The following is a 54816-nucleotide window of genomic DNA, read 5'->3' as shown; positions in this document are numbered from 1 at the left end:
CCAACCGACCCTGACCCTCAGCCGCGCCCGGTACACGCTCCGGCCATGGGCGCGGATCGCCGGGCTGACCGTGTGCGCACTGCTCACGCTCGGGCCGGTCGTCTGGACCGTGTCCACCTCGCTGCGCACGCCGGCGGACTCGTTCGACCTGCCGCCGCAGATCATTCCGGCGCACCCCAGCACCGCCGCCTACCACGGTGTCTTCGGGCAGATCGACGTGTGGCTGCTGGCGCTCAACTCGACCCTCGTGACGGCGTTGATCGCGATCGGGCAGATGATCACCGCCGGGCTGGCCGGCTACGCGTTCGCCCGGCTCGACTTCCGTTTCAAGAAGCCGCTGTTCGGTCTGGTGCTGGCGACCATGATGGTCCCCTTGCAGGTCACGATCGTCCCGGTGTTCCTGGTGCTCAAGACGACGGGCCTGACCGACACCCTGCTCGGTCTGATCGTCCCGGCGTTCCCGACCGCGTTCGGCACCTTCCTGATGCGCCAGTACTTCCTCGGCATGCCGAAGGATTTGGGCGAGGCGGCGATGCTGGACGGCGCCGGGCCCTGGCGGATCTTCCGGTCCGTGTACGCTCCGCTGGCCCGGCCGGGCCTGGCGATCGTCGGCGTCCTCGCCTTCAACTACCACTGGAACGAGTTCTTCCGCCCGCTGATCCTGGAGACCTCCGGCCAGAACTACACCCTGCCGCTGGGTCTGGTCTCCCTGCAGGGCAATCTGGGCACCGGGTCCATCTCGGTCGTCCTCGCCGGTGTCGTCCTCTCCATGATCCCCGCCGTGGCCGTGTTCGTCGTCGGCCAGCGCCCTCTGCGCGAGGGCATCACCTCCGCAGGAGTCAACCGTTGAGCCTCGCCGCTCCCGCCCCGGACCCGGCCGCCCCCCGCTTCCGGGTCCGCCCGCCCGCCCACTGGATCAACGACCCGAACGGCCCCTTCCGCTGGCGTGGCCGCCACCACCTCTTCTACCAGCACAACCCGGACGCGCCGGTGCATGCCAACGTCCACTGGGGCCATGTCTCGAGCCCCGACCTCGTCCACTGGGAGCACCACCCGATCGCCCTCACCCCGACGCCCGGCGGCCCCGACGAGGCGGGCTGCTGGTCGGGCTGTGTGGTGGACGACGACGGCGTGCCCACGGCGGTGTACACCGGTGTCGACCACGCCCACACCGGGCTCGGCACCATCTGCCTGGCCCGGGCGGCCGACCCGGCCGACGACCGGCTCCGCGCCTGGCGGCCCCTGCCCGCCCCCGTGGTCCCGGGGCCTCCCCCGGGGCTCGACGTGGTGATGTTCCGCGACCCCTTCGTCTTCCGGCACGCCGGCCGGCGCTGGGCCCTCGTCGGAGCCGGCCACGCCGACGGAACCCCCTCGGTGCTGCTGTACGACTGCGAGGAGCTGACCGACTGGCGGTTCGCGGGCGTCCTGCTGGACGGCCACGATCCGGCCGCCGCCGGCGCTCTCGGCGACAAGGCGGCCGGCTGGGAGTGCCCGCAGCTGTTCGGGACGTCCACCGGCGACCACGTCCTGGTGGTGTCCCTGTGGGACGGCACGCCCCTCGCCACCGGCTATGTCACGGGCCGACTGACAGCCGGCGCGGGCACGTTGCGCCTTCTTCCCCGCACCGGCGGCCGGCTCGACCACGGCCGGGACTTCTACGCTCCCGCCGTCCGCCAGGACCCGGGCCGCGCCCTGATGTGGGGCTGGTCGTGGGAGGCGAGGGACGAGAGGGAGGTGCTGGCGGCGGGCTGGGCGGGCACGCTCACCGCGCCCCGGGTCGTCGACGTCCGTCCCGACGGCGCGCTGCGGGTCGTACCGGCCCCGGAGCTGGAACTCCTGCGCGCCGCCGAGCCGTTCGCGACCGGAACCGGCCGGGCGGTGCCGCTGCCGCCGGCGTACGACCTGGCCGTGACGGCGCGCGGCGCCACCACGGTCACCCTGCTGCGGGCCGCGGCCCGGGCGCTGACGATCCGGCTGGACCCGGACGCGGGCACCGTCGTCCTGGACCGCTCCGGATGGCCCCGCGAGGGCGCCGGGGGCTCGGCCCCGGTGACCGTGCGGGTGCCGCCGGGCCCGCTCGCCGTCCGGGTGCTCGGGGACGGCTCGCTGCTCGAACTGTTCGTGGCGGACCGGGCGACGGTGACCGAGCGGGTCTATCACCGGACGGACGATGTGCCCGAGCTGGTGGTCGAGGGCAACGCCGAGGTCAGCGGGTGGGAGCAGGTCCCACCGAGGCGCGGCTGACCACGGGACAGGCCAGCCGCCGCACGGTGGCGGGCGGGGTGCGGCCGGTGTCGATGGCGTCGAGCAGCAGCCGGGCCGCGGCCTCGCCCATCGCCCGGTGCGGCAGCGCTACGGTGGTGAGGGCGGGCGTGAGGTAGGCGGCCATGTGTTCCTGGTCGTCGTAGCCGACCACCGACAGCTCGCCGGGTACGGCGATCCCGAGCCGGGTGGCGGCATGCAGTACGCCTGCCGCGACCCGGTCGTTGTAGCAGAAGATCCCGGTGGGCCGCTGGTGCGGGGCGGTGCCGTCGAGCAGCCGGGTGGCGCCCTCGTGGCCGCCGGTGATCTCGCCGCCGGTGCGCACGACCCACTCCTTGGGCACGGTGATCCCCTCGGCGCGCAGCGCGTCCCGGAAGCCGCGCAGCCGCTCCACCGAGGCGATGTCGTCCTGCCCGCCGACCAGGGCCACCCTGCGGTGCCCGGCCTCCAGCAGCAGGCGGGCGGCGGTACGGCCACCGGCCCGCTCGGCGGGGATGACGGCGGGCAGCGAGCCGTCCGCGGGCAGGCAGTTGGCGAGCACGGAGTGGGTGCGGTGCAGGCCCTCGGGGACCCGGACCCGGCGCAGGGACATCGCGGCGTAGATGATGCCGTCGACGCGCCGGTCGAGGAGTTCGGCGACGGCCGCGTCCTCCTTGGCGGGGTCGCCGCCGGAGTCCACGGTGAGCACGAGGTGGTCGCTGTCCCAGGCGGTCTCCATGGCCCCGCGCAGCAGCCGTCCGGCGAACGGGGAGGAGGCGATCTCGTCGGTGACCAGGCCGATCACGGCCGTACGGCGGCGGCGCAGGCCGCGGGCGACGGGGTCGGGCCGGTAGCCGAGCCGGGCGGCGGCCTGCCGGATGCGTTCCTGGGTGGCGGGTGAGAGGTTGCCCTCGGCGCGGCCGTTGAAGACGAAGGAGACGGCGGTGTGCGAGACGCCGGCGAGCCGGGCGACGTCCCGCGAGGTGGGCCGCCCACCGCCCACTCCGTTCCTGTCCACGCCGCCGCCCATGCCGTCCGTTGCTCTCTTCCCCGCCCGTCGCGTTGATCGCTGTTCACCCTATCCGGGACGTCGGCTTGCGCGCCGCTGCGGGCGCCGTCCCTGGGTACGAGTGCACGAGCACCTCGGTTCGGCCGGGCCGCCCGGGGGCCGTGTCCACGAAGGCGGCCGGACGCCGCCGTGCTCCAGGGCGGCCGTCTGACCGGGAAGGGGCGCTGCCGTTCGGTGAACGGTCAACGTGACTGTTCACCGAACGGTTCGATTGCGGTAGGGAGCCGCCGGAGGTTACTCGGTCTCCGGGGATGTGCCGAGCAGGTGGCCGAGGACGGTCCCGACGAACCCCGCGTCGATCGGCTCCTCGCCGGGGGCTTCAGCTTCGGCCGCTGCCCCTGGGGGCACAGGCTGGGCAGCGGTAGTGGCGCGCGGTGGTTCGACCGCGTGTTCTGCTGCGTAGGCGGGTGCCGCGATTGTCAGGGCGGCAGCGGTGACGGTGAGGGCGAGGATCGCCCGCTTGGCATAGTTCATGCCCGCTTTAACGATAGCGCCGGTTTTCGGACACTCTGGGCCGATTTTTCAATCCTCGCCCGCCTCCGCGCCGCCCGAGCGCCCTACGGCAACGTTGAGTCCTTGAGGGCGTCGAGCAGGGTGCGCAGTGCGGGCTGTTGCGTCGAGCTCGCCCGGATGACGGCGTGGATTGTCCTGATCGGTTCGGGGTGCCGGACCTGGCGGATGACAACGCCTGGATGGCGTGTGCTCAGTCCCAGTCGCGGAATGAGGCTGACGCCGAGGCCGGCGGCGACGAATCCTTGGGCGGTGGGGTAGTCCTCCGACTGGGCTACGAAGTCGGGGCTGAAGCCCGCTGCGGCGCAGGCCTCGATGATGGGGGTGAGGCAGGGCCCGGGAGGCTCACTGCCGACCCAGGGTTCACCGGCGAGATCGGCCAGATCGACCACGCGGTGGGCGGCGAGCGGGTGTCCGCTGGGCAGTACCGCCCGGTAGGCGTCGTCGAGCAGGTGCACGGTCCGGATGCCTTGCTGGTGTGTCTCTGCCGGTCGCCGGACGACGACGGCCAGGTCGGCGTCGCCTCGGCTCACCTCTGACAGCGCGTCATCGGGATCGGCCAGCTTCGGATCGATCGCCACCCCCGGGTGCTCGCGGCGGACTCGTGCCAGGGCCGGCGCCAGCAGGGTGGGGCCGACCGAGGCGAAGTAGCGGAGGGTCAGCCGGCCGGCCCGCCCCGCGCGCAGATCGGCCAGCGCGGTCTCGGCTTCGGCGAGATGCCGGCTGATGACGGCCGCGTACCGGGTGAGCAGCAGGCCGGCCGCCGTGGGCGCTACACCCCGCCCGGCCCGTTCCAGCAGGGCCATTCCGGTCTCCTTCTCCAACGCTGCCACCTGCTGGCTGATGGCGGAGGGGGTGTAGCCGAGGTGCGCCGCCGCCGCGGTCACCGACCCGCTGTTGATCACGGCGCGCAGCACCTGCATACGTCTCACATCGAGCATGTAGCACAACTTAACGGTGGTGCAGAACTTTTCGCTTGTCCTTGAAAGAGGGGTGGGGCACCGTTCATCAGGGCCAATCAAGGAAGTGACGGTGAGCGGTGTCATGGGCAAGAGCCGGGCGGCGGTGCGGATCGGTGTGCTCGCTCTTTTATGGGGATCGACCTTCCTCTGGATCGAGGTGGGCCTGGAGGCGCTGGCGCCGGTGCAAGTGACCTTCAGCCGGTGCGCGCTCGGGGCGGTCACGTTGCTGGCCGTATGCCTGGGCTCCGGCCGGCGGCTGCCTCGCGGCTGGTCGGTGTGGGGTCGTATTGTCGTGGCGGCCTTCTTCTGCAACGCCCTGCCGTTCGCCATGTTCAGCATCGGTCAGCGAAGCATCGACTCGGGTCTCGCCGGCGTGCTGAACGCGACCACCCCCCTGTGGTCGCTGCTGATCGGTGTGGTCGTCGGATCCGAGCGTGCTCTGCGGCCGTCCCGGCTGGGTGGACTCCTGCTGGGATTCGCCGGAGTCGTGTTGATCTTCGCGCCGTGGCAGGCAACGCAGTCGGGCGGCTGGGGGGCTCTCGCCATCGTCGTCGCGGCGGCCAGCTACGCGGTCGGTTTCACGTTCATGAGCCACTGCCTGGTGGGCAAGGAGATCCCGACCATTTCGCTGTCCGCGGCGCAGCTCATCGCCGCGACCGCCCTCACCGCGCCGACCCTGCCGGTTGGAGGCCTGACACCGATCGAGATGGCCCCGAGGCAGCTGATCGCGGTGGTGATCCTCGGTGTCGTCGCCACCGGTGTCACCTTCCACCTCACCTATCGGAACATCGCCGCCGAAGGCGCCACCGACACCGCCGCCGTCGGCTACCTGCTGCCGGTGGTCTCCGTGGCGTTGGGTGTCGTCGCGCTGCATGAGGACTTCAGCCTCCGGATCGCCCTCGGGATGACGGTCGTGCTGGCCGGGGTCGGCCTGACCCGCCTGCCGACACGAGCGCCGGCACGAGGACGGGTGAAGACCGCCGACGACCACCCGACCCACAGCCTCCCCCGCCAGGAACGGGACGTACGACAGTGGCAGCGCTGACAGTGACCACCGTGTCCGCCGCTTCCGGAACCGTAGGCGATCGTCGGTAGGCTGCGGCGGTGCGCACGGTCGAGGTTTTGCTGGATGAGGCGACGGACCTGGCAGTCCGGGAGGCTTGGCGGCGGCTCGCGGACGCGGGGCTGCCCAGTCAGGCGCGGCACCGCTCACCGACCAACAGCCCGCACCTCACCCTGGCCGCCTGCCCGGAGCTGACCGCCCCGATCCGCTGGGAGCTCGCCGAGGTGGCCGCCGCCCTGCCACTGCCGGCACGGTGCACCGGCGTGGTCCGCTTCGAGCGGCCCACCTCGGTGCTGGCCTGGGCGCTGGACCTCGACTCCGCGCTGGCCGGCTTGCACCGTCAGGTGTGGGAGGCGGTCGCCTCGGACAGCCCGCCCGAGACCCTCAACCCCTTCCACGAACCCGGGCGCTGGAGCCCGCACATCACCCTGGGCCGCACCCGGCGGGCCGGTGCCTTCGCCGGCCGGCGGGTCCCCGAGCTGCTGCCGGCGCCGCCGCTGTCGGTCCGGCTCACCACCCTGCGTAGCTACGACACCGAAACAGGCGCCCTCGAGGTGCTGGAGCCCCGTTCCTGAGACGCCCCCGCCGGGAGGAGCGGGCGGCGCCTCCTGGCGGCGTGTCCGCAGCGGCGGTTGACGCGTCCGCCGTTGCCGGGCAGGCCTGCCGACGAGCTGGCACTGCCCTCACTGTTACTGTCTGCTGATTTACATGACTCAGGGGGAATCCGTGCTCACCTCGGTTGCCACGCAGTGGCTGTGGCTGCTGGCCGTCACAGCCCTCGTGATCCACTGCTCCGTCATGGCGAAGTGGATACCGGTCCAGAGGTTCTGGACGGTGTACCCCTTCATCTGGGTCGTGTGCGGCACCGGAGCGGTGGCGTACGGCGCATGGCGAGGCTTCGCCGTGGAAGCCATGCTCGTCGTGTGCTCGTTCGCGCTCATCGGACTGACGATCGGCATGTACCCGACTCGCAAGCTGTTCGCGGAGTGGGCGCGGGAGATCAACAGCGGAGTGACACGCGAGCGGTACGACTACCCGCGCTCACATCTCGCGTTCTGTGGCGCATCGGTGCTCGTGATGTCGGCCGCCGCGGTTCTGCTGGTCCGCTGACAGGGGCTGTCGAGATCAGGCGAGGCCCGGGCGCCGCGGGAAATGCGACGCGAAGGTCGGGTCGGCGGTTACGGGATCAAGAACTCCAGCTCGGGCCGGTCCCACGCCACTGCGGGCGGGTTCGCGGAGGCGGTGCCGGTAAGCAGTGCGCCCACGCTGCGGTAAAAGCCCTCGGCCGGAGGATGCGACACCACTCGGACACGGTCCAGCCCCGCCGCGCGCGCCTCGGACTTCATGTGCTCGACGAGCAGCCGCCCGATACCGCGGCCCTGCGTCCCGTCCTCGACGAAGAGCAGGTCCAGCTCCGGCGGCACGAGGACCAGCGAGTAGAAACCGAGCACCCGGCCCGCCGGATCACCGGTGTCGACGGCCACGAAGACCCGATGGGTTTCTATGTAGTCGGGCCCGACGCGGTAGTCCGCGACCATCGCCGCGTACTGGCCCTCGTAGGCACGCGAGCCGCGCACGAGTCGCGTGAGCCGCTTGGCGTCCCGGGCGACGGCGCGTCGTATGACCGTCTCGCCATGCAGGGGCGTAACACTCGAATGCATTTGGAGCATATTACACATTCGAAAGAGTCCGGGCCTCCGCGCTCCGCACCGGGCGACCCGGCGGACAGGGGTCTCTGCAGGACGCGACGAACACCTGGCTCGGCTGCACGCGTCTCCAAAAGGTATCGACGCGCTCCCGCGGCCGCGGCACAACCGGGGCGGTCGAGTGCCGGGAAACTCGGGTGCGCAAGGGTCCCGGTCCCCGTTACCGTTCTTGCCGAGCAGGTGCGCAGGCTGCGGCTACTTCGCCTCTCAAGCGGGTAACGCGGGTTCGAATCCCGCCGCCGGTGCCACACCGGTGTCGTCCAGCGGCCCAGGACGCCTACAGTGCGCCGCCGCCGACCTTGAACTCTGCACACCGAAGGCAGGCCGCCCCCGCAGGAGTTGGTGGGCGGCTTCGTCATGAGATCGAGCAGCTGCGCCGGTTCAGCGCGCCGCTGGGCTGCCGCCCTGCGATGTGCCGGTTCGGTGTCAGTGGCTGAGTGTCGGATTATCGGGTTCCGGCCCCAACGCGCCCGCTGTGCCTCTATGTTCGCGGCGGTATCCGCTCGCGTCCCTGGAGGCTCCCGCATGCGCACCGCACTCCGAACCGCCGTCACCAGCGTGGTGACCGCCGCCGCCGTCCTGACCTGTGGCTCCGCCGGGGCGACCCCGGCGGGCCCGGGGGTGACGGCCCGGATCCTCGCGCAGACCACCGTCGGGGGCACCGACTACACCCTGCGGGAGATCACCGTCCCGCCCGGTCAGAGCACCGGCTGGCACTACCACGACGGCCCGCTGTACGGCGTCGTGAAGCAGGGGACCCTCAGCCACTTCGACGCCGGCTGCGCCTCGGACGGTGTGTACCGCACGGGCGCGTCGATCCAGGAGCCGCCCGGCGCGGACCACGTCCACATCGGCCGCAATCTGGGCGACACACCGCTCGTCCTCGATGTGCTGTACGTGCTGCCGCACGGCTCGCCGTTCTCGGAGGACGCGGCGAACCCGGGCTGCCCGTTCCAGTGATCAGCCCTCGGGCAGCGGCTGTTCGGCCCAGATGGTCTTGCCGGCGACGGTCTGCCGGCTGCCCCAGCGCTGGGTGAGCTGGGCGACGAGCAGCAGGCCCCGGCCGCCCTCGTCGTAGGCGTGCGCCCGCCGCAGGTGCGGGGAGGTGGAACTGGCGTCGGAGACCTCGCAGATGAGGGCGCGGTCGCGGATCAGGCGCAGCTGGATGGGCGGTTCGCCGTAGCGGATGGCGTTGGTGACGAGTTCGCTGACGACGAGTTCGGTGACGAAGGCGGCCTCCGCCAGCCCCAGGCGGTCAGTTGCCCGGTGGCCGCCTGCCGAACACCGCGACCTGGGCCGGGTCCGGCGGGACGTCCCAGGTGGCGACCCGGTCGGCGCCGAGGGCCCGGGTGCGGACCAGGAGGAGGGCGACGTCGTCGCCGGGCCGGTCGGGCAGGACGGCCTTCAGGACGTCGTCGGCGAGGGGCTCGAGGGAGTGGGCGGGTGCGGTGAGGGCGCGGCGCAGCTCCTCCGTGGTGCCGTGCCGGCGGGCCGTCCGTCGGCGCCGGTGAGCGGGCAGGCGGTGAGGGGCAGCTCGATGCGCCGGCCGTCGCGGTGGCGCAGGGCGACCGGCCCGCCCCCGGCGGCGAGGAGCTCGCCGGGGACGTCCGCGGCCGGCAGGTGCGTCGCCGGCCGGCCCACGACCTCACCGGCCCGGTGGCCGGTGAGCCGGCGTGCGCCCTCGCTCCTCCGCCTCAGCCCTGGTGGGCGCGCAGGGCCGCGAGGGCCCGGTCGGCGTGGGTGTTCATGCGCAGTTCGCTGCGGACGATCTCCAGCACGGTGCGGTCCTGGGCGATCACGAAGGTGACGCGCCTGGTCGGGGCGAGGGAGAAGCCGCGTCTGACGCCGAACCGCTCACGGACCGCGCCGTCGGCGTCGGAGAGCAGCGGCATGCCGAGGCCGTGCCGGCCGGCGAACTCCTGCTGTCTGTCGACGGTGTCCCCGCTGATCCCGACCGGCCGGGCGCCGACGGCGGCGAACTCGGCGGCGAGGTCGCGGAAGTGGCAGGCCTCGGCGGTGCAGCCGGGGGTGAGGGCGGCGGGGTAGAAGAAGAGGACGACCGGGCCGTCGGCCAGCAGTCCGGTGAGCCGGCGAGTGGTGCCGGTCTCGTCGGGCAGGGCGAAGTCCTCGGCCTTGTCGCCGATCGCGAGGCGCTCGGTCACGACCGTCCCTCCCCGCCGCGGGCCACCGCGCGCGCCCACAGCACCAGGGGCAGCTGGAGGGGCAGCCGGGCGAGGGCCGCGGCCTTCAGCGGCGCCGGCCGGTCGCGCCAGTCCACGGCCATCTGGACGTTCGCCGGGAACACACCGACGAAGAACACGGCCGCCGCCCTCGCGGCCGCTGCGCGCGTCGCGGGCGCCGCGATCCCGGCCGCCAGGGCCAGCTCGACGGCCCCGCTGCCGTACGTCCAGGCCCTGGGCGAGCCCGGCAGCGCACGGGGGACGGTCGCGTCGAACCGGCGCGGGGCGGCGAAGTGGGCGACCCCGGCGGCTGCCAGCAGACCGGCGAGCAGCAGGGGTGAGCGTTCGGACCGGGGCACGGTTCCTCCTCTGGTGGCCTGCCGCCGGATATTACTGGACGGTAGGACGGGGGGTGGCCGTCCGCCCCGGATCGGCGCCGAGACCTGGGAGCGCGGCGCCGCGCCCTTTGTGTTCGTACAGACGGGGGAGACCGGGGCAGGCGCACGTGTGGTGATACCGGTCTTGCCGGTCCCGGGGGGCCCGGGGCAGCCTGGTGCTATGGGTGGTCAGGACGGACCCACCCTCATCGGCTCCGTGCAGCGGGCCTTCCGGCTGCTGGAGGCGGTGAGCGAGCACGAGAACGGCGCGCCCGCGAAACAGCTGGCACGCGAGACGGGGCTGCCCCTGGCCACGGCCTACCACCTGCTGCGCACCCTGGTGCACGACGGGTACGTGCGGAAGCTGGACGACGGCGGCTTCATCCTCGGCGACCGGCTGAACTCGCTGCACACGGCGGGCCGCACGCAGACGCTGCTCAGCCGCGTGCGCCCGACGCTGGCCGCCCTGCGGGACGAGCTGTCCACCGCCGCCTACCTCACGTTCTACGAGGACGGCGAGATCAGGGTGGCCGAGATCGTCGACGGCCCCCGCACACCACGGGTGGACCTCTGGGTCGGGTTCGAGGACGCCGGACACGCCACCGCGCTGGGCAAGTCCGTGCTGCGCGAGATGGACGAGGAAGCCCGCCGGGACTACCTCTCCCGGCACCACCTGGCCGACCTCACGCCCCGGACGGCCACCAGCGTGCCGGAGCTGCTGCGCAGGATCCAGTCGCCCCCACTGGCACCGGCCGTCACGGACCTGGAGGAGTACGCGGTCGGCACCGTGTGCGTCGCCGTCCCCGTCTACCGCGGCGGCATCATCGGCTCGCTCGGCGTCTCCCTGCCGGTGGAGCGGCGCAACCGCCTCCCGGAGATCCGGGCCCGGCTGCTCCCGATCGCGAGCCGGGTGACCAGGGGGCTCTCGCTCACTATCTGAAAATCCGCTCCTTGTCGCCGCCTCCCCCTGACCCGTTTGCTGGATGAAACAGACATTACGGGTGTGCACCCCCTACCGGTGAGGACTGCGGACGAGACATGAGCCAGCCCCGACACCATGGTGGCGACCACGCACCGACGCGGCTGACCAGAAACCGTGCGGCCGAGGCCTGGGGATCGGTCCGCCGGCGCACCTCCGGGCAGCTGGCCGCGGGCATGCCCGCACTGCCGGTCCTGGTCGTCGCCGTCGTCGTGATCGTCGACGTCGCCGGCGGGGCCGGGATGGTCTGGCTGCCGCTGCTGGCCGCCGGACCCGCGCTGGCGGCCACCACCAACGGGCCTCGCGGTGTGCTGGGCGCCGGTCTCCTCGCCGGGGCGACGGGCTCGGCGCTGGGCACCATGCACGGCACCCCCGCACGGGACCTGGCGGCCGTGCTGTGCGCCCTGCTGGCCGTCACCGCGGCGAGCGGCCTGGCCAGTGCGCTGCGGGGACGCCGCGAGCGGGTCCTCGCGGCCGTCCGCTCGGTCGCCGAGGCCGCCCAGCAGGCCCTGCTCCAGCCCGTCCCGGAGACCGTCGGCCCGTTCCGGGTGGCCGTCCGCTACAGCGCCGCGGCGGCCGAGGCCCGGATCGGCGGTGACCTGTACGCCCTGGTGCCCACCCCGCACGGCATCCGGCTGATCGTCGGCGACGTACGCGGCAAGGGGCTGCCCGCCGTGGGGACCGCCGCACTCGTGCTCGGGGTGTTCCGCGAGGCCGCCCATGACGAGCCCGACCTGCTCTCCGTCGTCGGCAGGATCGAACGGAGCCTGGCGCGCAACCTGGGCCCGGACGACTTCGTCACCGCCGTGATCGCCGGCTGCCCCGGGTCGGGACACCTGGAGGTGGTCAACTGCGGGCACGCGCCCCCGCTGCTGATCTCGGCCGCCGGAGAGGTCGAGGCGCTGGAGGCCGACCGTCCCACGCCACCCCTCGGCCTGCGCGCCCTGTCGGGCCAGGCTCCCCGCCTGCAGCGTCTGCCCTTCGCGGTGGGCGAACAGCTGCTGCTCTACACCGACGGGGTCACCGAGGCCCGCGACGACGCGCGGGAGTTCTATCCGCTGGCCGACGGCGTGGCCCGCCACGTCGTCGACGAACCGGCCCGCACGCTCACCGCGCTCCATGACGAGCTGCTGGCGCACGTCGGCGGCCGGCTGCACGACGACGCCGCCCTGCTCCTGCTCCGCAAGGAGACCGCGCAGGAGCCGGTCTTCGGGCCATCGGGGCCGTCCGCGCCGGAGGCACCGCTGCGGACCGCCACGGGTTCGTCTCAGCCGGCGACCAGCTCGGCCCAGCGGGTGACCCCGCCGGAGTGGATCCGTATGCCGTAGTGCGTCGCCAGGGCGCATACGATCGCCTCGCCCCGGCCGTGCTCGTCCGGGTCGAACCCGCCGAGCGGCTGGCCCGCCGGACGCGCAGGTCCCGCGTCGGTGACCTCGACGCGCAGGGTGCGGTCGCCGTCGCCGCGCATCCATGACAGCCGCAGCTCGGCCGGGGGCCGGGCGTGGATGATCGCGTTGGTGGCCAGCTCGGACACGACGAGCAGCGCGTCCTCGACGATCTCGGAACACACGCTCCAGTCCGCGAGGACCGCCGCCGCGCGTCGGCGTACGGCCGATACCGCGCCGGCGACGGGCGGCACCGGACACACGTGTTCGCATGCCGTCCGGAGCAGCGTGTTGAGCTGTGCCGCCATGTTCTCTCCCGATGGTGTGTGCCGCCCGGTCGGGCGCCGTGCCTCGGCGTCTTCCGGGCTCCCATGCACGCTATGGAGACAAATCCGGCGGGTCAATGAACACGAGTCGGCATTACCGAACGCACCGGCCCGCGAGCCGCATACCGCCCGCACGGCGAAGCGTCCGCGGCGGTAATAGGCTCGGCTCATGGCCGGCCCAGTCCAGTCGATCGAACGGGCGGCGGCGATTCTGCGCCTGCTCGCCGGTGGCCCCCGCCGACTAGGTCTCGGCGAGGTGGCGGCGTCGCTCGGCCTGGCGAAGGGCACCGCCCACGGCATTCTGCGCACGCTCCAGCACGTGGACTTCGTAGAGCAGGACGCGGCCACCGGGAAGTACCAGCTCGGCGCCGCCCTGCTGCACCTCGGCACCAGCTACCTGGACGTCAACGAGCTGCGCTCGCGCTCCCTGAACTGGGCGGACGCGCTGGCCGCCCGCAGCGGCGAGGCGGTGCGCCTGGGCACCCCGCTGGAGGGCCAGGTGCTCATCGTCCACCACGTGTTCCGGCCGGACGACACGTTCCAGACGCTGGACGTGGGCGCGCTGCTCCCCCTGCACGCCTCCTCGCTCGGCAAGGTCCTGCTCGCGTTCGGGACCGCGACCGTCGAGCCGGAGCGGGAGCCGGGGCTGGAGGCCTACACCCGGCACACCCTGGCCGACCCCGAGCGGCTCGCCCGGGCGCTCACCGAGGTCAGGGAAGTCGGCTGGGCCGCCGAGATCCAGGAGATGAGCATGGGCGAGGCCGGGCTCGCCGCGCCGATCCGGGGGCACGGCGGCCTGGTCGTCGGCGCCATCGGACTGTCCGGTCCGGTCGAGCGGATCTGCGACAGCCAGGGCCACCCCCGCCCCCCTCTGATCTCCCTGATCCGCGAGGCCGCGCGGGCGATCTCCAGAGACCTGGGAGCCGCCCGCTGGTAGCCCAGGACAGCCGCCCTCGATCCGTCGGAAGGCAGACCCGATCATGGCCGAACGGTACGTGATGTCCATCGACCAGGGCACCAACTCGACCCGCTGCATCCTCTTCGACCACCGTGGGCGGCTGGTCTCGGTCGCGCAGAAGGAACACCAGCAGCACTTCCCCCGGCCGGGATGGGTCGAGCACGACGTCGTCGAGATCTGGCAGAACCTGCGGCGCGTCGTACCCGAGGCCCTCTCCGAGGCCGGTGTCGGGCAGGAGCAGGTCGCCGCCATCGGTCTGGCCAACCAGCGCGAGACGACGGTGCTGTGGGACCGGCGGACCGGCACCCCGCTGGGCCGGGCGATCGTCTGGCAGGACACCCGTACGGCGCCGCTCGTGGAGGAGCTGAGACAGCACCCCGGCGAGGAGTTCTTCCTCGACCGGTGCGCGCTGCCGCCCTCGACCTACTTCTCGGCGCTGCGGATCCGGTGGCTTTTCGACCACCTCAAGGGGATCGAGCAGCGCGCCCGGGACGGCGAGGTGCTGTTCGGGACGATGGAGAGCTGGCTGATCTGGAATCTCACCGGGGGCACCGACGGCGGTCTGCACATCACCGACGCCACCAACGCCAGCCGCACGATGCTGATGAACATCCGCACGCTCGCCTGGGACGACGAGCTGCTGGACTTCTTCGGTGTGCCCCGCTCGATGCTGCCCGAGATCAGGTCGTCCGCCGAGCCGTACGGCGAGGCCCGCTCGCTGCTGCCGGGCGTCTGCATCACCGCCGCCCTCGGCGACCAGCAGGCCGCCCTCTTCGGCCAGACCTGCTTCTCCCCGGGCGAGGCCAAGTGCACCTACGGCACCGGCAGCTTCCTGCTGCTCAACACCGGCGCCGACCCCGTGCGGTCCCGGCACGGCCTGCTCACGACCGTCGCCTACCAGATCGGGGACCAGCCGCCGGTCTACGCCCTGGAAGGGTCGATCGCCATCACCGGCGCCCTCGTCCAGTGGTTCCGGGACCGCCTGGGCCTGATCAGCAGCGCCCCGGAGATCGAGACCCTCGCGCGGACGGTGGAGGACAACGGCGGCTGCTACATCGTCCCCGCCTTCTCGGGTCTGTTCGCACCCCGCTGGCGCAGCGACGCGCGCGGGGTGATCGTCGGCCTCACCTCGTACATCACCAAGGGGCACCTGGCGCGTGCGGTCCTGGAGGCCACCGGCTGGCAGACCCGGGAGGTCGTCGACGCCATGAACGCCGACTCCGCCGTCTCCCTCCAGCAGCTCAAGGTGGACGGGGGCATGACCGCGGACAACCTGCTCATGCAGTTCGTGGCCGACGTGCTCGACGTGCCGGTGGTGCGGCCCATGGTCGCCGAGACCGTCTCCCTCGGCGCTGCCTACGCGGCCGGGCTGGCCGCCGGCTACTGGCCCGGCCTGGCGGTGCTGCGCCGCAACTGGCACCGGGCCGCGCAGTGGCTGCCCGCCATGGACCCCGAGCGGCGGGAAGCGGAGTACGAGAACTGGCAGCGTGCCGTCGAACGGTCGCTGGGCTGGGTCAGAACACCCCGCACGCCCTGAGGACAGGCCTCACTCGGCCCGCCACCCGGGGCTCGGCCCTCCGCGCCCTCGGCCGGCGCACGCTCCCGCTCGGCACGGGTCCGCAGGATCCACAGCCGAACCATCCGGCGGCAAGGCCGCCGCCCGGCAGCGCCGACCCGGGCTCAGCGGTTCACCGTCCGGCGAGCGGTACCGACGGTGGCCACCGAGCCGTCGGCCGAACGGTCGGCTGGGCGGGTCCCGGCGCCTGCGCGGTGTGCCGTACCCGACCCGGCCGTGCGGACGGTGGGGTACGGCGCCGTGCGGCGGGCCCGTTCAGGGGAACCCGCGCGGAAAGGAGCGTGAGGGCACCGGGCCCGGTCGAGACCTTCTGCCGTGACCGCCGTGACCCTGCCGCTCATCCCGCCGATGCTCGCCACCCCCGGAACGCTGCCGCCGGCCGCCCAGGACGCGCGGTGGGCGTACGAGACCAAGCAGGACGGACAGCGGGTGATGGTCTATCTGCCCGGCGACGGCACTGTGCTGCTGCGCGCCCGCTCGGGCGAGGACATCACCGCGGCCTACCCCGAACTCCGGCCGCTCGGCGGGGCGCTGGGCACCGCACCCGCCGTCCTGGACGGCGAGGTGCTGGCCCTGGACGAGCGGGGGCGGGCCGACTTCCAGCTGCTGCAGAGCCGGATGGGCCTGGCGCACGCTCCCGCGCGGGCGGCGCGCCGGGCCGCCCAGGTGCCGGTGCACCTGGTGCTGTTCGACGTGCCGTACCTGGAGGAACCGCTGGTACGACTGCCGTACGCGCGACGGCGGGCGCGGCTGGAGGAGCTGGGGCTGGCCGGGCCGTACTGGTCGACGCCGGCCGCCGTGACCGGGCACGGCGCCGAGGCGCTGCACGCCACCCGGGAGCACGGCCTGGAGGGCCTGGTGTGCAAGCGGCTGGACTCGGTGTACGAGCCCGGGGTGCGCTCCCGCGCCTGGATCAAGATCCGGAACACGCGGGCCGAGGACGTGATCGTCGGCGGCTGGCTGCCCGGCAAGGGGCGGCTGAGCGGACTGCCCGGCGCGGTGCTGGTCGGCCAGCGCGACCCCGGCGGCCGGCTGCGGTACGTCGGCGGGGTGGGCACCGGCTGGAGCGAGGCCGAGCGCGTGCAACTGGCGGAACTGCTGCGGGACACGGCGAGCGATCGGTGCCCCTTCGAGCCGGTGCCGCGCGTGCCGGGCGCCCGCTGGGTGCTGCCCCGGCTGGTGGGCGAGGTCGGTTACAGCACCCGGACCCGGCACGGGATGCTGCGCCAGCCGTCCTGGCTGCGGCTGCGTCCGGACCTCACCCCGGAGGAGTCGGCGGCGGACCTGCCCGAGGACGTGGGATGAGGCGCGGGGGTCTATCGTGTGCGCATGCCGGTTCCCGAACTGATCCGAATCGTCTCCCGTGACTCACCCATGGCCCTGGCCCAAGTGGAGCGGGTCCGCGCCGAGTTGGCGGTACTGCACCCGGGCGTACGCACCGAGGTCGTCCCTGTGAAGACCACCGGCGACAAGTGGCTCGGCGATCTGTCCCAGGTCGAGGGCAAGGGGGCGTTCACCAAGGAGGTCGACGCCGCCCTGCTGGCCGGGGAGGCGGATCTCGCGGTGCACTGCGTCAAGGACGTGCCCGCCGACCGGCCGCTGCCGGCCGGGACGGTGTTCGCCGCGTTCCTGAAGCGGGACGACATCCGGGACGCGCTGGTGCACCCGGGCGGCCTCACCCTGGACGAGCTGCCGGCCGGCACCCGGATCGGCACCTCTTCGGTGCGCCGGATCGCCCAACTGGCCGCCACCCACCCGCATCTGGAGTGCGTGCCGTTCCGCGGCAACGCCAACCGCCGGCTGGAGAAGCTGGCCGCCGGCGAGGCGGACGCGCTGCTGCTGGCGGTGTCCGGCCTGGAGCGCATCGGCCGGACGGACGTGATCAGCGAGGTGCTGTCCCAGGAGACGATGATGCCGCCGATCGGCGCGGGCATCCTCGCCCTGCAGTGCCGGGAGGACGACACCGAACTGATCGACGCGGTCAGCGGCCTCGGCGACCCGGCGACCCACCGGGAGGCAACGGCCGAGCGGATGTTCCTGCATGTCCTGCAGGGCCACTGCAACAGCCCCATCGCCGGGTACGCGCGCGTGGACCGCAGCGGTGAACTCTCCCTGCGGGCCTGTGTGTTCACTCCGGACGGCAAGACCCGGCTGAACGCCCACGAGTGGGCCGGCCGGCTGGACCCGGCCACGCTCGGCACGTCGGTCGCGGTGGCGCTGCTCCGGCAGGGCGCGCGCGAGATCATCGACGGCATCCCGCACTGAGGCGTCGTACGGCGGGCGCCGCCCGCGCGGGTCAGGCGGAGCCGGGCTCCGCCTGGTCCCTCAGGAAGACGCTGACCTGGTGGGCCAGGCTGTTCTGCCCGGTGCCCGCGGGCGCGGCCGTCGCGGTGGGATCCAGGGCGCCGATGCCTCCCGCCCACAGCCGGCGGTCGGTCCACTCGTCGTCCACCCGCAGCTGCACCTGTACGTCCACATGGGTGAGGGCGGCCTCGGGCGCGGCGGCGTAGAGGACCGCGGTGGCCCGGCGCAGCGGGTAGACGTCGAAGCCCTCGATGAACTGGGAGTTGCGCCAGTCGATGAAGGCGCCCTCGCCGTCCGGGCCGACCCGGACGTCGATCTGACCGTCCTCCAGGTGGATGCCGTAGTGGCGCGCGCCGCGGTTCTCGACGGTCACCCGGACACTGAAGTACGTCAGTCCGGCCGCGGCGTCGTCCCGTCCGCGCGGCGGCTCGGCTGCCTCCAGGCGGTGGACGCGGACCCGCAGACCGGCATGCTCCTCGTACTCCTGCCAGTCCCCGACCACGTTCGGCTCGTACACAGTGCCCCTCTCGACCTTCGAGAGCTGCTGTCTATCTGTGTGCTGAGTGCACTGTCAAATGAGCAGAATGCGCTGTGGCCAGGGAATTCACCGGGTTTGATCAGTGATCAAGCGCTGCGCAGGAAGAACTCGTTCGCGGCGCCTTCCGGCCGGTCGCGGGTGCGTGTGGCACATCACGTCCGCGGCAAGATCAGCGGGCCAGCCGGCCGAGCAGCGCGGAGGCCGCCGTGACACCGAGGGCGGCGGCCACCGCCGGAACCCAGAAGTCGGCGGCGAGATGCGCGGGCGTGCCGGGCAGCAAACCGCGCAGGGCGTCGACTTGGTAACTGAGCGGATTGACCTTGCTGACGGCCTGCAGCCGGCCCGGCCGGTCGCGGCTGAGCACGATGCCGGCGATGGTCATCGACGGGCAGGAGAAGAACACGGAGCGAGGACCGGCCCGCGGGGGTCGGGGTGACGAGCAGCTTGTTCAGGATGCCCGTCCCGCACCCAGATGATCTGGGTACGGGACCCCGCCCGTGGGTATCGCCCGTATCCGGGTGAAGGTCTGGCCGAAGATGAGCCACAGGGCGGGCTGGACCGCGCGGGTGTACAGCTCGGTCCATCGCGGAAACCTCCTCCGGAGCGGTCGTCGAGGCACTGCCGGCCACGTCCCGGGAGACGTCCTCCAGCGTGGACAGCCGGTCGGTGCCCTGCCGCTCGGCGAGGCCCCGGTGCAGCGCGGCCGGGGTGCCGAGGGCGCGGACACGGCCGCGGTGCATCAGGCCGACCCGGTCGCAGTACTGGGCGGCCTCGTCCATGCAGTGCGTGGTGACCAGGACGGTCATGCCGGTGGCGGCGCGTACGGGCCGATGGTCGTACAGGATCAGCAGCCGGGGCACGCTGACCAGGCCTCGGCGAGGTCCAAGCGGCGGACCATGCCGCCGGAGCAGGTAACGGCCAGCCGGTCCGCGGCGTCGGCCAGGCCGACGGCGGCGAGGCCAGGGCGACGTTTCTCCCGGCGGGTGAGCCCGCGGTCGGCGGACAGCTGCTGCGGGACGTATCCGAGCGCCCCTTCCCGAACCGCCAGATCCAGCCCGTCCACGGCCCGGGTGTCCCCGAAGGAGTAGGCAAGCCGGTCACAGACGACGGCGTCACATGAGGCGTGCGCACTGCCGACGGCCCCCGGGGCTTCGGCGCCGAGGACGACTCCGAGCCGCAGAGAGCTCGGGGGCCCCGGCGTCGGCGTCTCGGAGGCGGCCAGGCGGCTGCACCTGGGGAAATTGTCTCTGGAACAGAGGTACCGCCTCCCAAGAGGCGGTCAAGAGTGCCCCGAATCGACATCCGGTTTGCCCTTGTTTGTTTCGAGATCTCCGCCAGCGGGAAAGGGCAGAACAGTGCTTCGGACAGGAGGCACGTCCGTGGGAGGCGGCACATGCCGGCGCCCCGGTGTCCTATCCATGGTCCGAGCGCACCGCACCTCCCACGGTGTCTGTCCACCCAGCACCTGCTGAGAGAGGTGCGCCCGATGCGTGTCACCGGCAGCACGAAGCCCCATCCCCACGACGACGCCCCGGACACGGCAGGCGCCTTCGAGCGCCTCGCCGGACTGCCCGACGGCCCCGAGCGCCAGGCACTCAAGGACGAGCTGGTCCGGCTGTGGCTGCCGATGGCCGAGCGGATCGCCGTACGGTTCCGCGGCCGTGGCGAAGCCCTGGAGGACCTGTACCAGGTGGCCGCCCTGGGCCTGGTCAAGGCCGTCGACCACTACGACCCCGAGCGCGGCCGTGCCTTCGAGGCGTACGCCGTGCCCACCATCACCGGCGAGATCAAGCGCCACTTCCGGGACCACATGTGGACCCTGCACGTGCCGCGCCGGGTGCAGGACCTGCGCAACCGGGTCCGTACCGCCACGAAGGAGCTGGCGCAGACCACGCCGGGCCGGGCACCCACCGTCGCTGAGATCGCCGCGTACACCCGGCTGAGCGAGGACGAGGTGCGCACCGGCATGGAGGCACTGGAGTGCTTCTCCGCGCTGTCCCTGGACGCCGAGGTGGCCGGCACGGACGGCTACGCCCTCGGTGACTCGCTGGGCGGACCGGATCCGGGGTACGACCTCGTCGTGGACCGGGCCGCGGTCAAGCCGTGCCTCGCGGCGCTGCCGGAACGCGAACGCACCATCCTCTACCTGCGATTCTTCGGCGGGATGACACAGAGCCGGATCGCCCAGCAGCTCGGTATCTCGCAGATGCACGTCTCCCGGCTGCTCAGTGGCTGCTTCGACCGGCTGCGCGAGGAACTGCTCGCGGAGATCCGGGCCCGCTGAAGGCTACTTCTCGTCGGAGCCCGGTACCTGGGTGGGGCCGTACCGGTCCAGCGCGTCCTCCAGCGCGGCGCGTATGTCGGGCGGGATGTCGCCGCGCCGCCCCCAGATCAGGATCAGCTCCGCGATGTTGCGCAGCTTGATGTTGGTGTGCTGGGAGACGTCCTTCAGCACCTGCCATCCCTGGTCGGGGGTGATCCGGCCGAGGGCCACCATCATCCCGATCGCCTGGTCCACGACCGCGTGCGAGGCCATGGCCTCCTTCAGCTGGTGGACCTCCGCTTGCAGCGCGGCCACCCGGTCCGGCTCGCTCTCTCCCATCCCTCCATCCTGCGCAGGGGCCTGGACACCCGCCACCCGGGGTACACGGGAGGCATTCCACCCCGTTCCGGTTGGACACTGGTGCCATACCGGTGGCCGCCCGGCCCCGAGAGCAGGACGCGACTGCCATGAACCACGACACCCCCGCCGACGCCGGACCGCGCAGAAAAGAAGTCATCTCCACCCACTCCGTCTTCGGCGCGCCGTGCTGGGTGAGTCTGACCAGCCGCGACCTCCAGGCCACCCAGGACTTCTACGCCGCCGTCCTGGGCTGGCGCTGGCGCGGCGCCAAGCTCGGCGAACACTTCCGCATCGCGCTGGCCAACGGGGTCCCGGTGGCGGGGATCGCCGCCGTCGCCTCCATGTGGCAGATGGCGGTGGCCTGGACGCCCTACTTCGCCGTGCCCGACGCGGACGTGGCCGTGTCCCGCGTCCGGGAGCGGGGCGGTACCGCGGCGGTCGGACCGCTGTCCTTCCCGCCGGGCCGGGCGGCCCTGCTCGCCGACCGGGACGGGGCCACCTTCGGGATCTGGCAGGGCGAGCTGGTCACCAACTGGGAGGCCTGGCGGCAGGCGGCGCCGACCTTCGTCCGGCTGCACACCCGGGACGCGTTCGACGCCGCGATCTTCTACGGCGAGATCCTGGACTGGGCGAGCGGGCTGCCGGGCTGCTGCGAGGTCCAGTACGAGGGTGGCGAGGTGGTGCTGCGCAGCCGCGGTGACATCGTGGCGCGTATCGACTCGGGCGCGGTGGAGGCGGCTCCGGACCCCTCGGTGCGGCCGCACTGGCAGATCCACTTCTCGGTGGCCGACGTGGCCGGCTGCGCCCGCGCGGCGGAGAAGCACGGCGGGAGCGTCCTGCGCGAGGACGAGACCGAGGCGATCCTCCGGGACGCCGACGGGGCCCAGTTCACGGTGACGTCACGGGGCGCCCGCTGAGCCGGCGGAGCAGTTGGTCGCGGCTCCGCCGGCCGAGCGGGTCAGTTACCGGCACGCGATGGACGTGACAGCAGGACCAGGCTGCGTGCCTCCACCCGGAGCCTGGTCCCCGCCTTGTGTTCGCGTTCGTCGGGGATGCCGTCGGGGTCGGCGGTGTCGATCAGGGTGGTCCAGCGTTCGCCGAAGGAGCCGTCGGGCAGGCGGAAGACGACCGGCTCCCAGTAGCCGTTGACGAGCAGCAGGAACGAGTCGTCGACCATGCGGCGGCCGTAGGGGTCGCGTTCGGCGATGGCGTCGCCGTTGAGGAACACGCCGACCGAGTGCGCGTCGCCGCGCTGCCAGTCCCGGTCGGTCATCTCGCGGGCGTCGGGCCTGAGCCACATCAGGTCGGGCAGCGGCTGCTCGGCGTTGGTCACGGTCTCGCCGCGGAAGAACCGCCGCCGGCGCAGCACCGGGTGCGCGGCGCGCAGCGCGATCAGGTGCCGGGTGAACTCGGCGAGGCTGCGCTGCCCGTCGCTGAGGTCCCAGTCCACCCAGGAGATCTCGTTGTCCTGGCAGTAGGCGTTGTTGTTGCCGCGCTGGCTGCGGCCGAGTTCGTCGCCGTGGCACAGCATCGGGATGCCCTGTGAGAGCAGCAGCGTGGCCAGCAGGTTGCGCTGCTGGCGGGCGCGGAGTTCGAGGACGGCCGGGTCGTCGGTCTCGCCCTCGACCCCGCAGTTCCAGGACCGGTTGTGGCTCTCGCCGTCCCGGTTGTCCTCGCCGTTGGCCTCGTTGTGCTTGTCGTTGTACGACACGAGGTCGCGCAGCGTGAACCCGTCGTGCGCGGTGACGAAGTTGACGCTCGCGCGCGGCCGGCGCCGGCTGTGCTGGTAGATGTCGGAGGAACCGGTGAGCCGGGAGGCGAACTCGCCGAGCGAGCCGGGCTCGGCCCGCCAGAAGTCCCGTACGGCGTCGCGGTACTTGCCGTTCCACTCCGACCACAGCGGCGGGAAGTTGCCGACCTGGTAGCCGCCCTCCCCCACGTCCCAGGGCTCGGCGATCAGCTTGACCCGGCTGATCACCGGGTCCTGCTGGATCAGGTCGAAGAAGGCCGAGAGCCGGTCCACCTCGTGGAACTGCCGGGCCAGGGTGGCCGCGAGGTCGAAGCGGAAGCCGTCGACGTGCATCTCGGTGACCCAGTACCGCAGCGAGTCCATGATCAGCTGCAGCACGTACGGGTGCCGCATCAGCAGGCTGTTGCCGGTGCCGGTGGTGTCGTAGTAGTGCGCCCAGTCGCCGTCGACCAGGCGGTAGTAGGAGGCGTTGTCGATGCCCCGGAAGGACAGGGTGGGGCCCAGCTCGTTGCCCTCGGCGGTGTGGTTGTAGACCACGTCGAGGATGACTTCGAGGCCGGCCGCGTGCAGCGCCTTCACCATGGCCTTGAACTCGTTGACCTGCTGGCCGCGGGTGCCGAAGGCGGCGTAGGCGTTGTGCGGGGCGAAGAAGCCGATGGTGTTGTAGCCCCAGTAGTTGGACAGGCCGCGGTCCTGGAGCACGCCGTCCTGGACGAACTGGTGCACCGGCATCAGCTCGACGGCGGTGACGCCGAGTGAGGTGAGGTGCTCGATCACGGCGGGGTGCGCGAGGCCCGCGTAGGTGCCGCGCAGCCGCTCCGGGACGTCCGGGTGGGTCACGGTCAGACCGCGGACGTGGGCCTCGTAGATCACCGAGTCCGCGTACGGCGTCCGGGGCGGGCGGTCGTCGCCCCAGTCGAAGAACGGGTCGGTGACCACGCCCAGCATGGAGTGCCCGGCGCTGTCGGCCGGGGCCGGCCCGTCCGGGGCGCGTTCGTACAGCGAGGCGTGGTTGTCGATCTGGCCGTCCACGGCCCGGGCGTAGGGGTCGAGCAGCAGCTTGGCCGGGTTGCAGCGGTGGCCGAGCGCCGGCTGCCAGGGGCCGTGTACCCGGTAGCCGTAGCGCTGGCCGGGGCCGATGCCGGGCAGGTAGGCGTGCCACACGAAGCCGTCGACCTCGTGCAGCCGGACGGGGGTCAGGGTGCCGGCGTCGTCGGCCAGGATCAGCTCGACGCGCTCGGCGACCTCGCTGAAAAGGGCGAAGTTGGTGCCCTGTCCGTCGAACGCGGCACCCAACGGGTAGGGGTGCCCGCTCCACACGGGCACCCCTTTGCGGGACGTGCGGGCGGTCACCGGCGGCCCTCCAGGGCGTCGTCGGCGGCGGGCGCCGGCGCGGCCAGTACGGCCACGGCCTCCTCGCGCGGCACCCGGAGCCCTTCCCGCAGAGCGGGGTCGGGGGCGATGGGCACCAGCGGGACGCGCTGGCCGGCCCGGGCGCGCTGCGAGAACCAGATGATCTTGCTACCGGTGTCCGAGGCGCAGCAGCCCCAGCCGTCGCTCATGGCGGCGATGTCCGCCAGACAGGACCGCAGGTCCGTGTCCGGGCGCAGATCCGGGTCGTCGTCGCCGAAGGCGGTGATGAGGTGCTGGCCGTTCCACCACATCTCGATGGAGGTGTGCTTGTCCTTCGCGTGCGCGTCGATCGCCCGCAGCAGCAGTTCGGCGCCGCGGCAGACGGGGTCCACGAGGTTCTCGAGGTCCCAGTAGCGGAGATGGGCGGCCAGGATGCGGCTGACCTGTCCCACCCGTTCCGGGCTGACTTCCACGTCGAGGTGGTAGTAGCAGGGCACTGCGGTCTTCATCGTCGCTTGCTCCTCACCGGCGAAGCTCTCGCTCCCCTCGCCCGTCCGGGAGGGATCCCGGACACCTAGCGTGAGCGTTGATCGCTTCTGAGTCACCTCCACGGTGCGGCCACTACGCCATTCGTGCAACAGGAGCCACCCTCATCACACTGGTTGAAGCTCCAACAAGACGCTGCGTCGTGGCACGTGCACCATAAGTGAAAGCCTCGATCGCCGTAACGGTGCCGCGCCCTCCCCTGCGCGGACACCACCCGACCGTCGGGAACGCGCCCAGTCGAGAGCGTGGAAGGTGAATGAGGGCCATGCTGCTACCCGCCAAGGCCGAAGTGGCCCGGCAGTTGCGGCGTTACCGGGCGTGGGAGCGCGTCATGCTCGCCTCGCCCCACGACCGCACGGTCCGGGCCACCTTCGAGGACTCGGGTTACACGCTGTGCGTGCTGATGGGCAAACGCTGCGCCCGCGAGGCCGCGGACGCCGCCGAACGCTATCTCCGCACGAACCTGGTCACCTACCTGCGCGAGCAGGACGGACGGCCGCAGCCGCGTCGGGCGGCCAGAAGAGCGCCGCCACCGGAGCGGCGTTCCACGGCGCCAAGCCCCTGACCTGGCACCGTACAAGGCGTTCCTCTCGGGACCGGCACACGCCGGCCCGATTCTTGGATCGCGCAGCCGGGCCGGGCGCCCGGCTTCGCGCACGGCGGAGGTGAGATACATGCGCAGGACCCCGGCCATCGGCCGTGTACCGGTACGCGACGTCCGGCCGGCCGTGGAGTGCGGCAGGCGCCCGGCGAAAGCGGTGGCCGGGGAGACTTTCGAGGTCACGGCCACCGTGTTCCGCGAAGGGCATGACGCCGTCGGCGCGAACGTGGTCCTGCGCGATCCCAAGGGCCGCCGCGGCCCCTGGACACCGATGCGGGAGCTGTCCCCGGGCAGCGACCGCTGGGGTGCCGAGGTGACCCCCGACTCGACCGGCCGCTGGACCTTCCGGGTGGAGGCGTGGAGCCATCCGCTCGCGACGTGGCGGCACACCGCGTCCGTGAAGGTGCCCGCCGGGATCGACACCGGTCTGGTGCTGGAGGAGGGCGCCGAGTTGTACGAGCGGGCCGCCGCCGGCGTGCCCAAGGGGCCGGAGCGCCAGCTGGTCCTGGCCGCCGCGCACGCCCTGGGCGACGACTCCCTGTCGGTGCACGACCGGCTGAAGGCCGCCCTGTCGCCGGAGGTGGAGGCGCTGCTGGCCCGTCATCCGCTGCGGGAGCTGGTCACCGCGTCGGATCCGATGCCGCTGCTGGTGGAGCGGGAAAGGGCCCTGTACGGATCCTGGTACGAGTTCTTCCCGCGGTCGGAGGGCACGGCCGAGCAGCCGCACGGCACGTTCCGTACGGCCGCGCGCCGGCTCAAGCCGATCGCGGACATGGGCTTCGACGTGGTGTACCTGCCGCCGATCCATCCCATCGGCACGACCTTCCGCAAGGGCCCCAACAACACCCTCACCGCCGGCCCGGACGACGTCGGCGTGCCCTGGGCGATCGGCTCCCCGGAAGGCGGCCACGACGCCGTCCACCCCGACCTCGGCACGATCGAGGACTTCGACTTCTTCGTCGCCGAGGCGGAGAAACTGGGTCTGGAGATCGCGCTGGACTTCGCGTTGCAGTGCTCCCCCGACCATCCGTGGGTGCACAAGCATCCGGACTGGTTCCGGCACCGCCCCGACGGGACGATCGCCTACGCCGAGAACCCGCCGAAGAAGTACCAGGACATCTACCCCGTCGCGTTCGACGCCGACATGGACGGCCTGGTCGCGGAAACGGTTCGCGTGCTGCGGCACTGGATGAGCCACGGCGTCCGCATCTTCCGCGTAGACAACCCGCACACCAAGCCGGTCGTCTTCTGGGAGCGGGTCATCGCCGAGGTCAACCGCAAGGACCCCGACGTGATCTTCCTGGCGGAGGCGTTCACGCGGCCGGCGATGATGCACACGCTGGCGCAGATCGGTTTTCAGCAGTCGTACACGTACTTCACCTGGCGCAACAGCAAGCAGGAGCTGACCGAGTACCTGACGGAGCTGTCGGGTGAGGCGGCGGCCTACATGCGGCCGAACTTCTTCGCCAACACCCCCGACATCCTGCCCGCCTACCTCCAGCACGGCGGGCGGCCCGCGTTCGAGGTGCGTGCCGTGCTCGCCGCCACCCTCTCCCCCACGTGGGGCATCTACTCCGGTTACGAGCTGTGCGAGAACTCCCCGCTGCGAGAAGGCGGCGAGGAGTACCTGGACTCGGAGAAGTACCAGCTCAGGCCGCGCGACTGGGCGGCCGCCGAGCGCGAGGGACGGTCCATCGCGCCGCTCGTCACCCTGCTCAACACCATCCGACGGCAGCACCCGGCGCTACAGCGCCTGCGGAACCTCCGCTTTCATCCGACCGACAACGATGCCGTGCTCGCCTACAGCAAGAGCACCGGTTCGGACACGGTCGTCGTGGTCGTCAACCTCGACCCGCACCACACCCAGGAGGCAACGGTCTCGTTGGACATGCCGCAACTCGGCCTGGACTGGCACGCCGCCCTGCCCGTGCACGACGAACTGACGGGCGAGACGTACCACTGGGGCAGGACCAACTACGTGCGTCTCACGCCCGGCCGGGCGCCGGCGCACGTGCTCCACTTCGGGCGATCGACGCCCCAGATCGGAGGGCCCGCAGCGTCATGACCGTCAACGACCCCGTACTGGACACCTTCGAGGACACTCCCGCCAAGGACCGGGACCCGGAGTGGTTCAAACGCGCCGTCTTCTACGAGGTCCTGGTCCGCTCCTTCCAGGACAGCAACGGCGACGGCATCGGCGACCTGAAGGGCCTGACCGCCAAGCTCGACTACCTGCAGTGGCTCGGCGTGGACTGCCTCTGGCTGCCCCCCTTCTTCCAGTCGCCGCTCAGGGACGGCGGTTACGACGTCTCCGACTACACCGCCGTGCTCCCGGAGTTCGGTGACCTCGCCGACTTCGTGGAGTTCGTGGACGCCGCCCACCAGCGCGGCATGCGTGTGATCATCGACTTCGTCGTGAACCACACCAGCGACCAGCACCCGTGGTTCCAGGAATCCCGCCAGAACCCCGACGGCCCGTACGGGGACTACTACATGTGGGCCGACGACGACAAACAGTACGAGGACGCGCGGATCATCTTCGTCGACACCGAGTCCTCCAACTGGACCTTCGACCCGGTCCGCGGCCAGTACTACTTCCACCGCTTCTTCTCGCACCAGCCCGACCTCAACTACGAGAACCCGGCCGTCCAGGAGGAGATCCTGGCCGCCCTGCGGTTCTGGCTGGACCTGGGCATCGACGGCTACCGCCTGGACGCGGTCCCCTACCTCTACGCCGAGGAGGGCACCAACTGCGAGAATCTGCCCGCCACCCACACCTTCCTGAAGCGGGTCCGCCGCGAGATCGACGCGATGTACCCGGACACCGTGCTGCTGGCGGAGGCCAACCAGTGGCCCGAGGACGTCGTCGACTACTTCGGTGACTTCGGGGTCGGCGGCGACGAGTGCCACATGGCGTTCCACTTCCCGGTCATGCCGCGCATCTTCATGGCCGTACGGCGGGAATCCCGCTACCCGGTCTCCGAGATCCTCGCCAAGACCCCCGCGATCCCGTCCGGCTGCCAGTGGGGCATCTTCCTGCGCAACCACGACGAGCTGACCCTCGAAATGGTCACCGACGAGGAACGCGACTACATGTGGGCCGAATACGCCAAGGACCCACGGATGCGCGCCAACATCGGCATCCGGCGGCGCCTGGCACCCCTGCTCGACAACGACCGCAACCAGATCGAGCTGTTCACGGCCCTGCTGCTGTCCCTGCCCGGCTCGCCGATCCTCTACTACGGCGACGAGATCGGCATGGGCGACAACATCTGGCTCGGCGACCGCGACGCCGTCCGCACCCCCATGCAGTGGACACCCGACCGCAACGCCGGCTTCTCGACGTGCGACCCGGGACGCCTGTACCTGCCCACGATCATGGACCCGGTCTACGGCTACCAGGTCACCAACGTGGAAGCCTCCATGTCCTCCCCGTCCAGCCTGCTGCACTGGACCCGCCGCATGATCGAGATCCGCAAGCAGAATCCCGCCTTCGGTCTCGGCTCGTTCACGGAACTGCAGTCCTCCAACCCCGCGGTCCTGGCCTTCCTGCGCGAGTACGGCGACGACCTCGTGCTGTGCGTGAACAACTTCTCCCGCTTCGCCCAGCCCACAGAACTCGACCTGCGGGCCTACGACGGCCGGCACCCGGTCGAGCTGATCGGCGGTGTGCGCTTCCCCGCGATCGGTGAACTGCCCTACCTGCTCACCCTGCAAGGCCACGGCTTCTACTGGTTCCGGCTCACCCGAGTCGCATCCCGCATCGGCCGCCGCCGCTGATCCGACGGCGCCGAGGAAAGGACGCGTCACCATGCCGAAGACCATCACTCCCCGACCGAGAACCGCCGTCGGCACAGACGGCCCCCTGGTCTCGCTCGGCGTGCTGCTGCGCGAGTGGTTGCCGAGGCAACGCTGGTTCGCGGGCAAGGACCGGCCCGTCACCGATCTGACGGTGCTGTCCGTGACCGAGCTGTTCCCGGGGTGTCTGCACCTGCTGGTGCACGCCTCGCACGTGCCGGTGCCCAACCCCGGCGGCACTCCCCCGCCCGGGGACTGCTACCAGCTGCTGCTGGGTCTGCGCCCGCGCCTCGCCCCGCGGCTGGAGCAGGCGTTCATCGGGCGCGCCGAGGACGGCCCCATGGCCGGGCTCGCGGTGTACGACGCGCTGCACGACCCGCGCTCGGCGCACCTGCTGCTGGAGCGGCTGCGGCAGCCCGGCGCGGCGGGTCCGCTGCGGTTCGAGGCGGACCCGGCGGTCCTGGTGCCCGGCGGGCTGCCGCCGCGGCTGCTGGACGCCGAGCAGTCCAACTCGTCGATCGTGTACGGCGACGCGTACATCCTGAAGCTCTTCCGCCGGATCCAGCCGGGCGTCAACCCGGACCTGGAGGTGCCGGCGGCGCTGGCCGCGCAGGGCTGCACCCGGGTGCCCGCGCCGGTGGCCTGGTTCACCACCACCGGGTCCCGCCCCGCCACCCTCGGTGTGCTCCAGCCGTTCCTGCCGGACGCCACCGACGGCTGGACGCTGGCGCTGCGCGCGCTCGCCGCGGGCGACGACTTCACCGCCGAGGCCCGCGCGCTGGGCGGGGCCATGGCGGAGGTGCACCTGGCGCTGGCCGAGGCCTTCCCGCCGGCCGGGCCGGGCGAGAACGGCCGTACGGCCGAGGCGATGTGCGCGCGGCTGGACGCCGCCGCGCACGCCGTGCCCGGGCTGCAGCCCTTCGTGCCCGGCCTGAAGGCCGCGTTCGGGGCGCTCGCCACGTGCGACACCGGACCGCCGGCCCAGCGCATCCACGGTGACCTGCACCTCGGTCAGGTGCTGCGGGCGGGCCGCGACTGGTTCGTCATCGACTTCGAGGGCGAGCCGTCCCGGCCGCTCGCCGAGCGGCGCGCCCCGCAGTCCCCGGTGCGGGACGTCGCCGGGATGCTGCGCTCCTTCGACTACGCGGCCCGGCAGCGCCGCCCCTGGCGACCCGAGTGGGCGCGCCGCTGCCGGGAGGCGTTCTGCGCGGGCTACGCGGCCCGCGCCGGCTGGGATCCACGCAAGAAGCACGCGCTGCTGCGCGCGCACGAGACGGACAGGGCGGTCTACGAGGTGCTGTACGAGGCGAGACACCGGCCGGACTGGCTGCCGGTACCGATGGCGGCGATCAAGCGGCTCGCCGTGTGGGGAGGCTGACCCATGGCACTGCGCACCACGCGTCCCGAGGCCGCGGGCCCGAGGCCGGCCGCGGCCGCCGGCCTGGACCCCGCCGACCGCGGCCGGCTGCTGGCCGGCGCGCACCACGATCCGCACGCCCTGCTGGGCGCCCACCCGGTGCCGGGCGGCACGCTGTTCCGGGCGCTGCGCCCGAACGCCCGGGCGGTGAGCGTCGTGATCGACGGCAAGCGCACCGCGCTGCGGTCGGAGGGCGACGGTCTGTTCGCCGCCGTCCTGCCCTGCGCCGAGGTCCCGGCGTACACCCTGCTGGTGGCGTACGACGACGGCGAGCAGGAGGTGCACGATCCGTACCGCTTCCTGCCCGCCCTCGGCGAGCTGGACCTGCACCTGATCCGGGAGGGCCGGCACGAGCAGCTGTGGCGTGCGCTCGGGGCCGAGCCGATGCTCCACGAGGGCGTGGCCGGCACCCGTTTCACCGTGTGGGCGCCCAACGCCCAGGGGGTGCGGGTGGCCGGGGACTTCACGTACTGGGACGGCACTCAGTACCCGATGCGCTCGCTCGGCGCGTCCGGGGTGTGGGAGCTGTTCCTGCCCGGGATCGGCGAGGGCACCCGGTACAAGTTCGAGATCACTTCCCGGTACGGCCACCGGTTCCTGAAGGCGGACCCGATGGCGCGCTGCACGGAGGTGCCGCCGGACACCGCGTCCGTGGTGACGGCCTCGCGGTACGAGTGGGGCGACGCGGAGTGGATGGCGCACCGCGGTGACACCCCGGTGCACCAGGCGCCGTTCTCGGTGTACGAGGTGCACCTGCCGTCGTGGCGGCCGGGGCTGTCGTACCGGCAGCTCGCGGAGGAGCTTCCGGCCTACGTCCGGCAGATGGGCTTCACGCACGTGGAGCTGATGCCGGTGGCCGGGTACCCGTTCAGCGGCTCGTGGGGGTACCAGGTCACGTCGTACTACGCGCCGACGCCCCGGCTGGGGTCCCCGGACGACTTCCGGTACTTCGTGGACGCCTGCCACCGGGCGGGCCTCGGGGTGATCATGGACTGGGTGCCGGCGCACTTCCCGAAGGACGACTGGGCGCTGGCCCGGTTCGACGGGGACCCGCTGTACGAGCCCGGGAACGCCCTGCGGGCGGAGCATCCGGACTGGGGGACGTACGAGTTCGACTACGGCCGCACCGAGGTGCGCAACTTCCTCGTCGCCAACGCGGTGTACTGGTGCGAGGAGTTCCACATCGACGGGCTGCGCGTGGACGCCGTCGCCTCCATGCTCTACCTGGACTACTCGCGGGACTCCGGGCAGTGGGAGCCGAACGTGTTCGGCGGCCGGGAGGACCTGGACGCGGTGGCCTTCCTGCAGGAGATGAACGCCACCGTCTACCGGCGCTGCCCGGGCGTGGTGACCATCGCCGAGGAGTCCACCGCGTGGGACGGGGTGACCCGGCCGACGGACGGCGGCGGGCTCGGGTTCGGGCTGAAGTGGAACATGGGCTGGATGCACGACTCGCTGGAGTACATCCAGAAGGAGCCGGTGCACCGCAAGTACCACCACAACGAGATGACGTTCTCGATGGTGTACGCCTACAGCGAGAACTACGTCCTGCCGATCTCCCACGACGAGGTGGTGCACGGCAAGCAGGCGCTGGTGTCGAAGATGCCGGGCGACTGGTGGCAGCGGCGCGCCAACCACCGGGCGTACCTCGGCTTCATGTGGGCCCACCCGGGCAAACAACTGTTGTTCATGGGGCAGGAGTTCGCGCAGGGGGCGGAGTGGTCCCATGAGCACGGCCCGGAGTGGTGGCTGCTCAGCGACGACTACCACTCCGCCGGCGACCACCGGGGCGTGCAGGACCTGGTGCGCGATCTGAACACGGTGTACCGGGCCACACCGGCGCTGTGGCAGCGGGACACCGACCCGGGCGGCTTCCGGTGGGTGCTGTGCGACGCGGCGGAGGACAACGTCCTGGCGTTCCTGCGGTTCGCCGCAGACGGCGGCCCGCTGCTGGCCGTGTCGAACTTCTCCCCCGTCGTCCGGCAGGACTACCGCCTGTGGGTCCCGGACGGGATCCCGGCCTGGCAGGAGGCGCTGAACACCGACGACGTCCGCTACGGCGGCAGCGGCGTCGGCGCCGGCGGTCCGGCCGGGCCCGAGGACGGGTTCCTGAGGCTCACCCTTCCGCCGCTCGCCACTGTCTGGATGGTGCCGGTGCGCTGAAAGCCGCAGGTGTCGGGGGCCGTCCGGGGGGCAGTCGTGGGTCGTACAGACCCACGACTGCCCCTCGCGGCACGGACAGAAGGGCGGCACCAGGTGCGCACCGTCGGAGTGGAGGAGGAACTCCTTCTGGTCGATCCGGACACCGGAGACCCGAAGGCGCTGGCGGCGGCTGTCCTCGCCCATGCCGCCCAGGACGATCCCGGGCAGGACGTGTTCGAGAAAGAGCTGTTCGGGCAGATGCTGGAGTTCGCCACGCATCCGCAGTCGGACATGGCGGCCCTCGGCGACGAGATCGTCCGCTGCCGCAAGGAGGCGGCCCGGCACGCCGGGCAGATCGGCTGCGGGGTCGCCGCGCTGGCCACCTCCCCGCTGCCGGTCAGCCCCGCCCTGAGCGTGAGCGAGCGGTACCAGTGGCTGGCCGAGCGGTTCGGGATCCCCACCTGGGAGCAACTGGTCTGCGGCTGTCATGTGCATGTTTCGGTGGAGTCCGACGAGGAGGGTGTCGCGGTCCTCGACCGGCTCCGCCCGTGGCTGCCGGTGCTGCGGGCGGTGAGCGCGAACTCCCCGTTCTGGCACGGCCGGAACACCGGGTACGCCAGCTACCGCAGCCGGGTGTGGAACCGGTGGCCGTCGGCCGGGCCGACCGAGCCGTTCGGCTCCGCCGAGGAGTACCACCGGCGCGTGGCCGAGATGGTGTCCACCGGGGTCATCCTGGACGAGGCCATGGCCTACTTCGACGCGCGGCTGTCGGCCCGCTACCCGACGGTGGAGGTCCGGGTCGCCGACGTGTGCCTGGGCGCGGAGACCGCCGTACTGATCGCGACGCTCGTCCGGGCCCTCGTGGAGACGACCGCGCGGGAGTGGCGGGCCGGCCGGCCCGCACCCGACCCCGGCGTGAGCCTGCTGCGGCTGGCCGACTGGCAGGCCGCGCGGTACGGCCTCGAGGAGGACCTCCTCGACCCGGTCACCCTGCGGCCCCGGCCCGCCCCGCTGGTACTGCGCTCCCTGCTGGAGTACACCGGGGACGCGCTCACCGCCAGCGGCGACGCGGAGCGGGCCGAGCGGGCCGTCGGGGAACTGCTGCGGACGGGCAACGGCGCGCGCGAGCAGCGCGGGCTGCTCGAGCGCACCGGCAGCCTGCGGGACGTCGTCACCGAGTGCGTGCGGCGCACGCAGGCCTGAGCGTTCCGGTACCGGCTGCTCAAAGGATCAGGATCAGGGCGTAGACCAGGAAGAACGCGGCGATCAGGACCACGAGGCCGAGGATCAGCGCCAGTGGGGCCTTCGCCCAGCCCTTCGTCGGGTTGTGCGTCTCCCGGGGCCCGGCCTCGGGCATGCTGCTCTCGGCGGGCGGTGTCTCGCCGGGCGGGACACCGCCGCCGGGCTCCAGCCCGGTGCTGCGTTCGGGCTCCGGATCAGGGTTCACATGACTCATGCCTCCCGAGTCCCCCGTACACGCCCACATCATCAGCCGATCACGATTCCTCGTTCCCGTCACCGAACGCGCGTACCTGGGCTACATTCGAGCACCGCCGACACCGAGCCGTTCGGCGGAGTGACCCTCCGTACACCAGGAGCAGCGCATGCGGGACGTCGCCCTCGCTCCAGCCGTTACCCGGCCGCTCACCGGCGGCCTCGCCGACAGCGTCTTCGAGCGGGCGGACCTCGATCCGACGCTGCCGGTGCTGGCGCGCCGCGCCGGGCCGCCCGCGACCGGATGGGAGGAGGTGACGGCGGTCGAGCTGCGGGACGAGGTGGTGGATCTGGCCAAGGGCCTGATCGCCGCCGGGATCTCGCCCGGCCACCGGGTGGCCCTGATGGCCCGCACCCGCTCCGAGTGGACGGTGCTGGCGCACGCGCTGTGGGCCGTGGGCGCCGAGGTGGTGCCGATCCACCCGGCCTCCGCACGCGACCAGGTCGAGTGGATGCTCCGGGACGCCGGCTGTGTGGCCGTGGTCGTGGAGGACGAGCAGGGTGTCATGACCGTCGGCACCGTGTGCACCCGGCTGCCACGGCTGCGGCACGTCTGGCAGCTGGACGCGGGGGCCCTGGCCGACCTCGTGGAGCGGGGCGCGGTCGTGCCGTACACCACCGTGGAGTCGCTGCGCCGGATCGTGCTGCCGGACTCCACGGCGGCCATCGTCTACACCTCCGGCACCTCGGGCCGCCCGATGGGCTGCGCCCTCAGCCACCGGAACCTGGCCTACCCGTGCGACACCCTCCTGGCCGGCTGGGCGCACACGGCCGCCCCTCCGGGCGAGCAGCCGTCCGTGCTGGCCTTCCTGCCGTTCTCGCACGTCTACGGCATCATGATCATGCTGATGTGCGTGCGCGGCGGGGTGCTGATGGCGCACGAGCCGGAGCTGACCGGTCCGGCGCTGGCCTCGGCCCTGACCACGTTCCGGCCGACGTACCTGTACGGCGTGCCGTCGGTGTTCGAGAAGCTCTACAAGACCTTCCTGCGCACCGCCCAACAGACGGGCCGGGGCGCCCTGTTCGAGCGGGCCGCGCAGACCGCGCGGGAGTTCGCCGCGGCCGAGGAACGCCGTCGGCTGGGCACCGGACCGGGTCCCGGTCTGGAACTGAGGCTGCAACACGCCCTGTACGAGCGGACGGTGTACCGCAGGCTGCGGGCCGCGCTCGGCGGCCGGGTGGTGCGCGGCACCTCCGGCGGGTCCGCGCTCAACCGCGAACTGTGCCTGTTCTTCGAGGGCATCGGCGTGTTCGTGCACGACGGCTACGGGCTCACCGAGTCCGCCGGCGGGATCACCATGCAGCCGCTGGGCCGGGAGAAGTCCGGGACCGTGGGCCGGCCGCTGCCGGGCACCGAGATCCAGGTGGCCGACGACGGGGAGATCCTGGTGCGCGGGCCGTCGGTGTTCCAGGGGTACATCAGCGACGAACAGGCGACCCGGGCCGCGCTGCGCGGCGGCTGGCTGGCCACCGGGGACATCGGGCGGCTGGACGGCGAGGGCTATCTGACGATCACCGGGCGCAAGAAGGACATCATCGTCACCAGCGGTGGCAAGAGCGTGGCGCCGGCCCCGCTGGAGCAGCGGCTGCGGATGCATCCCCTGGTCCACCAGGCCGTGGTGATCGGCGACGACCGGCCGTGCGTGGGCGCGCTGATCACCCTGGACCCGGAGTTCCTCGCGCACTGGCGGGCCGCCCTCGCGCTCCAGGGCGACAGCGCGGGCCGGGAGACCCGCGAGGAGAACGCGCTGCGGGAGGAGATCGCGCGGGCCGTGGCCTCCGCCAACAGTGCGGTGTCCCGCGCTGAGTCCATCAGGGTCTACCGTGTCCTGCAGGAACCGTTCGCACCGGACAACGGGCTGCTCACCCCGTCCCTGAAGCTGCGCCGGGACGCCGTCGTACGGCACTACGCGGCCGAGATCGAGGCGATGTACCAGGCGCGTTCCCGGTCGCGGCCGGGTCCGCCGGAGCCGGCCGAGTGGGACGAACCGGACGATGTCTTCCGCTGAGGAGGCGCACCGTACGGACGGCCGGTCCGAGGGGAGACGGATAGCCTGCGCGGCTGGGGGAACCCGCAGCGCAGCAAGAGATCAGCAACGACGACCGTCCTGGTGGCGGGGACCGAGCCCGGCCCCTGCCCGGCCGGGACCGGGGAATGCGAGATGGTGACGGAGCCGCGCTGGGACGACACTCCACCCTCGGAGGAGAAGTACGAGCGTACGTTCTCCTTCCCGGGTGAGCTGCGCAATGTCACGGGTGCGCGGCTCGCCGCGGAGGATTTCCTCCGCGCGCTCGCCCGGGAGGCACCGCCGGGCGCGCACGAGTACTGGGACGACATCCTGCTGGTCGTCACCGAACTGGCCGCGAACGCGGTCCAGTACGCACCCGGCCCGTTCGATCTGCGGATGCGCCGAACGTTCGACGGGGTGCACGTGACGATGGGCGACACGAGTACGACGAGGCCGGAGCCGCGGCCGTTCCACCCCCGTACCGGCGGTGGCGGCATCGGCTGGCATCTGGTGCACACGCTGTGCACCCAGGTCAGTGTCGTCGTACACGAGCGGGGCAAGGACATCCACGCGTTCCTGCCCTGGTGAAGATGTTCGACGTGTAGGTGTGCGCCAGCCGGTTACTCCGCCTTCCAGTGGGGGCATGCTGGTCCCCACGCGTTCGTCTGCCTGCCGTACCAGCTGGCGGAACGGCTGGAGGCACGGTGGTATCGGAGTCGGCACAGCGATCCAGGGCATGCGAACAGCGTTCGAGTCGGACCGCCTGGAGCCGCAGAAAGGGATGGACACCGTGACACGACCCAGGATCCTGGTGGTTGGCGCAGGCTTCGCCGGAGTCGAGTGCGTCCGCCGCCTGGAGCGGAAACTCGCCCCGGACGAGGCCGACGTCACGCTGGTGACGCCGTTCGCCTATCAGCTCTATCTGCCGCTGCTGCCCCAGGTCGCCTCCGGCGTGCTCACGCCGCAGTCGATCGCCCTGTCGCTGCGCCGCAGCAAGAAGTACCGCACCCGGATCATCCCGGGCGGTGCGATCGGCGTGGACCTGAAGGCGAAGGTGTGCGTCGTCCGCACCATCACCGACAAGATCGTCAACGAGCCCTACGACTACATCGTGCTGGCGCCGGGCAGTGTGACCCGCACCTTCGACATCCCGGGCCTGACCGAGCACGCCTTCGGGATGAAGACCCTCGCCGAGGCCGCCTACATCCGCGACCACGTCATCTCCCAGCTCGACCTGGCGGACGCCAGCGACGACCCGGTCGAGCGGGCCGCGCGGCTGCAGTTCGTGGTGGTCGGCGGCGGCTACGCGGGCACCGAGACCGCGGCCTGCCTGCAGCGGCTGACGCACGCGGCCGTGCAGCGCTATCCGCGGCTGGACCCGGGCCTGATCAAGTGGCACCTGATCGACATCGCGCCGAAGCTCATGCCGGAGCTGGGCGACAAGCTCGGCCGCAGCGCGCAGGAGATCCTCAAGCGCCGCGGCATCGAGGTCTCGCTGGGCGTCTCCATCGACAAGGCCGGTCCGGAGGAGGTCACCTTCACCGACGGCCGGGTGGTGCCCACGCACACCCTGATCTGGACGGCCGGTGTGGTCGCCAGCCCGCTCATCGCCACGCTCGGCGCCGAGACGGTCAAGGGCCGGCTGGCGGTCACCGCGGAGATGTGCCTGCCGGGCCACGACGGGGTGTTCGCGCTCGGCGACTCGGCGGCCGTGCCGGACCTGGCCAAGGGCCAGGAGGGCGCGGTCTGCCCGCCCACCGCGCAGCACGCCATGCGGCAGGGCAGGAAGGTCGGCGACAACGTCATCGCGGCACTGCGGGGTCAGCCGTTGCAGCCGTACGTGCACAAGGACCTGGGGCTCGTCGTCGACCTCGGCGGCAAGGACGCGGTGTCCAAGCCGCTGGGCGTCGAGCTGCGCGGGGTGCCCGCGCAGGCGGTGGCCCGCGGCTACCACTGGTCGGCGCTGCGCACCAACGTCGCCAAGACCCGGGTGATGACCAACTGGCTGCTGAACGCGGTCGCCGGCGACGACTTCGTGCGCACCGGCTTCCAGGCCCGCAAGCCCGCCCGGCTGAAGGACTTCGAGTACACCGACTCCTACCTGACACCGGAACAGGTACGGGCCCGGGTGGAGGGCACGGGCGTCGACCAGCCGTGACGTGACGCAGATCACCGAGAGGCCGCCGATCATTCCGCACCCGACCGGCGGTCTTCTCCGGTGATCAGGAAACACGACGCGGAGGGACACCCGGCATGACCGAGACGACCGTGAAGGGCCCGGCGAGCTACTTCCCGTCGATCGAGAAGACGTACGGCCGCCCCGTCGGCGAGTGGCAGGAGCTGATCCGCTCCTCGCCGCTGACGAAGCACAGGGAACTCGTCGCCTGGCTCAAGTCCGAGCACGGGCTCGGCCACGGGCACGCGAACGCGCTGGTGGCCGCCACCCTGGCCGAGGGCCGCTAGTCCGGTCCCCCGTGCGATGCTGGGTCGGAGATCGATTTCCGGCACGGGAGAGAGCACGGCAGCGTGAGGGCAGCGGCACGGTCGGGACGGGTACGGATGTGGGACCGGCTGGCGGCGTCGGACCCCGGTTTGCTCCGGCTCACCGCGGGCCTGCGCACGGTCGCCGCCATCGCCCTGACCCTCGCGGTCCTCGCCGCGCTGCGCGTCCCGGTGCCCCAGCTGGTCGCCGGGGCCATGGCGGCGATGGTCGCCACCTTCGCCATCCGGGAGAAGCAGCGCGGCCCGCAGGCCGTCACGCTCGCGCTGGGCCTGCCGGTGGCGCTGGCCTCGCTGTCGCTGGGCGCGCTGCTCAACCAACGCGTGGTCGCCGGCGACCTGTTCTTCGTCGTCCTCATCTTCTGCGCCGTCTACGGCCGCCGGTTCGGCGACCGCGGCACGGCGCTGGGGCTGATCGGCTTCCAGGTCTACTTCCTGTCGCTGTTCGTCGGCGCGACCGCGTCCGCGCTGCCCCCGCTGTACGGCGTGATCTGCGTGGCGTTCGGGTGCAGCGCCGCCGCCCGCTTCGTGCTGCTGCCGCAGACCCCGGCGGGCACCCTGGACCGGCTGCGGCGGGCCTTCCGCGCCCGGCTCGCCCAGTTGATCGCCACGCAGGCCGAGTTGCTGGACGCCGGTCCCGACGAGGCGGAGAAGCTGCTGGAGGACCTGCGCACCGGCACCGCGCGGCTGCACGAGACGGCGCTGATGATCCAGGGCCGGCTGGAGGACGGCACCTCGGACCCGGCGGTGGCCCGGCTGCTCCAGCGCCGGATCGCGGACGCCGAGATCGCCGCCGAACGGCTCGGACTGCTGCTGCTCACCGCGCGCAGCACCCGGCGCACCGACACCCTCACCCTGCATCTGCCCGGCGCCCCGCTGCCCTCCGGCGGCGAGCTGCCGGTGCGGGACGAGGCCTCGGCCGCACTGCACCGGGATCTGCAGGCGCTGCGGCTGCTGATGCTGCGGCCGGCCGGGGAGGCCTCGGGGACCGCGCTCGCCCAGGTGCGCAACCGGCTGCTCGGTTACCGCGAGGAGGAGAACCTGCCCGCCGCCTCCCCGGCCGTGCAGGACGTCTTCCGGGGCCTCGGCGAGGCCGCCCGGGCCGCGCTGGGCCTGCGTGTCGCCCTGGACGGGCCGCAGGACGAGTCCGACGACACCCCGGCCACCGCCCGGTCACGCGAGGAGCTGGACGCCGAGGACGCCGCGATCGAGATCAGCGAGGAGAACGAACCGGAGGAGGCGCAGCCGACCGGTCTGCAGCGGCCCACCACCCGGGCCGCCCTCCAGGTGGCGGTCGGCTCCTCGCTGGCCATCGCGGGCGGCGAGCTGCTGTCCAGCCAGCGCTGGTACTGGGCAGTGCTGACCTGCTGGATCGTGTTCCTCAACACCGCGTCCACCGGCGAGATCCTGGTGAAGGGCTACCGTCGGCTGCTGGGCACGGTGCTGGGCGTGGTGGCCGGCATCGGGCTGGCCGCACTCGTCGGGCACCACACGTGGACGGCGTTCGCGCTGGTGCTCCTGTTCATCTTCGCGATGTTCTACACCGCGCCCCTGTCGTACACGCTGATGTCGTTCTTCGTGACGGCCATGCTGGGGCTGCTCTACACGCTGCTGAACACCTACAGCATGTCGGTGCTGGTGCTGCGGATCGAGGAGACGGCGCTCGGCGCGGCCTGCGGGGTGATCGCGGCGGCGGTGGTGCTGCCGATCCACACCGACCGCCGTACCAACGACCTGCTCGTGGCGGTCCTGGACCGGCTCGCCGACGTGACGCGGGGGGCCGTCGACCAGTTGAGCGGCGGGACGGGCGGGGATCTGGTGGAGGAGGCGCGCGAGCTGGACCAGGCGCTGGCCGACCTGCGCGCGGCCACCCAGCCGCTGACCCATCCGATCACACCGCTGCGCACGCGCCGGAACACGGCCCGGTACGTGGTGGCGCTGCTGGAGACCTGCGCGTACCACGGGCGGTCCCTCGCGGCCACGGCCGAGCTGCTGCCGACGCATCCGGCGATCGCGGCGGATCCGCGGCTGCGCGGGGCATGCGGGCGGATCGTGCACAACATCGAGGCGATCGCCGCGCACGTCACCGACCCGCGGTCCGCCGCGGAGATGGAAACCGGCCCCAGCATCGCGTCGATGCTGGAGCCGGGCACCCTGCGCACCCCGCGCTACGGGCGGGTCACCGACCGGGTGCTGCGCCATCTGCAGCGGCTGGACGAGGCCGTCTCGGGCCTCGCCCGGCCGCTGGGCGTGGCCGGCGGGCCGGCGCAGCCCGGGAGCTGACCGCTCACCGCTGGTCGGCGCCGCCGGCGCGGCGGCTGCCGAGCACCTCGTCGCGGACGCGGGCGCAGCTGCGGCTGATCAGCCGGGAGACGTGCATCTGGGAGATGCCGAGCCGGTCGGCGATACGGCTCTGCGTCATGTCCTCGAAGAAGCGCATGTAGAGGATGGCCCGCTCACGCTCGGGGAGCCGGCGCAGCCCTTCCTTGGCGGCCTCGCGGTCGACCACGACGTCGTAAGAGGTGTCCGCCTCGCCGAGGGTGTCGGCGAGGCTGTAACCGTCGTCGCCGGCGGACAGCTCGGCGTCGAGCGAAAGGGTGCTGAAGCTCTCCAGCGCCTCCATGCCGGCGCTCACCTCCTCCTCGGTGAGTCCGGTGTGGGCGGCGATGTCGGCGACGGTGGGTTCGGGGCTGCCGGGGTTCTGGGTGAGTTCGCGTCGGGCCACCCGCACCCGGTTGCGCAGTTCCTGCACCCGGCGCGGCACCCGCAGGGCCCACATGCGGTCGCGGAAGTGGCGCTTGACCTCGCCGGTGATGGTCGGCACGGCATAGCTCTCGAAGGCCCCCCGCGAGGGGTCGAAGCGGTCGATGGCCTTCACCAGGCCGAGGGCGGCAACCTGGCGCAGGTCCTCTACGGCCTCGCCGCGGTCGCGGAACCGGCCGGCGATCCGGTGCGCCATGGGCAGCCAGGCGGTGACGAGTTCGTCGCGTACGGCGTCCCGCTCAGGACCGTCGTCCAGTTCCGCCAGCCGGGCGAACAGCTCCGCTGTATCGGGGGCGTCGTCATGGTTCCGCCGGGTGGGGGCCGCGGCGCCGCCGGCGGTGGTGGCGGTCGTGCCGGAACGGCTTGTCGACATGTCGGTCAGCATGCGGAATCGCTCCTGAACGTGGTTTCAGGGCACGGCCGGAACGGCGGTTCCGAATCCCGGCCCGAACGGTGGTGTCAGGGTTTTCGCCGCGGGGGAGCCGCCTGGGCCGCCGGAAGGGACCCAGGCAGCGGTTCTCTTCCCCGCTGGGCGCGCGCCTCCGGTCCGAAGCACGAGATTCCGTCTGCCCCTCGCCCCCGTGGGCAAACGCCGCTGAGCGGAACTTTGGAAACCGCTTCAGTCCGGCGGTACGGCAACCGCTTCAGTGCAGCGGTACGACGGCCGTGATGCACTTGCCGCCGCGGGGCAGCTCCGCCACCCGGACGTCCCGGGCCAGCCGGCACACGATGGGCCAGCCGCGGCCGCCGGGCCGGGCGGAGGCGTGCTCGTCGCCGGTGCGGACGGCCACGGGCAGTTCGTCGCTGCGGTCGCTCACCGAGACGCGGACGCCACCGGAGTCGACGTCGACGTCGAAGCCGGTGATGCCGCCGCCGTGCAGCAGCGCGTTGGTGGTCAGTTCCGAGGTCACCAGCAGGGCGTCCTCGACGACCTCGGGCGCGCACGGCAGCGCGCGGTCCCGGCACCGTTCGGTCACGACCCGCTGGACCGTTCTGCGGGCCTCGGCCGGCCGGCACGGCACCCCGCGGCGAGCCTCCGGCAGGATGGCGGTTGAGCTGGTCCGGTGGTTGTCGAGCATCCCTTCCTCCCCTGACGGTGCCCGGATTGCAGGGTTCTCTCCTCTTTCGGCTGACCCTTCAGGGCGCTGTCAAACACCCTGGGTGCCGGTGTCATCACGGCGGAGTGTGCGGGTACCCGCCCGGCATGACCGATGTGGTGGACGCGGACGAATTGTTGCGGCGGATCCGGCGGGGCCAGGAGCGCGCCGCCGAGGAGGAGCGGGCCTGGCGGGAGCGGGCCCGGAGTCTGACGGCGACGGATCCGGAGGGCGCCCGGGAGGCGACGGACCGGGCCCGGGCGTACGAGGTGGTGCTGCGGGTGCTGGAGGAGATCGTCTCTCCGGGCGGGGGCCCGGTGCGGGCGGAGGGAGTGAAACAGGTCACCTGACCCGGTTCCGGGTTACCCAGAGGCACTACAGATGGTTTACTGTTCATCCATACGTGATGCGGAGCGGCGCGGAACCACCCTTCCCCCTCCTGACGTCACCGCATACGGCCCTGGCTGGGTTCCCCCGTCCAGCCAGGGCTTTTTGCTGCCCGAAACGCGACACGCAGGGGGACGTCCGCCGCCTTCGAGGTGCTCTGGACGCTCGTAACGGCTGAAATGGGAGGGAACACCGCACCCCTACCGCAACCGCCGCCGGCGAGGAGCCCCGCGCCATGACCAAAGCGATCAAACTGCTCACCGCCCTCCCCCAGGCGCAGCGCGAACGCCTGATGGAGCTGGCCAAGGAGGTCTCCTTCCCGGAGGACACCCGCATCTTCGAGGCGGGCGGCACCGCCGACCGGTTCTGGGTGATCCGCTCCGGCGCGGTCCACCTCGACCAGCAGGTCACCTCCCGGCAGCGGGTGACCGTGGCCTCGCTCGGCGCGGGCGACCTGCTCGGCTGGTCCTGGCTGTTCCCGCCGTACGAGTGGGACTTCGGCGCGGTGGCCTTCACCGACGTGCGGGCCTACGAGTTCGACGGACCGTCGGTGCTCGGGCTGTGCGTGGAGGATCCGCTGCTCGGGCTCTCGCTGGTCCGCACGGTGGCCGAGGTGCTCGCCAGCCGGCTGGAGACGACCCGCGGAAAGCTGATGGAGCAGTACACGATGCGACGGCGCAGCGGCCCGCTGTAGGCCGTCAGATCCGGTAGCGGCGCAGCGCCGGGACGGCTCCGGCCAGGGCCGACATCAGCACGACCACCAGGACGCCGCCGCCGGCGACCGCGGCCCGCGGGCCGAACGCCGAGCCGGCGGTGCCGTGCAGCACGTCCGCCAGGCGCGGCCCGCCCGCGACGACCACCGTGAACACCCCCTGCATCCGGCCGCGCATCTCGTCCGTCGCGGCCGACAGCAGGATGGCGCCGCGGAACACCATCGAGACCATGTCGGCAGCGCCGGCCGCGGCGAGGAAGGCGACAGCGACCCAGAGGTTGGTGCTCAGCCCGAACCCGGCGACGGCCACGCCCCAGCCGACGACCGCCCCGATGACCATCCAGCCGTGCCGGCGGGCCCGCGAGAACACGCCGGAGAACAGCCCGCCGAGCACCGCGCCGACCGGGATGCCGGCGAACAGCACACCGAGCGCGAGCCCCTCGCCGTAGGAGCCGTACGTCTGCGCGGCCAGCTGCGGGAACAGGGCGCGGGGCATGCCGAACACCATGGCGACGATGTCGGCGAGGAAGGACAGCAGCAGCACCTCGTGCCGGGAGATGTACCGGAACCCGGCGGCTATCTCGCGCACGCCGGCGCGGCGGGCGGCCTCGCCGCGCGGCGGCAGCGCGGGCAGCCGGACGACGGCCCACACGGTGACGCACAGCGCCAGCGCGTCGATCAGGTACAGCTCGGGCAGCCCGATGACCGGGATGAGCACGCCGGCGAGCAGCGGGCCGGCCACCAGGCCGGTCTGCATCACCGTAGAGCCGAGCGCGTTCGCGGCCGCCAGCTGCTCCGCGGGCACCAGACGGGCGATGGAGGCGTTGCGGGCCGGGGAGTTGAGGCCGAAGAAGGCCTGCTGGAGCGCGAGCAGCACCATGAGCACGGCGACGGACTCCAGCCCGGTGACGGCTTGCGCCCAGAACAGCAGCGAGGTCACCGCGATACCGCTGTTGGTGACCAGCAGCAGCTTGCGGCGGTCGACGGTGTCGGCGACCGCCCCACCCCACAGCGCGAAGGCCACCATCGGCAGCAGGCCCGCGAGGCCGGCGTAGCCGACCCAGGCCGAGGAGTGGGTGATGTCGTAGATCTGCTTGGGCACGGCGACGGCGGTGAGCTGGCTGCCGACGGCGGTGACGATGGTCGACGACCACAGGCGCCGGTAGGCGGGGATGCGCAGCGGGCGGGTGTCCATCGCCCAGCGGCGCCAGCCGCGCCGCGGCGGGTCCGCGGCCGCCGGCGCGTTGGTGTCGGTTTCGGTGCTGCTGCTCTCGGTCTCGTCCACGGATGTCCTGGTTGCTCGATACATCTTTTCGGTTCGAGAGCCTGACTATTCCAGGAACACCCGTGCACACCGAACGGATTCGGCTCAGGCCCCGGCGACCAGCGTGGCGCCCATGGCCAGCATGGTGGCGGCGACCAGGCCGTCCAGCACCCGCCAGGCGCCCGGCCGGGCCAGGAACCGGCCGAGCAGCCGGGCACCGAAGCCGAGCGCGGCGAACCAGCACAGGCTGGCGAGCGCGGCGCCGAGCCCGAAGGTCCAGCGCAGCGGCCCCCGGTCGGCGGCCAGGGAGCCGAGCAGGAACACGGTGTCCAGGTAGACGTGCGGGTTCAGCCAGGTCATCGCCAGGCAGGTGAGCACGGCCCGGCGGCGCGAGCCCGCCGGCTCACCCTCCGCGTGCAGACCGGTGCCGGGCTTGAGCACCCGGCGGGCGGCCAGGGCGCCGTAGCCCAGCAGGAAGCCACCGCCCACGATGCCGACCGCCCGGACCGCGCCCGGCCAGGCCACCACCACCGCGCCGACCCCGCCGACGCCGAGCGCGATGAGCAAGGCGTCGGACAGGGCGCAGATGCCGACCACGGCGAGGACGGCGTCCCGGCGCACCCCCTGCCGGAGGACGAAGGCGTTCTGCGCGCCGATGGCGACGATCAAGGACAGGCCGGTGCCGAATCCGGCAGCCGCGGCGGTCAGGGCGTGGTTCATGCCGTCGACGCTAGAAAAGCGCTGCCCGCAAGTACAGCTAAAGATTTTTACGTAGCATTAGTGCTCGTGATGTCAGAGCTGCCCCTCGAACAGGTGCGGACGTTGCTGGCCGTGGTGGACGAGGGCACCTTCGACGCGGCCGCCGCCGCGCTGCACGTGACGCCGTCGGCGGTCAGTCAGCGGGTCAAGGCCCTCGAGCAGCGCACCGGCCGGGTGCTGCTCCAGCGCACCAAGCCGGTACGGCCCACCGAGTCCGGCGCGGTGCTGGTGCGGTTCGCCCGGCAGCTCGCCCGGCTGGAGCGGGACGCCTGGGGCGAGCTGGGGCTCAGCGGCGGCGGAGAGCCGACGCGGGTCTCGGTCGCGGTCAACGCGGACTCGCTCGCGACCTGGTTCCTGCCGGCCCTGACCCGGGTGCCGGGCCTCTGCTTCGAACTGCACCGGGAGGACGAGGACCACACGGCGGCGCTGCTGCGCGAGGGCCTGGTGATGGCCGCCGTGACCTCCTCGCCGGACCCGGTGCCCGGCTGCACCGTCCGTCCGCTGGGCCGCATGCGCTACCTGCCGGTGGCCGCCCCCGAGTTCGCCGCGGCCCACGTGGCGGGGCGGCCCCTGCCGGAGGCGCTGTCCCGGGCGCCCGTGGTGGCCTTCGACCGCAAGGACGACTTCCAGGACGGCTTCGCCCGCCGGCTCGGCCTGGGCTCCGCGGGTCCGTTCCGCCACCATGTGCCCACCTCGGAGGGGTTCCTGGACGCGGTCGTCGCCGGGCTCGGCTGGGGCCTGGTCCCGGAGGTGCAGGCGGAACCGCTGCTCGGCGAGGGGCGGCTGGTCGTACTCGCCCCCGGCGAGTGGATGGACGTCACCCTCCACTGGCAGCAGTGGAAACTCGACTCCCCCGCGCTGGCGGCCCTGGCCGAGGCAGTGACCGAAACGGCGGCGCGGGCACTGCGCGACTGAGCGGCCTCCGCGCTCAAGCGCCGCACCCCGCGGCGTCCGGTGCCCGGCAGCCTGCCACATGGTGGGTGCCCGGCGGGCCCGGGCGGAGTACCGTGGTCGGGCGGTGGCCCGGTGGTCGCCGGGCGGGTAGGTCGGCCCGCCCGAACTGCCTGCCGCCGGTGCCCGGTCGGGTGGTCCGGTGCTCTTCGCGCCCCGCCGCCCGGCCAGTTGACCGGGTGCAGCCCCCACCGGGGCGACCGGTCCCGCGCGTTTCTCTCCCGATCCCCCGCAGGTTGTGCCGTTTCACGGCGCCGCGACCGGTCACCCGAATGCCAAGACCGCATGCGGAACGCATTCGACAGGGCACGGACGACTTCGATCCGAACCAGGAGACCCCCATGGACAACTGGCGCGACCATGCCGCGTGCCGCCACGAGGACCCCGACCTCTTCTTCCCGATCGGCACCACCGGGCCGGCACAGGTGCAGGCCCAGCAGGCCAAGGCGGTGTGCGGGCGCTGCCCGGTCAGGGAGCAGTGCCTGGACTGGGCCCTGGACACGGCCCAGAGCATCGGCATCTGGGGCGGTACGACGGAGCTCGAGCGCCGGGCGATCAGGCGCCGCGCCCGCTCCCGGCCGCGCTCCGGCTGACCGGCGGCCCGGGGGGGCTCAGCGTCCACCGCGGCGCAGGGTCCCCCACTCCCGCTCCTGCCGGGCCACCTCGTCCCTGGCAGCGTCGATCACCTCGTCGGCGATCCGGCACAGCGGCTCGACCTCGGTCACGAGCGGCTCGTTGTCGGGGCCCCGGCCCGTCTCCCGGCCTGTCAGGACCCAGGGACGGACGCCGGGGCCCTTGTCGTGCGGCAGGTGTGCGTAGTCGTACAGGCGGCGGGCCACCCACAGCTCGACCGACCGGTCCTGCCACCAGTCCTCCACGTCGAGCGGGTTGGCGGACAGCCCGGGCATGGGGACACCGGTCAGTTCGTCGATGCTGGAGACCTTGTCGAGGTCGACGCCGGGCCCTTTCGACCAGCGCACGTACAGGCCCCGGTGCCGTTCCACCAGGCGGGCCACCTCGGAGAGCGTGGTCACGACCGGCAGGTTCTCCGGTGCGCTCATGGCATGACCTCCCTGTGCTGCGCGGTGCGCGACCGGAGTACCCCCGGCGCGCGCCGGAAATCGGATCTCGGGCTCCGCTCTCAGGACTCGTCGCCGGGCGGCGGCACCGCCGGCAGCCGCAGGGTGAACACCGCGCCCGCCCCCGGCTCGCTCCCCACCTCGGCCGTACCGCCGTGGGCGGCGACCAGGTGGCGGACGATCGGCAGGCCCAGCCCGCTGCCGCCGGTGCGGCGGCTGCGGGACTTCTCCGCGCGCCAGAACCGCTCGAAGACGTGCGGCAGGTCCTCGGGCGCGATGCCCGCGCCGGTGTCGGTCACGGTGAGCACGACGTCGACGCCGTCCCGGCGGCCGGCGAGCGTGACGGTGCCGTCGGCGGGGGTGTGCCGCAGCGCGTTGGAGACCAGGTTCCCGAGGGCCTGCCGCATCCGCACCGGGTCGGCGTCCAGCCAGGCGGCGCCGTCGGTCCTGGTGCGCAGGGTGACCCCGGCCGCGTCGGCGGCGACCCGGTGGGCGGCGGCGACCTGGTCGAGCAGGTCGCCGGCGCGCAGCGGCTCGCGGTGCAGGCGCAGGGTGCCGGCGTCGGCCGCGGCGAGGTCCTGCAGGTCGTCGATGATCCGCTGGAGGACCAGGGCCTCCTCGTGCAGCGAGTCCAGCAGTGCCGGGTCGGGGTCGACGACACCGTCCCGGACCACCTCCAGCCAGCCCCTGATGTTCGTGAGCGGGCTGCGCAGCTCGTGCGCGATGTCGCTGACCATGGCCTTGCGCTGGGCCTCCAGACGTTCGCGCCGCTCGGTCAGGCCGTTGAACGCCTCGGCGAGGATGCCCGTCTCGTCGCGGGTGGTCACCGGCACCCGCACATGCAGTTCGGGCGGCTGTTGCGCGGCCAGGGTGAGCGCCCGCAGGGGTCGTACCAGCCGGACGGCGACGACGGCGGTCACCGCGACGGTGACGGCGAGGACCAGACCGGCCACGCCGACCACCTTGGCCTTGTTGGCCGGTGACATGTCGAAGCGGGCCGGGTTCTGGTCGCCGATGCCGAGGAACAGCTCGGCCACCGGGGCGACATAGGGTTCCAGCTGGGCGCGGCGGGCGGTCGTGAGGCACCGCTGGGCCGTCCGCGCGGCCTGACCGGTGCCGAGCTTGGCGTACTTCGCGACCAGGTAGCCGCCGCCGAAGGGGTCCTTGCCGGTGGGGTCGAAGGTGAGGAACAGCCGTTCGCCGAGGTCCACGCCGGCCTGGTGCAGACAGGGCCGGGCCAGGTCGGACAGGGTGTCCAGGGCCTTCTGCTCGGTCGGGGTGGGCGTGTTGAGCCGTCCGTCCTCGCACACCGTGGCGCCGTAGTCGACGGGGTCGGCGGCGTCCGCGGTGGTGACCACCGGCCGGCCGCTCGCGGTGCGGACGACGGTGGCCTGGAGGCCGTAGCGCTCGTAGCACCGCTTGCGCTTCGCGGCCAGCGCGTCCAGCCGGGCGCGTTCCTTCGCCGGGAGCCGGTACGGGCCCACCACGCGCGGGTCGACGCCGCTCAGCTGGGCACCGGACTCGGTATAGGTGTCGGTGCGCAGCGGGTCGACGGTGGCGGCGGGCCGGGGCGGCAGCGGGGTGCCGCGGGGCGCGGAGTCGGCGACCAGGGTGCGGTCGGCGGTGGTGAGCGCGATCCGGCGCCCGGTGCCGGCGGCCAGCTCCCGCAGCGTGTGCCGGACCTCCCTCCAGTCGGCGTGGGTGGCGGCGTAGCCGCTGAGCCGGGCGAGGATGCGGTTGTCGGCGGCGAGGTCCTGGCCCTGCTCCTCCTTCAGGGCGCTGGTGGTGGTGGTCACCGCGAGCCAGGCCGTCGCCGCCACGGAGCAGACGGCGATCAGCGCGGAGACGAACAGCAGCCGGACGACCAGCCGCTTGCGCCACGGGATCCGCCGCTTCGCCCGCCGGCCGGCTGCCGGGTGGCGCTGCCCGGCCGCTTCCCCGTCCTCCCCGTGGTCGGCCCCGGGGCGTCGGCGGTTCACGGGCGGGTGCCGGTCAGTTTGTAGCCCACGCCGAACACGGTCAGCAGGCGGACCGGGCGCCGCGGGTCGGGCTCGATCTTGCGGCGCAGGTTCATGATGTGCACGTCGACGGCCCGCTCGGTGGAGGCCCGGTCGAAGCCGCGGGTGTACTGCAGCAACTGGCGCCGGGTGAACACCCGCTCCGGTTCGCCCGCCATGGCCAGCAGGATCTGGAACTCGGCCGGTGTGCACTCCACCGGTGCGCCGTCGCAGCGCACCTCGTGCCGTACCGGGTCCACGCTGATCCCGGCGGCCCGTACGACGGGGTCCTCGCCCCGGGCGCCGACGCCCCGCCCGCTGCGTCGGAGGACCGTACGGATACGGGCCATCAGCTCGCGCGGACTGTACGGCTTGGTCAGGTAGTCGTCGGCGCCGACGTCGAGGCCGAGCAGCAGGTCGTCCTCGCCGGAGCGGGCGGTGAGCATCACCACCGGGATGTCCGGCTGCTCGGCGCCGCCGCGCAGCGCCCGGCACACGCCGAAGCCGTCGAGGACGGGGAGCATCAGGTCCAGGACGACGAGGTCGGGCCGCAGCCGTCGGGCGGCGTCCAGCGCCGCCGCGCCGTCGTGCACCACCGTGGCGGTGTGGCCCTCGGCCAGCAGCGAGCGGCGGATCAGTTCGGCCTGCTTCTCGTCGTCCTCGGCGACCAGTACATGTGCGCACACGAGTTCGGATCCTAAGCGGCTCAGTGTGCGAGCCAGTGGGCGTCGCCCATGACGACGACCGGATGCCGGCCGGGGTCGAGGGTGCGCAGCAGCTCCTTCATGTGCGCCTTGGCGACGCTGACGCAGCCGTGGGTGGGTCCGCCGTGGTCGACGTGCAGCCACACTCCCCCGCCGCGCTCCGGGCCGAGGGGCCGGGTCCAGTCCAGCGGCGAGGTGCCGGGCCTGCGGTTGTAGTCGATGGCGATGACGTAGTCGAAGGAGCCTTCCAGCGGCTCGCCCTCGAAGCCGGTGCCGGGCGAGTGGAATCCGCCGGAGCGGTGGTACGGCAGCTTGCTGCCGGGGTCGGGGAGCAGGCCGCCGGCGTCGGAGAGGGGGTAGACGCCGAGCGGGGAGCGCAGGTCGCCGGCCATGTGGTGGGCGCTCCAGCCGCGCAGCGCGTTGTGGGCGGGCCAGGCGGGCCCGGCCTGCCAGCCGGAGTCGGTGCGCTGGTGCAGGACGACCGTGCACAGCGGGGAGTTGCGGCCCCTCCCGGTGACGACGACGGCCTGCTCGCAGCGCTCGGGTATCGCCGCGGTCCGCTGGGGCCCGAGCCCGGGTATGCCCTTCGGTTCCGGCCGCGTGGACGTCTCCGGGGTGGGTGTCGGCGCCGCACCGCGGGCCGGGGTGTGGCGCTCGGTCGCCTCGGCTCCGCCGCCGCAGCCGGTGAGCAGCAGCGGGGAGGCGAGGAGGGCGACGGCGGTTCTGCGTTGGATCATGACCCGATCGTGGTGGACGGTTGTTTGGAACTGGTCAGTACCGGCGCCGTCCGATGCCGAACGGGCCGGTGTTCAGGGCCTGTCCGGCTTGCCCGGCGTGTACAGCCAGGTGCGCAGCAGCCCGTCCACCTGCTTCCCCGAGGTCTTCTCGGCAAGCCTGACGAACTGTGCCGTGGTCCCGTGCCCGCCGCGGTGTCCGGTGGCCCAGGCGCGCAGGATCCGGAAGAAGTCCCGGTCGCCGACGGCCCGGCGCAGTTCGTGCAGGGCCATGGCGCCGCGGGCGTAGACGGGCGTGCCGAAGATGCGGGCGCCGCTGCCGGGGTCGCCGGGCGGATAGGCCCACAGGCCGTCGCTCGCGGGCCGGGCGTACAGGGCGTCGAAGGTCCGCTGGGCGCTGCGGCCGCCGTGCTGCTCGGTGTAGAGCCACTCGGCGTAGGTGGCGAAGCCCTCGTTGAGCCAGATGTCCTTCCAGGCGGTGAGGCTGACGGAGTCACCGAACCACTGGTGGGCGCTCTCGTGGACGAGGGTGTCGAGGTCGGGTGCGGAGTCGTAGAGCGGGCGGGTCTGGGTCTCCAGGGCGTAGCCGACCTCCGGGGCGTGGTCGACGATCGAGCCGGCGGCCCGGAACGGGTACGGCCCGAACAGCTTGCTCTCCCAGGCGAGTACGGCCGGCAGCTTCTTCAGGACGGGTGCCGCGGCGCGCGCCTCGCGGGCGTCCACGGCGTTGTACACCTGGATGCCGTCGCGGGTGGTGTACCGCTCGACCTGGAACCTTCCGATGGTGGCGGTGGCCAGGTAGGCGGCCATGGGCTGGGTCTCGCGCCAGCGGAAGGTGGTCCTGCCGTGGGCGGTTCGCTGTCCGAGCAGGACGCCGTTGGCGACGGCGGTGCGGCCCTTCGGCACGGTGATCGTGAAGTCGTACGACGCCTTGTCCTTGGGGTGGCCGTTGGCCGGGAACCAGGTCATGGCGCCCTGCGGCTCGCCCGCGACGAACGCGCCGTCGTCGGTGGCGATCCAGCCGTCCGCCGAGCCGTCGGGGTCGGTGACCGGCCTCGGGGTGCCGTGGTAGGCGACCGCGACCCGGAACTGCCGGCCCTCGCGCAGCGTGTGGCGCGGGGTGACGACGAGTTCCTGGCCGTCGCGCCGGAAGTCCGCCTCGGTGCGGTCGACGGTGACGGCGGTGACCTTCAGGCCCTTCAGGTCGAGGTCGAACCGGGTGAGCTTCCGGGTGGCGCGTGCGGTGAGGACCGCCGTGGCGTCCAGGCGGCGGGAGCCGGTGTCGTAATTGAGGGTCAGGTCGTAGTGGCGGACGTCGTAGCCGCCGTTGCCGCTGAGCGGGAAGTACGGGTCGCCCGCGCCGGGCGCGCCGGCGGTACCGGCCGCCGTGGGTCCGGCGGCGCCGAGCAGCGCCGCGACGGCGACGGGGACGGTGGCGAGAACGGCGGTACGGCGACGGGAGGGCTGTCTGTGCGGTGGCGTCACGTGCGCTCCTCGGGGGTGGCCGGTGATCGACTGGCCGTCAGAGTAGGCGCCGGGCGGGCCCGGTTTCCCCCTTGTTCCGGTCAAGTCGTGCCGCGTCGCCGCCGGGTGGGCGGGGGACGGCGCAGTACGCTCGCGGCACCGTCCGCGACCCGAGAGGGGACCCGACCGTGAGCGTGCGCGTGCGCCGGATCTACGAACCGCCCGAGCCCGACGATGGCCTGCGCGTGCTGGTCGACCGGCTGTGGCCGCGCGGCCTCGCCAAGGACGAGGCGCAGGTGGACGAGTGGCCGAAGGACCTGACCCCCTCCCCCGAGCTGCGCACGTGGTATCACGGCGGTGGCTCGTACGAGGAGTTCCGGAGCCGGTACGAGGATGAACTCGACGCCCCGGAGGCCGCCGAACTGCTGGACCGCCTCAGGGAGTCGGCCCGCAAGGGCACGGTGACCCTCCTCACGGCGTCCAAGAAGACCGAGGAGAGCCACGCGCACGTCCTCGCGGAGCTGCTGGAGGGCTGAGGTCAGCCGGTGTGCCGGGCCGCGTGCCGGCCCGCGGCCCGGCCGGAGAACAGGCAGCCGCCGAGGAAGGTGCCCTCCAGGGCGTTGTAGCCGTGCACACCGCCGCCGCCGAACCCGGCCACCTCGCCGGCCGCGTACAGCCCCTCGATGGGGGTGCCGTCGCTGCCGAGCGCCCGGGAGTCCAGGTCGGTCTGGATGCCGCCGAGGGTCTTGCGGGTCAGCACGTGCATCCGGACCCCGATGAGGGGGCCCGCGGCCGGGTCGAGGAGGCGGTGCGGGGCGGCGACGCGGCCGAGCCGGTCGCCGATGTAGCGGCGGGCGTTGCGGATGCCCTGGACCTGGGCGTCCTTGCTGTAGGGGTTGGCGATCTGCAGGTCGCGGGCCTCGATCTGGCGGCGCACCTCGGCCGCGTGCAGCAGCGGCTTGCCGGTGAGGGCGTTCATCTTGTCGACCAGCTGCTCCAGGCTGCCCGCCGTGACGAAGTCGGCGCCCTTGTCGAGGAAGGCCTGGACGGGCGCGGGTGCACCCTTGCCGAGGAGCCGGTCGCGCAGCACGGCCTTGCGGTCCTTGGCGGTGATGTCGGGGTTCTGCTCGGAGCCGGAGAGCGCGAACTCCTTCTCGATGATCTTCCGGGTGAGGATGAACCAGGAGTGGTCGTGGCCGGCGATGTCCTCGGTGGTGCGCAGGTACTTGAGCGTGTTGAGGGTGTCGTAGCCGGGCAGGCAGGGGTCGGGCAGCCGGCGGCCGAGGGCGTCGAGCCAGATGGACGACGGGCCGGGCAGGATCCGGATGCCGTGGCCGGGCCATATCGGGTCCCAGTTCTGCAGGCCCTCGGTGTAGTGCCACATGCGGTCGCGGTTCACGAGCCGGACGCCGGCCTCTGCGCTGATGTCGAGCATGCGGCCGTCGACGTAGGCCGGGACGCCGGTGACCATCTCGGCGGGGGGCGTGCCGAGCCGCTCGGGCCAGTAGCGGCGGACGATGTCGTGGTCGGCGCCGATGCCGCCGGTGGTGACGACGACGGCCTGCGCGGTGAGTTCGAAGTCGCCGGCGCGGTCACGGTTGGAGGCCGCACCGCGCGGGGAGTCGTCGGGGGCGAGGACGGTGCCGCGTACGCCGCGTGCCGTGCCGTCCTCGATGACCAGCTCGTCCACCCGGTGGCGGTGGTGGAAGGTGAGCAGCCCGTCCCGGGCGGCCTGCCGGGCGTAGCGCACGAAGGGCTCGACCACGCCGGTGCCGGTGCCCCAGGCGACGTGGAAGCGGGGCACGGAGTTGCCGTGTCCGTCGGCGCGCAGGTCGCCGCGCTCGGCCCAGCCGACGGTGGGCAGCAGCTCGATGCCGTGCCCCTGGAGCCAGGACCGCTTCTCGCCGGCCGCGAACTCGACGTAGGCGCGGGCCCAGCGGACCGCCCAGGAGTCCTCGTCGGCGAGCCGGTCGAACTGGGCGCTGCCCTGCCAGTCGTTCCAGGCGAGGGCGAAGGAGTCCTTGATGCCGAGGCGGCGCTGCTCGGGCGAGTCGACGAGGAAGAGCCCGCCGAAGGACCAGAACGCCTGGCCGCCGAGGTTGGCGGCGTTCTCCTGGTCGACCAGGGCGACCCGGCGGCCCCGGCTGGTGAGTTCGTGTGCCGCGACCAGGCCGGCGAGGCCCGCTCCGACGACGATGACGTCCGCGTCCTTGGCGGCCATGGCGTCCGTGTCCTTTCGTGTTCGACTCATGCGGGGGTGCCGCTGCTCTCGGTCAGCAGCGCGGTGAGCAGTTGCCTCAGCCAGCTGCGGGCCGCGTCGACGTCCCGGTCCAGCAGCAGCTGGGTGGTCACGCCGTCGTAGGCCGCGACCACGGCACGGGCGGCGCCGTCGGCGGCGCCGAGCACGGCGGGCAGTTCGGTGTGGCCCCGGGCCCGCGCGAGCCGGTCGGCGATGGCCTGCCGGAGCCGGGCGCGGTGGTCGAGGAGGGCCCGGGCGAC

Annotated in this window: 55 protein-coding genes and 2 pseudogenes (2 of these 57 only partly in view); 30 read left to right on the top strand and 27 right to left on the bottom strand. The window is 72.6% G+C overall.

The genetic code is table 11. The features are described 5' to 3' along the window. Positions 1-850, top strand: the 3' portion of a protein-coding gene (locus ACIP4Y_RS31270; protein ID WP_401399005.1) for a carbohydrate ABC transporter permease. It extends 5 nt beyond the left edge of the window; only the last 850 of its 855 coding nucleotides appear in the window; its start codon lies off the left edge, out of view; the stop codon is at positions 848-850. Then, positions 847-2244: a GH32 C-terminal domain-containing protein gene (locus ACIP4Y_RS31265; protein WP_401399004.1), complete on the top strand. Its 1398-nt coding sequence runs from the start codon at positions 847-849 to the stop codon at positions 2242-2244. Before ACIP4Y_RS31270 ends, ACIP4Y_RS31265 begins: the two co-directional genes overlap by 4 nt. Here ACIP4Y_RS31265 and ACIP4Y_RS31260 read toward each other — a convergent pair. The 3 genes from ACIP4Y_RS31260 to ACIP4Y_RS31250 all read right to left on the bottom strand — a co-directional run bounded on the left by ACIP4Y_RS31260 (position 2207) and on the right by ACIP4Y_RS31250 (position 4743). Continuing rightward, complete coding sequence (locus tag ACIP4Y_RS31260; RefSeq protein ID WP_401399003.1) at positions 2207-3271, bottom strand: LacI family DNA-binding transcriptional regulator; 1065 nt, start codon at positions 3269-3271, stop codon at positions 2207-2209. The genes ACIP4Y_RS31265 and ACIP4Y_RS31260 overlap by 38 nt on opposite strands. Positions 3272-3544: 273 nt before the next feature. Further along, on the bottom strand, positions 3545-3784 hold the full coding sequence (locus ACIP4Y_RS31255) for a hypothetical protein (protein WP_401399002.1): 240 nt from the start codon (positions 3782-3784) through the stop codon (positions 3545-3547). An 83-nt stretch (positions 3785-3867) separates the two neighbouring features. Then, entirely contained in the window at positions 3868-4743 is an 876-nt protein-coding gene (locus tag ACIP4Y_RS31250) for a LysR family transcriptional regulator (protein ID WP_401399001.1), read from the bottom strand. 34 nt (positions 4744-4777) lie between these two features. Between ACIP4Y_RS31250 and ACIP4Y_RS31245 the strand changes: the two genes are divergently transcribed. From ACIP4Y_RS31245 to ACIP4Y_RS31235, 3 genes are all read left to right on the top strand, one after another. After that, positions 4778-5827, top strand: a complete 1050-nt coding sequence (locus ACIP4Y_RS31245; protein ID WP_401399000.1) for a DMT family transporter — start codon at positions 4778-4780, stop codon at positions 5825-5827. A 59-nt stretch (positions 5828-5886) separates the two neighbouring features. After that, a complete protein-coding gene (locus ACIP4Y_RS31240) occupies positions 5887-6420 on the top strand; it encodes a 2'-5' RNA ligase family protein (RefSeq protein ID WP_401398999.1) in 534 nt (177 codons plus the stop codon). A 133-nt stretch (positions 6421-6553) separates the two neighbouring features. Beyond that, a complete protein-coding gene (locus ACIP4Y_RS31235; RefSeq protein ID WP_401398998.1) occupies positions 6554-6955 on the top strand; it encodes a hypothetical protein in 402 nt (133 codons plus the stop codon). Between the two features lie 68 nt (positions 6956-7023). Here the strand turns inward: ACIP4Y_RS31235 and ACIP4Y_RS31230 are convergent, their stop codons facing one another. After that, positions 7024-7506 (bottom strand): GNAT family N-acetyltransferase, encoded by a 483-nt coding sequence (locus ACIP4Y_RS31230; protein WP_401398997.1) that lies wholly within the window; start codon positions 7504-7506, stop codon positions 7024-7026. A gap of 570 nt (positions 7507-8076) precedes the next feature. Between ACIP4Y_RS31230 and ACIP4Y_RS31225 the strand changes: the two genes are divergently transcribed. After that, positions 8077-8511: a cupin domain-containing protein gene (locus ACIP4Y_RS31225; protein ID WP_401398996.1), complete on the top strand. Its 435-nt coding sequence runs from the start codon at positions 8077-8079 to the stop codon at positions 8509-8511. On the opposite strand, the pseudogene ACIP4Y_RS31220 reads toward ACIP4Y_RS31225, so the two are convergent. From ACIP4Y_RS31220 to ACIP4Y_RS31205, 4 genes and pseudogenes are all read right to left on the bottom strand, one after another. Continuing rightward, positions 8512-9025 (bottom strand): annotated as a pseudogene (locus tag ACIP4Y_RS31220) (ATP-binding protein); the annotation flags it as partial. Beyond that, a complete protein-coding gene (locus tag ACIP4Y_RS31215; protein ID WP_401398995.1) occupies positions 8956-9192 on the bottom strand; it encodes a hypothetical protein in 237 nt (78 codons plus the stop codon). The gene ACIP4Y_RS31215 and the pseudogene ACIP4Y_RS31220, both read right to left, overlap by 70 nt. A 53-nt stretch (positions 9193-9245) precedes the next feature. Continuing rightward, a complete protein-coding gene (locus tag ACIP4Y_RS31210) occupies positions 9246-9713 on the bottom strand; it encodes a peroxiredoxin (protein WP_401398994.1) in 468 nt (155 codons plus the stop codon). After that, positions 9710-10090 carry a hypothetical protein gene (locus ACIP4Y_RS31205; protein WP_401398993.1) on the bottom strand — a complete coding sequence of 127 codons (381 nt, stop codon included), beginning with the start codon at positions 10088-10090 and terminating at the stop codon, positions 9710-9712. Before ACIP4Y_RS31205 ends, ACIP4Y_RS31210 begins: the two co-directional genes overlap by 4 nt. A 199-nt stretch (positions 10091-10289) precedes the next feature. Between ACIP4Y_RS31205 and ACIP4Y_RS31200 the strand changes: the two genes are divergently transcribed. Further along, positions 10290-11048, top strand: coding sequence for an IclR family transcriptional regulator C-terminal domain-containing protein (locus tag ACIP4Y_RS31200; protein WP_358638982.1), 759 nt, complete (start codon positions 10290-10292; stop codon positions 11046-11048). Positions 11049-11263: 215 nt separating this feature from the next. Beyond that, positions 11264-12415, top strand: a complete 1152-nt coding sequence (locus ACIP4Y_RS31195; protein WP_401399206.1) for a PP2C family protein-serine/threonine phosphatase — start codon at positions 11264-11266, stop codon at positions 12413-12415. Here ACIP4Y_RS31195 and ACIP4Y_RS31190 read toward each other — a convergent pair. Beyond that, the gene (locus ACIP4Y_RS31190; protein WP_401398992.1) at positions 12355-12780 is read right to left on the bottom strand and encodes an ATP-binding protein; all 426 of its coding nucleotides are present in this window, start codon (positions 12778-12780) and stop codon (positions 12355-12357) included. The two genes, ACIP4Y_RS31195 and ACIP4Y_RS31190, sit on opposite strands and share 61 nt — an antisense overlap. 187 nt (positions 12781-12967) lie before the next feature. On the opposite strand from ACIP4Y_RS31190, the gene ACIP4Y_RS31185 reads away from it, so the two are divergent. The 4 genes from ACIP4Y_RS31185 to hemC all read left to right on the top strand — a co-directional run bounded on the left by ACIP4Y_RS31185 (position 12968) and on the right by hemC (position 17597). Beyond that, positions 12968-13735 carry an IclR family transcriptional regulator gene (locus ACIP4Y_RS31185; RefSeq protein WP_401398991.1) on the top strand — a complete coding sequence of 256 codons (768 nt, stop codon included), beginning with the start codon at positions 12968-12970 and terminating at the stop codon, positions 13733-13735. A 43-nt stretch (positions 13736-13778) separates the two neighbouring features. Then, a complete protein-coding gene (gene glpK / locus ACIP4Y_RS31180; RefSeq protein ID WP_401398990.1) occupies positions 13779-15293 on the top strand; it encodes a glycerol kinase GlpK in 1515 nt (504 codons plus the stop codon). A gap of 363 nt (positions 15294-15656) precedes the next feature. After that, positions 15657-16637, top strand: a complete 981-nt coding sequence (locus ACIP4Y_RS31175) for an ATP-dependent DNA ligase (RefSeq protein WP_401399204.1) — start codon at positions 15657-15659, stop codon at positions 16635-16637. 18 nt (positions 16638-16655) lie between these two features. Beyond that, complete coding sequence (hemC, locus tag ACIP4Y_RS31170) at positions 16656-17597, top strand: hydroxymethylbilane synthase (protein WP_401398989.1); 942 nt, start codon at positions 16656-16658, stop codon at positions 17595-17597. 31 nt (positions 17598-17628) lie between these two features. Here hemC and ACIP4Y_RS31165 read toward each other — a convergent pair whose 3' ends face one another. The 3 genes and pseudogenes from ACIP4Y_RS31165 to ACIP4Y_RS31155 all read right to left on the bottom strand — a co-directional run. Next, entirely contained in the window at positions 17629-18153 is a 525-nt protein-coding gene (locus ACIP4Y_RS31165) for a hypothetical protein (protein ID WP_401398988.1), read from the bottom strand. 190 nt (positions 18154-18343) lie between these two features. Beyond that, positions 18344-18556, bottom strand: coding sequence for a hypothetical protein (locus ACIP4Y_RS31160; RefSeq protein ID WP_401398987.1), 213 nt, complete (start codon positions 18554-18556; stop codon positions 18344-18346). A gap of 200 nt (positions 18557-18756) precedes the next feature. Beyond that, positions 18757-19237: pseudogene (locus ACIP4Y_RS31155) on the bottom strand (ABC transporter ATP-binding protein); the annotation flags it as partial. A gap of 423 nt (positions 19238-19660) precedes the next feature. Here ACIP4Y_RS31155 and ACIP4Y_RS31150 point away from each other — a divergent pair. Next, positions 19661-20458, top strand: a complete 798-nt coding sequence (locus tag ACIP4Y_RS31150) for an RNA polymerase sigma factor SigF (protein ID WP_401398986.1) — start codon at positions 19661-19663, stop codon at positions 20456-20458. Positions 20459-20461: 3 nt separating this feature from the next. On the opposite strand, the gene ACIP4Y_RS31145 is transcribed toward ACIP4Y_RS31150, so the two are convergent. Next, positions 20462-20776, bottom strand: coding sequence for an ANTAR domain-containing protein (locus tag ACIP4Y_RS31145; protein WP_358638995.1), 315 nt, complete (start codon positions 20774-20776; stop codon positions 20462-20464). 128 nt (positions 20777-20904) lie between these two features. On the opposite strand from ACIP4Y_RS31145, the gene ACIP4Y_RS31140 reads away from it, so the two are divergent. Then, positions 20905-21714 (top strand): VOC family protein, encoded by an 810-nt coding sequence (locus ACIP4Y_RS31140; protein ID WP_401398985.1) that lies wholly within the window; start codon positions 20905-20907, stop codon positions 21712-21714. 41 nt (positions 21715-21755) lie between these two features. Here the strand turns inward: ACIP4Y_RS31140 and glgX are convergent, their stop codons facing one another. Both glgX and ACIP4Y_RS31130 read right to left on the bottom strand, forming a co-directional pair. Beyond that, positions 21756-23900 carry a glycogen debranching protein GlgX gene (gene glgX, locus ACIP4Y_RS31135; protein WP_401398984.1) on the bottom strand — a complete coding sequence of 715 codons (2145 nt, stop codon included), beginning with the start codon at positions 23898-23900 and terminating at the stop codon, positions 21756-21758. Further along, on the bottom strand, positions 23897-24409 hold the full coding sequence (locus ACIP4Y_RS31130; protein WP_401398983.1) for a pep a2: 513 nt from the start codon (positions 24407-24409) through the stop codon (positions 23897-23899). The genes glgX and ACIP4Y_RS31130 overlap by 4 nt, the downstream gene beginning before the upstream one ends. Before the next feature lie 302 nt (positions 24410-24711). Between ACIP4Y_RS31130 and ACIP4Y_RS31125 the strand changes: the two genes are divergently transcribed. From ACIP4Y_RS31125 to ACIP4Y_RS31100, 6 genes are all read left to right on the top strand, one after another. Then, positions 24712-25011 carry a DUF5133 domain-containing protein gene (locus ACIP4Y_RS31125; RefSeq protein ID WP_030641557.1) on the top strand — a complete coding sequence of 100 codons (300 nt, stop codon included), beginning with the start codon at positions 24712-24714 and terminating at the stop codon, positions 25009-25011. 109 nt (positions 25012-25120) lie between these two features. Continuing rightward, positions 25121-27112: an alpha-1,4-glucan--maltose-1-phosphate maltosyltransferase gene (locus ACIP4Y_RS31120; protein ID WP_401398982.1), complete on the top strand. Its 1992-nt coding sequence runs from the start codon at positions 25121-25123 to the stop codon at positions 27110-27112. Next, a complete protein-coding gene (gene treS / locus ACIP4Y_RS31115) occupies positions 27109-28827 on the top strand; it encodes a maltose alpha-D-glucosyltransferase (protein ID WP_401398981.1) in 1719 nt (572 codons plus the stop codon). The genes ACIP4Y_RS31120 and treS overlap by 4 nt, the downstream gene beginning before the upstream one ends. Positions 28828-28858: 31 nt before the next feature. Beyond that, on the top strand, positions 28859-30223 hold the full coding sequence (locus tag ACIP4Y_RS31110; protein WP_401398980.1) for a maltokinase: 1365 nt from the start codon (positions 28859-28861) through the stop codon (positions 30221-30223). Positions 30224-30226: 3 nt separating this feature from the next. Then, entirely contained in the window at positions 30227-32425 is a 2199-nt protein-coding gene (gene glgB / locus ACIP4Y_RS31105; RefSeq protein ID WP_401398979.1) for a 1,4-alpha-glucan branching enzyme, read from the top strand. A 93-nt stretch (positions 32426-32518) separates the two neighbouring features. Continuing rightward, complete coding sequence (locus ACIP4Y_RS31100) at positions 32519-33607, top strand: glutamate--cysteine ligase (RefSeq protein ID WP_401398978.1); 1089 nt, start codon at positions 32519-32521, stop codon at positions 33605-33607. Positions 33608-33626: 19 nt separating this feature from the next. Here ACIP4Y_RS31100 and ACIP4Y_RS31095 read toward each other — a convergent pair whose 3' ends face one another. Beyond that, positions 33627-33860 carry a DUF6480 family protein gene (locus tag ACIP4Y_RS31095; protein ID WP_358648129.1) on the bottom strand — a complete coding sequence of 78 codons (234 nt, stop codon included), beginning with the start codon at positions 33858-33860 and terminating at the stop codon, positions 33627-33629. Between the two features lie 148 nt (positions 33861-34008). On the opposite strand from ACIP4Y_RS31095, the gene ACIP4Y_RS31090 reads away from it, so the two are divergent. The 5 genes from ACIP4Y_RS31090 (at position 34009) to ACIP4Y_RS31070 (ending at position 40689) form a co-directional block, all read left to right on the top strand. Further along, entirely contained in the window at positions 34009-35907 is a 1899-nt protein-coding gene (locus ACIP4Y_RS31090; protein ID WP_401398977.1) for an AMP-dependent synthetase/ligase, read from the top strand. A gap of 153 nt (positions 35908-36060) precedes the next feature. Beyond that, positions 36061-36495 carry an ATP-binding protein gene (locus tag ACIP4Y_RS31085; RefSeq protein WP_358648127.1) on the top strand — a complete coding sequence of 145 codons (435 nt, stop codon included), beginning with the start codon at positions 36061-36063 and terminating at the stop codon, positions 36493-36495. A gap of 193 nt (positions 36496-36688) precedes the next feature. After that, on the top strand, positions 36689-38065 hold the full coding sequence (locus ACIP4Y_RS31080) for an NAD(P)/FAD-dependent oxidoreductase (RefSeq protein ID WP_401399202.1): 1377 nt from the start codon (positions 36689-36691) through the stop codon (positions 38063-38065). Positions 38066-38160: 95 nt separating this feature from the next. Then, complete coding sequence (locus ACIP4Y_RS31075) at positions 38161-38370, top strand: DUF4287 domain-containing protein (RefSeq protein WP_401398976.1); 210 nt, start codon at positions 38161-38163, stop codon at positions 38368-38370. Positions 38371-38466: 96 nt separating this feature from the next. Next, positions 38467-40689 carry an FUSC family protein gene (locus tag ACIP4Y_RS31070; RefSeq protein WP_401399200.1) on the top strand — a complete coding sequence of 741 codons (2223 nt, stop codon included), beginning with the start codon at positions 38467-38469 and terminating at the stop codon, positions 40687-40689. 4 nt (positions 40690-40693) lie between these two features. Here ACIP4Y_RS31070 and ACIP4Y_RS31065 read toward each other — a convergent pair whose 3' ends face one another. Together ACIP4Y_RS31065 and ACIP4Y_RS31060 are read right to left on the bottom strand one after the other, a co-directional pair. After that, entirely contained in the window at positions 40694-41554 is an 861-nt protein-coding gene (locus ACIP4Y_RS31065; RefSeq protein ID WP_401398975.1) for a SigB/SigF/SigG family RNA polymerase sigma factor, read from the bottom strand. Positions 41555-41813: 259 nt separating this feature from the next. After that, entirely contained in the window at positions 41814-42248 is a 435-nt protein-coding gene (locus tag ACIP4Y_RS31060) for an ATP-binding protein (protein WP_401398974.1), read from the bottom strand. 125 nt (positions 42249-42373) lie between these two features. Here ACIP4Y_RS31060 and ACIP4Y_RS31055 point away from each other — a divergent pair, with 125 nt between their 5' ends. Beyond that, positions 42374-42616, top strand: a complete 243-nt coding sequence (locus tag ACIP4Y_RS31055; protein WP_358644929.1) for a hypothetical protein — start codon at positions 42374-42376, stop codon at positions 42614-42616. A 272-nt stretch (positions 42617-42888) separates the two neighbouring features. Next, complete coding sequence (locus ACIP4Y_RS31050; protein ID WP_358644927.1) at positions 42889-43347, top strand: cyclic nucleotide-binding domain-containing protein; 459 nt, start codon at positions 42889-42891, stop codon at positions 43345-43347. A 4-nt stretch (positions 43348-43351) separates the two neighbouring features. Here ACIP4Y_RS31050 and ACIP4Y_RS31045 read toward each other — a convergent pair whose 3' ends face one another. Next, positions 43352-44674 (bottom strand): MFS transporter, encoded by a 1323-nt coding sequence (locus ACIP4Y_RS31045; RefSeq protein WP_401398973.1) that lies wholly within the window; start codon positions 44672-44674, stop codon positions 43352-43354. Positions 44675-44734: 60 nt separating this feature from the next. Then, a complete protein-coding gene (locus ACIP4Y_RS31040) occupies positions 44735-45349 on the bottom strand; it encodes a LysE/ArgO family amino acid transporter (RefSeq protein WP_401398972.1) in 615 nt (204 codons plus the stop codon). A gap of 66 nt (positions 45350-45415) precedes the next feature. On the opposite strand from ACIP4Y_RS31040, the gene ACIP4Y_RS31035 reads away from it, so the two are divergent. Both ACIP4Y_RS31035 and ACIP4Y_RS31030 read left to right on the top strand, forming a co-directional pair. After that, entirely contained in the window at positions 45416-46303 is an 888-nt protein-coding gene (locus ACIP4Y_RS31035; RefSeq protein WP_401398971.1) for a LysR family transcriptional regulator ArgP, read from the top strand. Between the two features lie 377 nt (positions 46304-46680). After that, positions 46681-46932, top strand: coding sequence for a WhiB family transcriptional regulator (locus ACIP4Y_RS31030; protein ID WP_401398970.1), 252 nt, complete (start codon positions 46681-46683; stop codon positions 46930-46932). 18 nt (positions 46933-46950) lie between these two features. On the opposite strand, the gene ACIP4Y_RS31025 is transcribed toward ACIP4Y_RS31030, so the two are convergent. The 5 genes from ACIP4Y_RS31025 to ACIP4Y_RS31005 form a co-directional block, all read right to left on the bottom strand. After that, positions 46951-47400 (bottom strand): DUF6098 family protein, encoded by a 450-nt coding sequence (locus ACIP4Y_RS31025; RefSeq protein WP_401398969.1) that lies wholly within the window; start codon positions 47398-47400, stop codon positions 46951-46953. Positions 47401-47480: 80 nt separating this feature from the next. After that, positions 47481-49304, bottom strand: a complete 1824-nt coding sequence (locus tag ACIP4Y_RS31020; RefSeq protein ID WP_401399198.1) for a sensor histidine kinase — start codon at positions 49302-49304, stop codon at positions 47481-47483. Positions 49305-49393: 89 nt separating this feature from the next. Continuing rightward, a complete protein-coding gene (locus ACIP4Y_RS31015) occupies positions 49394-50101 on the bottom strand; it encodes a response regulator transcription factor (RefSeq protein ID WP_358644915.1) in 708 nt (235 codons plus the stop codon). A 20-nt stretch (positions 50102-50121) separates the two neighbouring features. Beyond that, positions 50122-50856 (bottom strand): L,D-transpeptidase family protein, encoded by a 735-nt coding sequence (locus ACIP4Y_RS31010; RefSeq protein WP_401398968.1) that lies wholly within the window; start codon positions 50854-50856, stop codon positions 50122-50124. A gap of 72 nt (positions 50857-50928) precedes the next feature. After that, positions 50929-52338, bottom strand: a complete 1410-nt coding sequence (locus ACIP4Y_RS31005; RefSeq protein WP_401398967.1) for a M1 family metallopeptidase — start codon at positions 52336-52338, stop codon at positions 50929-50931. A gap of 167 nt (positions 52339-52505) precedes the next feature. Between ACIP4Y_RS31005 and ACIP4Y_RS31000 the strand changes: the two genes are divergently transcribed. Beyond that, entirely contained in the window at positions 52506-52853 is a 348-nt protein-coding gene (locus ACIP4Y_RS31000) for a DUF488 domain-containing protein (RefSeq protein ID WP_401398966.1), read from the top strand. Between the two features lie 2 nt (positions 52854-52855). On the opposite strand, the gene ACIP4Y_RS30995 is transcribed toward ACIP4Y_RS31000, so the two are convergent. Then, positions 52856-54568, bottom strand: coding sequence for an FAD-binding dehydrogenase (locus ACIP4Y_RS30995; protein ID WP_401398965.1), 1713 nt, complete (start codon positions 54566-54568; stop codon positions 52856-52858). After that, a protein-coding gene (locus ACIP4Y_RS30990) for a TetR/AcrR family transcriptional regulator (protein WP_358644905.1) crosses the window boundary here: on the bottom strand, positions 54565-54816 show its 3' end. It continues 369 nt past the right edge of the window; only the last 252 of its 621 coding nucleotides appear in the window; its start codon lies off the right edge, out of view — the gene reads right to left on this strand; it ends in the stop codon at positions 54565-54567. Before ACIP4Y_RS30990 ends, ACIP4Y_RS30995 begins: the two co-directional genes overlap by 4 nt.

Origin of the sequence: Streptomyces sp. NPDC088810, from assembly GCF_044750305.1 — a bacterium.
GTDB lineage: Bacteria > Actinomycetota > Actinomycetes > Streptomycetales > Streptomycetaceae > Streptomyces.
This window is presented reverse-complemented; position numbering and strand designations above follow the sequence as displayed.

Excerpts from the sequence above, each read along its gene's own strand:
- ACIP4Y_RS31260 (WP_401399003.1), bottom strand. The coding sequence starts at position 3,271 with ATGGGCGGCGGCGTGGACAGGAACGGAGTGGGCGGTGGGCGGCCCACC.
- ACIP4Y_RS31255 (WP_401399002.1), bottom strand. The coding sequence starts at position 3,784 with ATGAACTATGCCAAGCGGGCGATCCTCGCCCTCACCGTCACCGCTGCC.
- ACIP4Y_RS31250 (WP_401399001.1), bottom strand. The coding sequence starts at position 4,743 with ATGCAGGTGCTGCGCGCCGTGATCAACAGCGGGTCGGTGACCGCGGCG.
- ACIP4Y_RS31235 (WP_401398998.1), top strand. The coding sequence starts at position 6,554 with ATGACTCAGGGGGAATCCGTGCTCACCTCGGTTGCCACGCAGTGGCTG.
- ACIP4Y_RS31230 (WP_401398997.1), bottom strand. The coding sequence starts at position 7,506 with ATGCATTCGAGTGTTACGCCCCTGCATGGCGAGACGGTCATACGACGC.
- ACIP4Y_RS31225 (WP_401398996.1), top strand. The coding sequence starts at position 8,077 with ATGCGCACCGCACTCCGAACCGCCGTCACCAGCGTGGTGACCGCCGCC.
- ACIP4Y_RS31200 (WP_358638982.1), top strand. The coding sequence starts at position 10,290 with ATGGGTGGTCAGGACGGACCCACCCTCATCGGCTCCGTGCAGCGGGCC.
- ACIP4Y_RS31195 (WP_401399206.1), top strand. The coding sequence starts at position 11,264 with ATGCCCGCACTGCCGGTCCTGGTCGTCGCCGTCGTCGTGATCGTCGAC.
- ACIP4Y_RS31190 (WP_401398992.1), bottom strand. The coding sequence starts at position 12,780 with ATGGCGGCACAGCTCAACACGCTGCTCCGGACGGCATGCGAACACGTG.
- ACIP4Y_RS31185 (WP_401398991.1), top strand. The coding sequence starts at position 12,968 with ATGGCCGGCCCAGTCCAGTCGATCGAACGGGCGGCGGCGATTCTGCGC.
- glpK (WP_401398990.1), top strand. The coding sequence starts at position 13,779 with ATGGCCGAACGGTACGTGATGTCCATCGACCAGGGCACCAACTCGACC.
- ACIP4Y_RS31160 (WP_401398987.1), bottom strand. The coding sequence starts at position 18,556 with ATGACCATCGCCGGCATCGTGCTCAGCCGCGACCGGCCGGGCCGGCTG.
- ACIP4Y_RS31150 (WP_401398986.1), top strand. The coding sequence starts at position 19,661 with ATGCGTGTCACCGGCAGCACGAAGCCCCATCCCCACGACGACGCCCCG.
- ACIP4Y_RS31145 (WP_358638995.1), bottom strand. The coding sequence starts at position 20,776 with ATGGGAGAGAGCGAGCCGGACCGGGTGGCCGCGCTGCAAGCGGAGGTC.
- ACIP4Y_RS31140 (WP_401398985.1), top strand. The coding sequence starts at position 20,905 with ATGAACCACGACACCCCCGCCGACGCCGGACCGCGCAGAAAAGAAGTC.
- ACIP4Y_RS31130 (WP_401398983.1), bottom strand. The coding sequence starts at position 24,409 with ATGAAGACCGCAGTGCCCTGCTACTACCACCTCGACGTGGAAGTCAGC.
- ACIP4Y_RS31125 (WP_030641557.1), top strand. The coding sequence starts at position 24,712 with ATGCTGCTACCCGCCAAGGCCGAAGTGGCCCGGCAGTTGCGGCGTTAC.
- ACIP4Y_RS31120 (WP_401398982.1), top strand. The coding sequence starts at position 25,121 with ATGCGCAGGACCCCGGCCATCGGCCGTGTACCGGTACGCGACGTCCGG.
- treS (WP_401398981.1), top strand. The coding sequence starts at position 27,109 with ATGACCGTCAACGACCCCGTACTGGACACCTTCGAGGACACTCCCGCC.
- ACIP4Y_RS31110 (WP_401398980.1), top strand. The coding sequence starts at position 28,859 with ATGCCGAAGACCATCACTCCCCGACCGAGAACCGCCGTCGGCACAGAC.
- glgB (WP_401398979.1), top strand. The coding sequence starts at position 30,227 with ATGGCACTGCGCACCACGCGTCCCGAGGCCGCGGGCCCGAGGCCGGCC.
- ACIP4Y_RS31095 (WP_358648129.1), bottom strand. The coding sequence starts at position 33,860 with ATGAGTCATGTGAACCCTGATCCGGAGCCCGAACGCAGCACCGGGCTG.
- ACIP4Y_RS31090 (WP_401398977.1), top strand. The coding sequence starts at position 34,009 with ATGCGGGACGTCGCCCTCGCTCCAGCCGTTACCCGGCCGCTCACCGGC.
- ACIP4Y_RS31085 (WP_358648127.1), top strand. The coding sequence starts at position 36,061 with ATGGTGACGGAGCCGCGCTGGGACGACACTCCACCCTCGGAGGAGAAG.
- ACIP4Y_RS31080 (WP_401399202.1), top strand. The coding sequence starts at position 36,689 with ATGGACACCGTGACACGACCCAGGATCCTGGTGGTTGGCGCAGGCTTC.
- ACIP4Y_RS31075 (WP_401398976.1), top strand. The coding sequence starts at position 38,161 with ATGACCGAGACGACCGTGAAGGGCCCGGCGAGCTACTTCCCGTCGATC.
- ACIP4Y_RS31070 (WP_401399200.1), top strand. The coding sequence starts at position 38,467 with ATGTGGGACCGGCTGGCGGCGTCGGACCCCGGTTTGCTCCGGCTCACC.
- ACIP4Y_RS31065 (WP_401398975.1), bottom strand. The coding sequence starts at position 41,554 with ATGCTGACCGACATGTCGACAAGCCGTTCCGGCACGACCGCCACCACC.
- ACIP4Y_RS31060 (WP_401398974.1), bottom strand. The coding sequence starts at position 42,248 with ATGCTCGACAACCACCGGACCAGCTCAACCGCCATCCTGCCGGAGGCT.
- ACIP4Y_RS31055 (WP_358644929.1), top strand. The coding sequence starts at position 42,374 with ATGACCGATGTGGTGGACGCGGACGAATTGTTGCGGCGGATCCGGCGG.
- ACIP4Y_RS31050 (WP_358644927.1), top strand. The coding sequence starts at position 42,889 with ATGACCAAAGCGATCAAACTGCTCACCGCCCTCCCCCAGGCGCAGCGC.
- ACIP4Y_RS31045 (WP_401398973.1), bottom strand. The coding sequence starts at position 44,674 with ATGTATCGAGCAACCAGGACATCCGTGGACGAGACCGAGAGCAGCAGC.
- ACIP4Y_RS31040 (WP_401398972.1), bottom strand. The coding sequence starts at position 45,349 with ATGAACCACGCCCTGACCGCCGCGGCTGCCGGATTCGGCACCGGCCTG.
- ACIP4Y_RS31030 (WP_401398970.1), top strand. The coding sequence starts at position 46,681 with ATGGACAACTGGCGCGACCATGCCGCGTGCCGCCACGAGGACCCCGAC.
- ACIP4Y_RS31025 (WP_401398969.1), bottom strand. The coding sequence starts at position 47,400 with ATGAGCGCACCGGAGAACCTGCCGGTCGTGACCACGCTCTCCGAGGTG.
- ACIP4Y_RS31010 (WP_401398968.1), bottom strand. The coding sequence starts at position 50,856 with ATGATCCAACGCAGAACCGCCGTCGCCCTCCTCGCCTCCCCGCTGCTG.
- ACIP4Y_RS30995 (WP_401398965.1), bottom strand. The coding sequence starts at position 54,568 with ATGAGTCGAACACGAAAGGACACGGACGCCATGGCCGCCAAGGACGCG.